General features: G+C 43.3%; 59 protein-coding genes (1 of these 59 running past the window's edge). 36 read left to right on the top strand and 23 right to left on the bottom strand.

Annotation, left to right across the window (positions count from 1 at the left end):
- The 13 genes from ACE01T_RS03420 to ACE01T_RS03360 form a co-directional block, all read left to right on the top strand.
- Positions 1–866, top strand: the 3' portion of a protein-coding gene (locus ACE01T_RS03420) for a glycosyltransferase family 4 protein (protein WP_395518746.1). 415 nt of this gene lie to the left of the window's left edge; the window shows 866 of its 1,281 coding nt (coding positions 416–1,281); its start codon lies off the left edge, out of view; its stop codon occupies positions 864–866.
- Between the two features lie 31 nt (positions 867–897).
- Positions 898–1,449, top strand: coding sequence for a phosphatase PAP2 family protein (locus ACE01T_RS03415; protein ID WP_395518745.1), 552 nt, complete (start codon positions 898–900; stop codon positions 1,447–1,449).
- 89 nt (positions 1,450–1,538) lie between these two features.
- On the top strand, positions 1,539–1,739 hold the full coding sequence (gene iscX, locus ACE01T_RS03410; protein ID WP_092819025.1) for a Fe-S cluster assembly protein IscX: 201 nt from the start codon (positions 1,539–1,541) through the stop codon (positions 1,737–1,739).
- A gap of 111 nt (positions 1,740–1,850) precedes the next feature.
- Positions 1,851–2,282: a nucleoside-diphosphate kinase gene (gene ndk / locus ACE01T_RS03405; protein WP_086195365.1), complete on the top strand. Its 432-nt coding sequence runs from the start codon at positions 1,851–1,853 to the stop codon at positions 2,280–2,282.
- 122 nt (positions 2,283–2,404) lie between these two features.
- Positions 2,405–3,640, top strand: a complete 1,236-nt coding sequence (rlmN, locus tag ACE01T_RS03400) for a dual-specificity RNA methyltransferase RlmN (RefSeq protein WP_131273939.1) — start codon at positions 2,405–2,407, stop codon at positions 3,638–3,640.
- Positions 3,641–3,700: 60 nt separating this feature from the next.
- On the top strand, positions 3,701–4,462 hold the full coding sequence (pilW, locus tag ACE01T_RS03395; RefSeq protein ID WP_166169250.1) for a type IV pilus biogenesis/stability protein PilW: 762 nt from the start codon (positions 3,701–3,703) through the stop codon (positions 4,460–4,462).
- A complete protein-coding gene (locus ACE01T_RS03390) occupies positions 4,453–5,244 on the top strand; it encodes a helix-turn-helix domain-containing protein (RefSeq protein WP_395518744.1) in 792 nt (263 codons plus the stop codon). Before pilW ends, ACE01T_RS03390 begins: the two co-directional genes overlap by 10 nt.
- A 24-nt stretch (positions 5,245–5,268) precedes the next feature.
- Complete coding sequence (ispG, locus tag ACE01T_RS03385; protein ID WP_086195369.1) at positions 5,269–6,390, top strand: flavodoxin-dependent (E)-4-hydroxy-3-methylbut-2-enyl-diphosphate synthase; 1,122 nt, start codon at positions 5,269–5,271, stop codon at positions 6,388–6,390.
- A gap of 3 nt (positions 6,391–6,393) precedes the next feature.
- On the top strand, positions 6,394–7,689 hold the full coding sequence (gene hisS / locus ACE01T_RS03380) for a histidine--tRNA ligase (protein ID WP_395518743.1): 1,296 nt from the start codon (positions 6,394–6,396) through the stop codon (positions 7,687–7,689).
- Between the two features lie 29 nt (positions 7,690–7,718).
- On the top strand, positions 7,719–8,420 hold the full coding sequence (locus ACE01T_RS03375) for a YfgM family protein (protein ID WP_395518742.1): 702 nt from the start codon (positions 7,719–7,721) through the stop codon (positions 8,418–8,420).
- Complete coding sequence (bamB, locus tag ACE01T_RS03370; RefSeq protein ID WP_395518741.1) at positions 8,420–9,568, top strand: outer membrane protein assembly factor BamB; 1,149 nt, start codon at positions 8,420–8,422, stop codon at positions 9,566–9,568. Before ACE01T_RS03375 ends, bamB begins: the two co-directional genes overlap by 1 nt.
- A 165-nt stretch (positions 9,569–9,733) precedes the next feature.
- Positions 9,734–11,146 carry a ribosome biogenesis GTPase Der gene (gene der, locus ACE01T_RS03365; protein ID WP_166169258.1) on the top strand — a complete coding sequence of 471 codons (1,413 nt, stop codon included), beginning with the start codon at positions 9,734–9,736 and terminating at the stop codon, positions 11,144–11,146.
- A gap of 92 nt (positions 11,147–11,238) precedes the next feature.
- Positions 11,239–11,886 carry a 4'-phosphopantetheinyl transferase family protein gene (locus ACE01T_RS03360; RefSeq protein WP_395518740.1) on the top strand — a complete coding sequence of 216 codons (648 nt, stop codon included), beginning with the start codon at positions 11,239–11,241 and terminating at the stop codon, positions 11,884–11,886.
- A gap of 201 nt (positions 11,887–12,087) precedes the next feature.
- Here ACE01T_RS03360 and ACE01T_RS03355 read toward each other — a convergent pair whose 3' ends face one another.
- Positions 12,088–12,513: a hypothetical protein gene (locus ACE01T_RS03355; RefSeq protein WP_395518739.1), complete on the bottom strand. Its 426-nt coding sequence runs from the start codon at positions 12,511–12,513 to the stop codon at positions 12,088–12,090.
- Positions 12,514–12,807: 294 nt separating this feature from the next.
- Between ACE01T_RS03355 and mazG the strand changes: the two genes are divergently transcribed.
- The 9 genes from mazG (at position 12,808) to yjgA (ending at position 19,458) form a co-directional block, all read left to right on the top strand.
- The gene (mazG, locus tag ACE01T_RS03350) at positions 12,808–13,569 is read left to right on the top strand and encodes a nucleoside triphosphate pyrophosphohydrolase (protein ID WP_395518738.1); all 762 of its coding nucleotides are present in this window, start codon (positions 12,808–12,810) and stop codon (positions 13,567–13,569) included.
- A gap of 11 nt (positions 13,570–13,580) precedes the next feature.
- Complete coding sequence (locus tag ACE01T_RS03345) at positions 13,581–13,991, top strand: ComEA family DNA-binding protein (protein WP_395518737.1); 411 nt, start codon at positions 13,581–13,583, stop codon at positions 13,989–13,991.
- Between the two features lie 136 nt (positions 13,992–14,127).
- Positions 14,128–15,588 carry a polynucleotide adenylyltransferase PcnB gene (gene pcnB / locus ACE01T_RS03340; protein WP_180043675.1) on the top strand — a complete coding sequence of 487 codons (1,461 nt, stop codon included), beginning with the start codon at positions 14,128–14,130 and terminating at the stop codon, positions 15,586–15,588.
- A complete protein-coding gene (gene folK, locus ACE01T_RS03335; RefSeq protein ID WP_395518736.1) occupies positions 15,585–16,073 on the top strand; it encodes a 2-amino-4-hydroxy-6-hydroxymethyldihydropteridine diphosphokinase in 489 nt (162 codons plus the stop codon). The genes pcnB and folK overlap by 4 nt, the downstream gene beginning before the upstream one ends.
- A gap of 47 nt (positions 16,074–16,120) precedes the next feature.
- Positions 16,121–16,930, top strand: a complete 810-nt coding sequence (panB, locus tag ACE01T_RS03330) for a 3-methyl-2-oxobutanoate hydroxymethyltransferase (protein WP_180043679.1) — start codon at positions 16,121–16,123, stop codon at positions 16,928–16,930.
- A 2-nt stretch (positions 16,931–16,932) separates the two neighbouring features.
- Positions 16,933–17,778: a pantoate--beta-alanine ligase gene (panC, locus tag ACE01T_RS03325; RefSeq protein WP_180043682.1), complete on the top strand. Its 846-nt coding sequence runs from the start codon at positions 16,933–16,935 to the stop codon at positions 17,776–17,778.
- 26 nt (positions 17,779–17,804) lie between these two features.
- A complete protein-coding gene (gene rapZ / locus ACE01T_RS03320; RefSeq protein WP_395518735.1) occupies positions 17,805–18,656 on the top strand; it encodes an RNase adapter RapZ in 852 nt (283 codons plus the stop codon).
- A complete protein-coding gene (locus ACE01T_RS03315; RefSeq protein ID WP_086195384.1) occupies positions 18,653–18,922 on the top strand; it encodes an HPr family phosphocarrier protein in 270 nt (89 codons plus the stop codon). The genes rapZ and ACE01T_RS03315 overlap by 4 nt, the downstream gene beginning before the upstream one ends.
- Positions 18,923–18,924: 2 nt before the next feature.
- Positions 18,925–19,458, top strand: coding sequence for a ribosome biogenesis factor YjgA (yjgA, locus tag ACE01T_RS03310; protein ID WP_086195385.1), 534 nt, complete (start codon positions 18,925–18,927; stop codon positions 19,456–19,458).
- A gap of 146 nt (positions 19,459–19,604) precedes the next feature.
- On the opposite strand, the gene ACE01T_RS03305 is transcribed toward yjgA, so the two are convergent.
- Positions 19,605–21,245, bottom strand: a complete 1,641-nt coding sequence (locus ACE01T_RS03305) for an acyl-CoA synthetase (protein ID WP_086195386.1) — start codon at positions 21,243–21,245, stop codon at positions 19,605–19,607.
- Positions 21,246–21,853: 608 nt separating this feature from the next.
- Here ACE01T_RS03305 and ACE01T_RS03295 point away from each other — a divergent pair.
- The 3 genes from ACE01T_RS03295 (at position 21,854) to infC (ending at position 24,760) form a co-directional block, all read left to right on the top strand.
- Positions 21,854–22,021 (top strand): hypothetical protein, encoded by a 168-nt coding sequence (locus ACE01T_RS03295; protein WP_171263151.1) that lies wholly within the window; start codon positions 21,854–21,856, stop codon positions 22,019–22,021.
- A gap of 259 nt (positions 22,022–22,280) precedes the next feature.
- Positions 22,281–24,203, top strand: coding sequence for a threonine--tRNA ligase (gene thrS, locus ACE01T_RS03290; RefSeq protein ID WP_180174233.1), 1,923 nt, complete (start codon positions 22,281–22,283; stop codon positions 24,201–24,203).
- 5 nt (positions 24,204–24,208) lie between these two features.
- Positions 24,209–24,760 carry a translation initiation factor IF-3 gene (gene infC / locus ACE01T_RS03285; RefSeq protein ID WP_086195388.1) on the top strand — a complete coding sequence of 184 codons (552 nt, stop codon included), beginning with the start codon at positions 24,209–24,211 and terminating at the stop codon, positions 24,758–24,760.
- 126 nt (positions 24,761–24,886) lie between these two features.
- Here the strand turns inward: infC and ACE01T_RS03280 are convergent, their stop codons facing one another.
- Positions 24,887–25,354, bottom strand: coding sequence for an Hsp20 family protein (locus ACE01T_RS03280; protein ID WP_395518734.1), 468 nt, complete (start codon positions 25,352–25,354; stop codon positions 24,887–24,889).
- A 315-nt stretch (positions 25,355–25,669) separates the two neighbouring features.
- Between ACE01T_RS03280 and ACE01T_RS03275 the strand changes: the two genes are divergently transcribed.
- The 3 genes from ACE01T_RS03275 to ACE01T_RS03265 all read left to right on the top strand — a co-directional run bounded on the left by ACE01T_RS03275 (position 25,670) and on the right by ACE01T_RS03265 (position 27,104).
- Positions 25,670–26,293: a glutathione S-transferase N-terminal domain-containing protein gene (locus ACE01T_RS03275; RefSeq protein WP_395518733.1), complete on the top strand. Its 624-nt coding sequence runs from the start codon at positions 25,670–25,672 to the stop codon at positions 26,291–26,293.
- An 85-nt stretch (positions 26,294–26,378) separates the two neighbouring features.
- Positions 26,379–26,663, top strand: a complete 285-nt coding sequence (locus ACE01T_RS03270; protein ID WP_086195392.1) for a hypothetical protein — start codon at positions 26,379–26,381, stop codon at positions 26,661–26,663.
- 15 nt (positions 26,664–26,678) lie between these two features.
- Positions 26,679–27,104: a YqaA family protein gene (locus tag ACE01T_RS03265; RefSeq protein ID WP_395518732.1), complete on the top strand. Its 426-nt coding sequence runs from the start codon at positions 26,679–26,681 to the stop codon at positions 27,102–27,104.
- Positions 27,105–27,142: 38 nt separating this feature from the next.
- On the opposite strand, the gene ACE01T_RS03260 is transcribed toward ACE01T_RS03265, so the two are convergent.
- Entirely contained in the window at positions 27,143–27,883 is a 741-nt protein-coding gene (locus ACE01T_RS03260) for a TonB family protein (protein WP_395518731.1), read from the bottom strand.
- A 103-nt stretch (positions 27,884–27,986) separates the two neighbouring features.
- Complete coding sequence (locus tag ACE01T_RS03255) at positions 27,987–29,246, bottom strand: MFS transporter (RefSeq protein WP_180043696.1); 1,260 nt, start codon at positions 29,244–29,246, stop codon at positions 27,987–27,989.
- A gap of 236 nt (positions 29,247–29,482) precedes the next feature.
- On the opposite strand from ACE01T_RS03255, the gene rpmI reads away from it, so the two are divergent.
- Together rpmI and rplT are read left to right on the top strand one after the other, a co-directional pair.
- Positions 29,483–29,677, top strand: coding sequence for a 50S ribosomal protein L35 (gene rpmI / locus ACE01T_RS03250; protein ID WP_004637967.1), 195 nt, complete (start codon positions 29,483–29,485; stop codon positions 29,675–29,677).
- Positions 29,678–29,689: 12 nt separating this feature from the next.
- Complete coding sequence (rplT, locus tag ACE01T_RS03245; protein ID WP_004867327.1) at positions 29,690–30,049, top strand: 50S ribosomal protein L20; 360 nt, start codon at positions 29,690–29,692, stop codon at positions 30,047–30,049.
- A gap of 129 nt (positions 30,050–30,178) precedes the next feature.
- On the opposite strand, the gene ACE01T_RS03240 is transcribed toward rplT, so the two are convergent.
- From ACE01T_RS03240 to lgt, 3 genes are all read right to left on the bottom strand, one after another.
- Positions 30,179–30,544 (bottom strand): hypothetical protein, encoded by a 366-nt coding sequence (locus ACE01T_RS03240; RefSeq protein WP_180174227.1) that lies wholly within the window; start codon positions 30,542–30,544, stop codon positions 30,179–30,181.
- Positions 30,544–30,930: a hypothetical protein gene (locus tag ACE01T_RS03235; RefSeq protein ID WP_086195397.1), complete on the bottom strand. Its 387-nt coding sequence runs from the start codon at positions 30,928–30,930 to the stop codon at positions 30,544–30,546. Before ACE01T_RS03235 ends, ACE01T_RS03240 begins: the two co-directional genes overlap by 1 nt.
- A 224-nt stretch (positions 30,931–31,154) precedes the next feature.
- Positions 31,155–31,967, bottom strand: coding sequence for a prolipoprotein diacylglyceryl transferase (gene lgt, locus ACE01T_RS03230; RefSeq protein WP_180174226.1), 813 nt, complete (start codon positions 31,965–31,967; stop codon positions 31,155–31,157).
- A 93-nt stretch (positions 31,968–32,060) separates the two neighbouring features.
- Between lgt and ACE01T_RS03225 the strand changes: the two genes are divergently transcribed.
- Entirely contained in the window at positions 32,061–32,843 is a 783-nt protein-coding gene (locus ACE01T_RS03225; protein ID WP_395518730.1) for an NRDE family protein, read from the top strand.
- 38 nt (positions 32,844–32,881) lie between these two features.
- On the opposite strand, the gene ACE01T_RS03220 is transcribed toward ACE01T_RS03225, so the two are convergent.
- The 4 genes from ACE01T_RS03220 to tatA all read right to left on the bottom strand — a co-directional run bounded on the left by ACE01T_RS03220 (position 32,882) and on the right by tatA (position 36,540).
- Positions 32,882–34,906, bottom strand: a complete 2,025-nt coding sequence (locus ACE01T_RS03220) for a PhoX family protein (RefSeq protein ID WP_395518729.1) — start codon at positions 34,904–34,906, stop codon at positions 32,882–32,884.
- A gap of 207 nt (positions 34,907–35,113) precedes the next feature.
- Entirely contained in the window at positions 35,114–35,890 is a 777-nt protein-coding gene (gene tatC, locus ACE01T_RS03215) for a twin-arginine translocase subunit TatC (RefSeq protein ID WP_300043774.1), read from the bottom strand.
- The gene (gene tatB / locus ACE01T_RS03210) at positions 35,887–36,309 is read right to left on the bottom strand and encodes a Sec-independent protein translocase protein TatB (protein WP_300043776.1); all 423 of its coding nucleotides are present in this window, start codon (positions 36,307–36,309) and stop codon (positions 35,887–35,889) included. The genes tatC and tatB overlap by 4 nt, the downstream gene beginning before the upstream one ends.
- A gap of 12 nt (positions 36,310–36,321) precedes the next feature.
- On the bottom strand, positions 36,322–36,540 hold the full coding sequence (gene tatA / locus ACE01T_RS03205; RefSeq protein WP_180174221.1) for a Sec-independent protein translocase subunit TatA: 219 nt from the start codon (positions 36,538–36,540) through the stop codon (positions 36,322–36,324).
- A 192-nt stretch (positions 36,541–36,732) separates the two neighbouring features.
- On the opposite strand from tatA, the gene ACE01T_RS03200 reads away from it, so the two are divergent.
- Positions 36,733–37,614 (top strand): AEC family transporter, encoded by an 882-nt coding sequence (locus tag ACE01T_RS03200; RefSeq protein WP_300043780.1) that lies wholly within the window; start codon positions 36,733–36,735, stop codon positions 37,612–37,614.
- Positions 37,615–37,713: 99 nt separating this feature from the next.
- Here ACE01T_RS03200 and rdgB read toward each other — a convergent pair whose 3' ends face one another.
- From rdgB to ACE01T_RS03145, 11 genes are all read right to left on the bottom strand, one after another.
- Positions 37,714–38,340 carry an RdgB/HAM1 family non-canonical purine NTP pyrophosphatase gene (gene rdgB / locus ACE01T_RS03195; protein ID WP_395518728.1) on the bottom strand — a complete coding sequence of 209 codons (627 nt, stop codon included), beginning with the start codon at positions 38,338–38,340 and terminating at the stop codon, positions 37,714–37,716.
- A 107-nt stretch (positions 38,341–38,447) separates the two neighbouring features.
- The gene (locus tag ACE01T_RS03190; protein WP_300043784.1) at positions 38,448–39,035 is read right to left on the bottom strand and encodes a tetratricopeptide repeat protein; all 588 of its coding nucleotides are present in this window, start codon (positions 39,033–39,035) and stop codon (positions 38,448–38,450) included.
- On the bottom strand, positions 39,032–39,625 hold the full coding sequence (metW, locus tag ACE01T_RS03185) for a methionine biosynthesis protein MetW (RefSeq protein WP_086175817.1): 594 nt from the start codon (positions 39,623–39,625) through the stop codon (positions 39,032–39,034). Before metW ends, ACE01T_RS03190 begins: the two co-directional genes overlap by 4 nt.
- The gene (metX, locus tag ACE01T_RS03180) at positions 39,625–40,785 is read right to left on the bottom strand and encodes a homoserine O-succinyltransferase MetX (protein ID WP_300043789.1); all 1,161 of its coding nucleotides are present in this window, start codon (positions 40,783–40,785) and stop codon (positions 39,625–39,627) included. Before metX ends, metW begins: the two co-directional genes overlap by 1 nt.
- Positions 40,786–40,873: 88 nt before the next feature.
- Positions 40,874–42,571, bottom strand: coding sequence for a 2-isopropylmalate synthase (gene leuA / locus ACE01T_RS03175; RefSeq protein ID WP_180044122.1), 1,698 nt, complete (start codon positions 42,569–42,571; stop codon positions 40,874–40,876).
- A gap of 267 nt (positions 42,572–42,838) precedes the next feature.
- The gene (locus ACE01T_RS03170; RefSeq protein WP_395518727.1) at positions 42,839–43,933 is read right to left on the bottom strand and encodes an alpha-hydroxy acid oxidase; all 1,095 of its coding nucleotides are present in this window, start codon (positions 43,931–43,933) and stop codon (positions 42,839–42,841) included.
- Positions 43,930–44,613 (bottom strand): Fe2+-dependent dioxygenase, encoded by a 684-nt coding sequence (locus ACE01T_RS03165; protein ID WP_395518726.1) that lies wholly within the window; start codon positions 44,611–44,613, stop codon positions 43,930–43,932. The genes ACE01T_RS03170 and ACE01T_RS03165 overlap by 4 nt, the downstream gene beginning before the upstream one ends.
- 111 nt (positions 44,614–44,724) lie before the next feature.
- A complete protein-coding gene (locus ACE01T_RS03160; protein ID WP_395518725.1) occupies positions 44,725–46,974 on the bottom strand; it encodes a catecholate siderophore receptor Fiu in 2,250 nt (749 codons plus the stop codon).
- A 369-nt stretch (positions 46,975–47,343) separates the two neighbouring features.
- Positions 47,344–48,027, bottom strand: coding sequence for a Fe2+-dependent dioxygenase (locus ACE01T_RS03155; RefSeq protein WP_395518724.1), 684 nt, complete (start codon positions 48,025–48,027; stop codon positions 47,344–47,346).
- Positions 48,028–48,134: 107 nt separating this feature from the next.
- Positions 48,135–50,441, bottom strand: coding sequence for a TonB-dependent receptor (locus ACE01T_RS03150; RefSeq protein ID WP_395518723.1), 2,307 nt, complete (start codon positions 50,439–50,441; stop codon positions 48,135–48,137).
- Positions 50,442–50,653: 212 nt separating this feature from the next.
- Positions 50,654–52,840, bottom strand: a complete 2,187-nt coding sequence (locus ACE01T_RS03145) for a TonB-dependent receptor domain-containing protein (RefSeq protein WP_395518722.1) — start codon at positions 52,838–52,840, stop codon at positions 50,654–50,656.
- Positions 52,841–53,120: 280 nt separating this feature from the next.
- On the opposite strand from ACE01T_RS03145, the gene tig reads away from it, so the two are divergent.
- From tig to ACE01T_RS03125, 4 genes are all read left to right on the top strand, one after another.
- Entirely contained in the window at positions 53,121–54,452 is a 1,332-nt protein-coding gene (tig, locus tag ACE01T_RS03140) for a trigger factor (protein WP_092818975.1), read from the top strand.
- Between the two features lie 191 nt (positions 54,453–54,643).
- Positions 54,644–55,249: an ATP-dependent Clp endopeptidase proteolytic subunit ClpP gene (clpP, locus tag ACE01T_RS03135; protein WP_086175809.1), complete on the top strand. Its 606-nt coding sequence runs from the start codon at positions 54,644–54,646 to the stop codon at positions 55,247–55,249.
- Positions 55,250–55,276: 27 nt separating this feature from the next.
- Complete coding sequence (clpX, locus tag ACE01T_RS03130; protein WP_086195413.1) at positions 55,277–56,587, top strand: ATP-dependent protease ATP-binding subunit ClpX; 1,311 nt, start codon at positions 55,277–55,279, stop codon at positions 56,585–56,587.
- Positions 56,588–56,773: 186 nt separating this feature from the next.
- On the top strand, positions 56,774–57,487 hold the full coding sequence (locus ACE01T_RS03125) for a DUF2846 domain-containing protein (protein ID WP_395518720.1): 714 nt from the start codon (positions 56,774–56,776) through the stop codon (positions 57,485–57,487).
- Positions 57,488–57,671 lie beyond the last annotated feature (184 nt).

Raw genomic sequence — 57,671 nt, 5'->3', positions numbered from 1 at the left:
CGGAAGGGCCATTAGGACTCAGTGTTTTGCAGACTGCAAAAAACAAGGGTATTCCTGTTTCAAGCGGTTTCCATTCACCTTTTCAAGAATTTAGTCGCTATTTCGATTTAGCCTTTTTAATTAAGCCCATTCAGCGTTATTTACGTTGGTTTCATAACAATACACAACTGACCTGTATTCCCAGTAAAGATACGGAATATATTTTAAGAGAATTTGGCATTTGTTGTCCTTTGGTTGTGGTGGGGCGTGGTGTGGATGTTACGCATTTTTCGCCACAACATTATTCCAGCGGTTTGCGTCAACAATGGCAGGCAACGTCGAACACTCAGATTATGCTGTATGTGGGACGCTTGTCACCTGAAAAGGAGATTGATGTTCTTGTTCAAGCCTATCTGTCCATGAAGAAAAATAACCAGGATGTCAAATTGGTGATTGTGGGGGATGGTCCGGAGCGGGGTCGTCTGGAAATGTTATGCCAAGGACATGAGGTCATTTTTACAGGAAATTTATCTGGCCCGAAACTTGCTCAGGCTTATGCAAGTGCAAATGTTTTTGTGTTTGCCAGTCAGGTTGAAACCTTTGGCAATGTGGTGCTGGAAGCAATGGCAAGTGGTTTGCCTGTGATTGCCTATAATTATGCCAGTGCGCATTTGCATGTCAAAAATGGCGAGACGGGCTGGTTGAGTCCCTTAGGAGATAAGACAGGTTTTATTCAGTCAATGTGTCAGTTGCCGGGCAATCAGCAATTGAAACGTATGGGGCTGGAAGCCCGAAAGGCGGTGCAGCATATCGGCTGGCAATACCCTGTGCAACAGTTTGAGCAAGCACTCTATAGTGTGGCGATGGGGACAGAAATGACTTCCTGAATTTTAAGCAATAGCTTAAAGGAGCATCATCATGAATTTAAAAAAAGCAAAAATAACGATGTTGGATCTGGATTTAAAAGGTTGCTTGTATCTGAATAATCTTTCTCATTCACATGCGGTAGCCCACTTTTTTAAAATCATCAGCCGTTTTGGCAATGGTTTGTTCTGGTTTATTATGCTTGCCAGTTTATGGGTGCTGGAAGGCGTGTTTTATATTGTCCAGTTGTTATATCTGTTGATTAGCGGGTCGATAGGTACCGTCATTTATAAAATCCTAAAACAAAAAACTGTACGCCCACGACCCTATCAAGTCCATCAAGTCATCCGGCTACACGAACAACCGCTCGACCATTTTAGTTTTCCTTCTGGTCATACCCTGCATGCTGTCATGGCCAGTACGGTTCTGGGTTATATTCAGCCCGTGTTATTGATTCTGATGCTCCCTTTTACCATTCTGGTGGCGATATCACGGATGGTATTGGGGCTACATTATCCCAGCGACGTGCTGGTCGGTGCATTGATTGGTATCGTGATTGCCAGTGGCATTATTGAGAGTGCCCCCTTTTTTAATATCATGCTATAAAAATGCATGCGGAAGAATCAGGAAAATCACGCGATTTTTCCAAAATTTGCTAAAGTACTGCCACTGATTTGAACATATTAGGAATAGCCATGGGTTTGCGTTGGACAGATACTATTGATATTGCGATTGAGCTTTCTGAAGCACATCCAGATGTGGATCCGCAATGGATTCGTTTTACCGACTTGCATGCCTGGGTGTGTGCATTACCAGACTTTAGTGATGACCCAACCAAATCCACTGAAGGTTTGCTGGAAGGAATTCAAATGGCCTGGATTGATGAAGTGCGTTAAGCGCTACATCGAAAAAAGCAATTTTTTTACATATCAAAAGCAGAAAAAAGCCCATTATTCGGTATAATGCGGCAAATTTTCATGTCAACAATTGACTTAAGGAGCCAATCAATGGCTATTGAACGTACTTTATCTATCGTTAAACCAGACGCAGTTGCTAAAAACCACATCGGCGACATCTTTGCTCGTTTCGAAAAAGCTGGTCTTCAAATCGTTGCAACTAAAATGAAACACTTGACTCAAGCTGAAGCTGAAGGCTTCTATGCTGAGCACAAAGAACGTGGTTTCTTTGGTGATTTAGTTGCGTTCATGACTTCTGGTCCAGTTGTAGTTTCTGTTCTTGAAGGCGAAAACGCAGTTCTTGCTCACCGTGAAATCCTTGGCGCAACTAACCCTAAAGAAGCTGCTCCTGGTACAATCCGTGCAGACTTCGCTGTAAGCATCGATGAAAACGCTGCTCACGGTTCTGACTCTGTAGCATCTGCTGACCGCGAAATTAACTATTTCTTCGCGCAAACTGAGATTGCTCCACGTACTCGTTAATACGCAGTATTCAAGCCAGATAAGTGTTATTATACTTATCTGGTTTTTTTATTCTCTGAATAATTCTCTGCTCAGATATTGAGCTTCTCCTTTCATCTTTAGGCATGGTTTAGGTAATACACATGAGTACTGAAGTAGTCGCTACATCAGCAATTTCTGATGCACAGCAACCATCTCCATCCGCTCCGACGCAGCAAAATTCTGTGGAAAAAGTGAACTTACTTGGCATGTCACGTCCGCAAATGGAAAAATTCTTCGAAGATATGGGAGAAAAAAAATTCCGTGCCGGGCAGGTGATGAAATGGATTCATCAGTTTTTTGTCACAGATTTTGCCGAAATGACCAATATTTCCGGCAAGCTGCGGGAAAAACTGGAAAAAATCTGCGAAATTAAAGCGCCGGAAGTGGTGCATAAAAACTATTCTAAAGATGGCACCCGTAAGTGGGTGTTCCGTGTGGGCGATGGCGAAGGTTCTCTGGTAGAAACTGTCCTGATTCCTGCAGAAGACAAAACTGGTTCACGTAAAACCTTGTGTATTTCTTCACAGGTGGGTTGTGCGCTTGACTGTTCATTCTGCTCAACGGGTAAGCAGGGTTTTCAGCGTGACCTGACTCAAGCTGAAATTATTGGTCAGCTGTGGATGGCAAACTTCTCTTATATGGAAGAAGTACCTGTGGCAGAGCGTGAGCGTTCAGTGACCAATGTGGTGATGATGGGCATGGGCGAACCCCTCCTGAACTATGACGCCGTATTAAACTCAATGCGCATTATGCTGGATGACTTTGCCTATGGCATGTCAAAACGCCGTGTGACTTTATCGACTTCAGGTGTAGTACCGAAAATCGACCAGTTGGCGCAAGATATTGATGTGGCTTTGGCGATTTCACTTCATGCACCGAATGATGAACTTCGTAACGAGCTGGTGCCGATCAATAAAAAATATCCATTAGAACAGCTGATTGCTGCCTGCCAGCGTTATATTGCCAAAGATGGTAATGAAAGTTCGCGTAAACATGTGACCATTGAATATGTCATGCTGGATGGCGTGAATGACCAACCAGAACATGCTCAACAAATGCTGAAACTGCTTAAAAATTTACCGAGCAAAATTAATTTGATTCCGTTTAATCCGTTCCCGCATGCACCTTATGGGCGTTCAAGCCGTAACCGGATTATTTCTTTCCAAAAAACTTTGTCTGATGCCGGTTTTGTGTGTACGATTCGTCAGACACGTGGTGATGATATTGATGCCGCGTGTGGACAGTTGGTTGGACAAGTTGCTGACCGTACCCGTCGTGCGGAACAGTGGAAAAAGAAAGTGGCGCAGCAGAATGAGATTCTGCGCACTCAAGGATAATAAAGGGGATGTCAATTGAGAAAGCCCACATATAAATTAGCTTTTATTACAACAATTTGTATGTCCGCAATTTTTGTTGCCGGGTGCCAAGCACCAGCAACAATCGGGAAAAAAGATCCTGAGAAGGCAGTGAAAGTTCGCACTCAATTGGCGGCAGAATATATTAAGTCTGGTGACCTGGATTCAGCAAAACGTACTCTGGATCAGGCACTGGAAGTAGATTCACGTGATTCAACCGCGAATATGATGATGGGCGTTTTACTGCAACAAGAGGGCAGTAAAATCAGCATGGACAAAGCAGAGAGCTATTTTAAGCGCGCAATTTCTGCTGATCCGAAAAATGCACAAGCGCGTAACAACTACGGTACTTATTTGTATCAAATTGAGCGTTATAATGACGCGCTTGAACAACTCAATGTGGCTGGAACTACATTGGGCTATGAACAACGCTACAGAGCATTGGAAAATGCGGGACGGATTTATTTAAAGCAAGGCGATATGGTGAATGCTGAAAAAACATTCAAACAGGCTCTGCAAGTAAATCGTGACTCTTATGTTTCAATGTTAGAGTTGTCAGAAATTTTTTATCTCAAACAGCAGACCGCTGCTGCAACACAATTGTATGAACAGTTTGTGCGCAGTGTTGGTCAAAAGAATCAAGGTGCGCGTGCGCTTTGGATTGGTATCCGAATTGCGCGGGCAAATAGCGACCCAATGGGAACGCAGGTGCTTGTCAATCAGTTGCGCGCGCTTTTTCCCGAGAGTCCGGAATACCAACGTTATCTGCAATTACAGTACAGTACTGAGGCCGTATGGAAGTAAATCCTAATTCACCGCAATCGAATGGTTCAAGCGTAGTACCCACTGCGTTAGGAAATGTTCAGCGTCCAGGCGAGTACTTACGTCAAGTTCGAATTGCACAAAAGCGTGAATTAAGTGAAGTGGTTAAAGATTTAAATATCCCTATAAAGACTTTGACTGCTTTAGAACAAGATGATTATAAGGCTTTGCCGGAAGCTACCTTTATTAAGGGTTATTATCGTACCTATGCGAAATACCTGAAGGTGGATGCAAGTTCTATCATTCAACGTTTTGATGAAATTTATCAAAATGATACAGGATTGTTGCCCAATCATGCCTTAAACAATTCACCAATTAAAATCATGGGTAAGCTACCAGGTTCTAATAGTGATCGTAACAAGAAATGGTTAAAACGTATTCTGCTTGCTTTGGTGGCATTGGTTGTCATCGCTGCTGTTGTGATGGCGATACAAAACTGGTCATCCAGCAAAGATGCCCAGAGCCCTGAAGCAGCACCTGCCGAATCCGATGTGCAGGTGCTGAATCTGGATAACTCGGCTGTGGTTTCGGGCGACCAGCTTGAGCTAGAGTTTAGTCAGCCAACTTCAGTGCATATTGTAGATTCAACGGGTAAAGTGTTGGCAACAGGCCGTCAGGCATCTACCTTGAAGCTGAATGGTGAAACCCCTTTCCAGATTCGTCTGGATGATGCAGCAGCGGTAACGTTGAAGTTAAACAATGAAAATATTGCATTGTCACCTTATACCGTCAACGGAAAAGCAGATTTCCGTTTGTCACGTTAATGAGTCAAGAATAGAGCGATAGCAATGATTGAAAATCCGATTAAGCGCCGTCCCACTCGTAAAATTCGTGTCGGTTCTGTGTATGTAGGTGGTGATGCCCCGATCAGCATCCAGAGTATGACCAATACCGAAACCTGTGATGTTGCTGCAACTGTTGCACAAATTCAGCGTTGTGTAGATGCCGGTGCCGATATCATGCGTGTTTCCGTACCCAGTATGGAAGCAGCGGCCGCATTCGGTGAAATTCGCAAGCAGGTGAATGTTCCGCTGGTGGCTGACATTCACTTCGACTATAAAATTGCTTTAGCGGTGGCGGATGCGGGTGCAGACTGTTTACGGATTAATCCGGGCAATATTGGCTCGGAAGCAAAAATTCGTGAAGTGGTGGCTGCGGCGAAACATCATGACATTTCTATGCGGATCGGGGTGAATGCCGGTTCACTGGAAAAAGATATCCAGAAAAAATATGGCGAACCAACTGGTCAGGCATTGCTTGAATCGGCCATGCGTCATATCGATATTTTAGACCGCTTAGACTTCCATGAGTTTAAAGTGTCGGTGAAAGCTTCGAACGTATTCCTGACTATGGATGCATATCGTCTTTTATCTCAACAAATTGATAATCCACTGCATTTAGGCGTGACCGAAGCGGGTATCTACCGTACCGGTTCAGTGAAGTCGGCGATCGCTTTAGGTGGTCTACTGATGGAAGGCATTGGCGATACCATGCGTATTTCACTGGCGGCCGAGCCTGAAGAAGAAATCAAGATCGGTTTTGATATTTTAAAATCACTGGGTCTTCGTTCCAACGGCATTAACTTCATTGCCTGCCCAAGCTGTTCACGCCAAGAATTTAACGTGATTAAAGTGATGCAGGCACTGGAAGAACGTCTGGAAGATATTCGTACTCCAATGGATGTATCCGTGATTGGCTGTAAAGTGAATGGTCCGGGTGAAGCCAAAGAAGCCGATATTGGCGTAGTAGGTGCAAGTCCGCGTTCACTGGTGTATCGTAATGGCGAGAAAAGCCATTTAATCGATACCAATCAATTGGTTGATGAAATCGAATCTATGGTTCGTCAACGTGTTTCCGAGCTTGAAGAAGCTAAATCTAAAGAGATTATTCGCACAGGTTTTTCTGAGTAGATCATGAGTTCAATTGTCGCAATCAAAGGTTTTAATGACATTCTTCCAACGCAAACCCCCGCGTGGAGATGTCTTGAACAACATTTAGCATCACTTATGGATGCTTATGGTTACCAGCAAATCCGTTTGCCGATGGTTGAGCAGACCAATCTGTTCAAGCGTTCAATTGGTGATGCAACCGATATCGTCGAAAAAGAAATGTACACTTTTCTGGACAAAGGTAATCCACCTGAGTCTTTGACGCTGCGTCCAGAAGGAACTGCAGGCTGTGTACGTGCCATGCTTGAGCATAACTTGCTTCGCGGTGCAACTCCGCGTGTGTGGTATATCGGGCCAATGTTCCGTTATGAAAAACCGCAAAAAGGCCGTTATCGCCAGTTCCACCAGTTTGGTGTGGAAACTTTTGGCGTGGCAACACCCGACCAAGATGCAGAACTGATTCTGATGACGGCACGTTTGTGGAAACGTATGGGTGTGGCGGACAAAGTTCAACTTGAACTCAACACCTTAGGTGAGTCGGATGAACGCGCGGCATATCGTGCAGCGCTGGTTGAATTCCTGGAATCGCATAAAGCCGATCTGGATGAAGATTCTCAGCGCCGTTTAACCACGAATCCGCTCCGTATTCTTGATTCTAAAGATGCGAAGACACAGTCGATTCTGGAAAATGCGCCTAAGCTGCATGATTTCATGGGTGAAGAAACCTTGGCGCATTTTGCTCAGCTTCAGCAATATTTGACTGATGCTGGCGTAAGCTTTGTCATTAACCAGAAGCTGGTACGTGGTCTGGACTACTACAACAAAACTGTATTTGAATGGACCACCACGCATTTGGGTTCACAAGGTACCGTATGTGCCGGTGGCCGTTATGATGGTCTGGTCGGTCAGCTTAAAGGCAAGCCTGATCAGTCGGTGCCTGCGGTGGGTTTTGCCATGGGTATGGAGCGTTTGTTGCTGCTACTTGAACAGGTGGAAGACAATACGCCAGTCCGTGACTGTGAAATGTTCCTGGTTTCAGACCCTGCAACTCAAGGTCAAGCCTTGGTGCTTGCCGAGCAGATCCGTGACCAGCTTGAAGCAGCCAATAGCCGTATCCGTTTAAAAACCGGTTCACAAGGTTCAATGAAGAGCCAGATGAAAAAAGCAGATCAGGCGGGTGCTGTTTATGCTTTAATCTTTGGTCAGCGTGAAGCTGAAGCACAGCACATTCTGGTCAAGGAACTGGCAACAGCAGAACAGACTGAAATTGCAGTGACTGACTTTGTGCCATTTATCATTGAAAAATTTTCTTCAAAATAAGCCGAATAACATAAGGAAAAGGTAATTCCATGAACGCATTGAGTGATGCAGAACAACTTGATAGCTTAAAATCTTTCGCTAAAAAATATGGTTCTGCCATGATGAGCGGAATTTTAATTGCGTTGATTGCCTTTTTCGGCTGGGAATATTGGCAGAAGAAGAACCTGGCTGAATCACAAATGGAAACAGCCAAGGTTCAACAGTTGATGGATGATGCAAAAAGTGTCTCAGGCGATGCCAATGCATTTAATGCCTTATCTGCAACTGCGGACAAGATTGTTAAAGAAGCTCCGGATTCTGTGCAGGCCATTCAAACTCAATTGTTAATGGCCAAACTGGCTTATGACAAAGCCGATTATGCACATGCAGAACGTGCCTTGAAAAAAGTTGAAAATTCCAAACTGGATGATGTCGGTCTGATACAGGTGGTTAAGCTGCGTTTGGCTTATGCCCAGCTGGCACAAAAAAAATATGACGATGCGATTAAAACATTGGCTGCAGTGACCGATCCTGCCTTTAAGGCAACTGCTGATGAAGCACGCGGTGATGTCTATGTGGCTAAAAATGATATCGAAAATGCTAAAAAATCGTATATGAGCGCATGGGATGCGTTACTTGAACGTAAGCAAGAACGTCAAATTTTACAAATTAAACTCGAAAGTGTTGGCGTTTTAGTTGATGATCCTGATGTTGAACGCCCAATTTTAGAAACACAAGTGGATGAGTCGTAATGGATAGAAAATACAAAATACCGTTTGCACTAACAATTTTAACATTTGCACTTGCCGGTTGTTCTACCAATAAAATCAAGGTAGAAGAGGTTAAACCGAATCCATTGCCTAAATTGGTGCAAGCAAAGACTCTTGTTCCTGTATTTTCTCAAAGTGTTTCTTCGACCAGTAAAGCAGACCCGTTACGTTTACGCTTAGATGCCGATAACGGCGTGATTTTTGCTGTCGATCCAAATGGTGAAGTGACTGCCTATCAGGGCAAACAACGCTTGTGGCAGAAAAAGGTGTCTAAGCTGGGCTTAAGCTCGGGTATAGAAGCAGCTGAAGGCGTGGTGGTGGTCGGTAATAAAAAAGGTCAACTGTTTGCTCTGGATCAGGCCACAGGTGAGCAAAAGTGGACAGCCCAGTTATCGGGTGCCATTTTATCTTCGTCACTTATTCAGTCCGGTCGTGTCATTACCATCAGCAATGATGACACGGTCTATGCGCATGATCTGGCTACTGGTCAGCAAGTCTGGACTTATAATCTGCCGAATGTACAGTTTAGCTTGCGTGGTGTTGCGACACCGGTTGCGCTTGATTCGCGTACTGTACTGATTGCTTCATCCAATGCCTATATTTATGCGCTGGATATTATTAGCGGTGTGCCGCGTATGCAGCGTCGTGTTGCTGTGAGTGATGGACGTTCGGATATTCAGCGTCTGAATGATCTGGATGGCGATCCTGTTGTGGCTGGACAATTTCTGGTAACAACCAGCTACCAGGGACAGGTAACGGTGATGGATCTGGCGAGTCAACAATTGGTGTGGAGCGAAGATGCCAGCAGTATACAACGCCCGGAAGTCTTTAATAACACCGTTTATGTGGCTCAAGCCGATGGAAAAATTACCGCTTATTCACTGACCGCCGGTGAACAATTGTGGCAAAATGACAGTTTACTGAATCGCCAGCTCAGCAATCCGGTAATTCTGGGTCAGGATCTGGTGGTGGGTGATCTGGATGGCGTATTGCATCTCATTGATCCGACTACAGGTCAGCTGATTGGTCGTTCAAAAACCAGTGGTGAAGTGCGTACCCTGCGTGTAATTGATAACCAACTTTATGTAGCGACCCGTAAGGGGGCTTTAAGCATTTGGCAGAACCGTTAAAATTTTTTTCAGCCTTATGTTAAACTAAGCTAACCGTATTTTTTTTACACGGGGGATTGAGTGTTCAATGCCCCGTGTTTTATTTATTTTTGGCTAATTATTTCTTCCATTGTTTCTGATTGTTCAGACCAGACCTACTGGCTGATCTTGAATAAAGGTTAATCTATGAAACCCGTAATTGCGCTCATTGGTCGTCCGAACGTCGGAAAATCAACGTTGTTTAACCAGATCACCAAGAGCCGTGATGCGCTTGTTGCTGACTTTGCCGGTCTGACCCGTGACCGTAAGTATGGCGATGCGACATATCAAAATAAATCATTCATCGTTGTCGATACTGGTGGTATTGGCGAAACTGAAGGTGGAATCGACTCGTACATGGCTGAACAGTCCAAAACAGCCATTCATGAAGCCGACATAATCATCTTTGTGGTAGACGCGCGTGCCGGACTGCTTGCATCTGATGAGCAGATTGCACGTGATTTGCGTACCTTGGGCAAAAAAGTCTTCCTGGTGGCCAATAAAGTAGATGGTGTACATGCTGAAGCTGCACTGGGTGAATTCTACAAACTGGGTATGGGTGAACCACTACAAGTTGCTGCCAGTCATGGCCGTGGCGTACAGCAAATGCTTGAAGAAGTATTGCAAGATGTACCTGAAGATGAAAACCTTGATGAACATGACCGTGACACAGGCTTGCGTCTGGCAATTATTGGTCGTCCAAACGTGGGTAAATCGACACTGGTCAACCGTCTTCTAGGTGAAGAACGTGTGGTGGCATTTGACCAGCCTGGTACAACACGTGACTCGATTTATATTCCGTTCGAACGTGATGGCCGTAAGTACACCCTGATTGATACTGCCGGTGTACGTCGTAAAGGTAAAGTCGATGAAATGATCGAGAAATTCTCGATTGTGAAAACTTTACAGGCCATGAAAGATGCACATGTTGTGGTGATTGTGGTTGATGCGCGTGAAGGGATTGTCGAGCAAGACTTGCATTTAATCGGTTATGCGATTGAAGCGGGACGTGCCATGGTGATTGCGATCAACAAATGGGACAACATGTCCGAGTATGATCGTAAGCAATGCAAGCTGGATGTGGAACGACGCTTTGACTTTATTCCTTGGGCGAAGATTCACTTGATCTCTGCACTGCATGGTACGGGTGTCGGTGATCTTTATCCATCAATTCACCGAGCTTATGATTCTTCACATCTGAAAGTGTCACCGGCAAAAATCACGCAAATTTTGAATGATGCAACCGATGCACATCATCCACCGAAAGTTCAAGGTCGTGCCATCAAAATGCGTTATGCACATATTGGTGGTCAGAACCCGCCGACGATTGTCATTCATGGGAACAAGGTGGATAAAACCCCTGCGGATTATCGCCGTTATCTGGAAAACGTGTTCCGTAAAGTGTACAAGCTTGAAGGTACACCGGTGAAAATTGAGTTTAAAACCTCAGAAAACCCGTTTGAAGGGCGTAAATCTCAGCTTGATGAACGTACTGCAGCACGTAAGCGTCGTTATGTTCAGAAGTTCAAGAAAGCCGAGAAGAAATTTAAACGTGGTTAAAGACCAGCTTTAAATGGTATTCAAAAAGCCCAAAGTGATCTTTGGGCTTTTTTTCTTTTAAAATATACTTCTATTTTTGACAGGTGATCTTGGTGAGCAGACGGATACGGGTAGAAGTAAATGCACTGGAGCAGATCGTTCATGTGGATCATGCACTCGATCGCAAGAGCAAAATCCAGTTGCAAAAACAGCAAATCCATCACTTTCGTAATCAATTACTTTCCGAGCAATTGCAGGTCACAATTCAACATGAGCAGTTGACGACTACTGAATATGGAAAACCATATTTGATTAATTTTCCTGAATTTTATTTTAATCATAGTCATAGCCAAAAAAATTATGCTTTAGCCACCAGTCATACTATGCCTGATATCGGGGTGGATATTGAAGATCTGGATCGCAAGGTTAGATTTGAAGCATTGGCGAATCATGCATTTCATCCTGATGAATTAAAATACTGGAACGAATCGCAACATGAGTCAGAATATTGGTTCAAAGTCTGGACCACCAAAGAAGCAGTATTGAAAGCTGCCGGACTGGGCGTGCGCTTAAATTTAAATGAGTTAAATACTTTCGTTCATCCAGTACATAATGGCGGATTGTGTAGTCATCCTTTAATTGGAACATTTGCTTATCAAAACTTTCATTTGGGGCATGTCATGCTTACGGTTGCCTGGCGTTCAGAAGCCTCCTGTAAGGGGTTTAGCTTTCCTGAAATAAAAATAATTTTGTCATCTTAAAATATGTGGTTCTTATTCATGCCCCTATAAGGTCATAACAGCTTTAAAGTCCAAGATTGATCTGGATAAACACAGATCAATAAAAATCGATAGGATAAAAAACAGCGACCTGCATAGCCTGTTTTAAAATCAAAACAGGCGTTTTTATTTCAATAATCAATAGTGATCAAGGTTTAGCGAGTGGGTGAAAAGATACACGGATTATTGAAGGCCATCTTCACTTTGGTCCACTTCGATTCGATATAATTTGGTTCCATTATTGGCATAGATTAAGCGTCCAGCCTCTTTGTAGTAGGTTTCAATACGAAATTGATCTTTAGAAAAAGCACCTGCGACTGGAATCCAGGCTTTCACTGTCTGATAGCTTCTTTGATCTGTTGAAGCACCGACTAAATCTTCTACCTGACCTTTAGACATACCAATTTTTAACTGGGAAAATTTAGAATTCTGGTAATCGCCAACAATTTCACCCGTATAGCTGCCATCAATCGAAACCTCTTTGGTGGCATTGCTATTCGGCTCCGAATTTAATGAGTTATTTTGAGTCTGTTTATTGGAAGGCATAGTCGAACAAGCCATTAAACTTAAGCTGCTGATTAAAATAAGAAGAGCATTTTTCATTTTCATTATTATCGCCTTATTCATGTTGAAGGATTCTAGGGATAATTTTAATCCCAGTTGTGATATTGCCAACAGCTATTTTTTAGCTAAAGTTTTACCAATTGTTAGGGATGTATGGGGTCTTGATTATGCTGCTTAAATCTTTAACCAAATCTTCAATTGATATTTTTTAGTATCTTCCTTTTTGCTCTTTTTAAATAAAGTTTATTGAAATTGTTTTTTAACCCATTAAAGTTCCATATCATCGAAATTGAGTATGGAAATGGCACTATGTCTGAAATGAGTGGGAGTACTTAAAACATGGATAAATTATTGGCAGTCATGCGTGAGCTACGTGAAAAATGTCCATGGGATCAGCAGCAAACACCGCAAAGCCTCACCCGATATGCCATAGAAGAGGCGTATGAAGTCGAAGCGGCAGTCAGAGCAGGAAATGCAAATGAAGTGCGCGATGAACTGGGCGACTTGCTGTTACAAGTAGTATTTCAGTCACAGATGTACAGTGAACAAGGCGCATTTGATTTCAATGATGTGGTCAATGCCATTACCGAAAAATTGATCCGCCGTCATCCTCATGTATTTCAGGCAGAACAATATTCCCAATTGAGTGCAGAAGATGTATCCGTACTGTGGAAGCAAATTAAACAGCAGGAAAAACAGGGCAAAGCACAATCACGCTTACATGAGATCAAACATGGACCTGCCATTCAGCAAGCACACGACATTCAAAAAAATGCGGCGAAAATTGGCTTTGATTTTCCTGATGTGGCAGGTGCATACGGTAAACTGAATGAAGAACTGGGTGAATTGCAACACGCTATACAAAAGCAAAATTCCGACGAAATATTCGACGAATTTGGCGATTGTTTATTTTCACTGATCAATGTTGGGCGTAAACTAGGGCTTTCTAGTGAAATGGCACTGTTAAGTACCATTCATAAATTTAGAACACGTTTTGCTTTCATTGAAGATCAGGCTCAGCAACAACATAAAAATATTGAAGCCCTATCATTAGAAGAAATGGATCAACTGTGGGAGCAAGCGAAACAACAATTAAAATAATAGGTTTCCCAATGAAAAAAATAATACCTATCCTGAAGGGGATTTTTTATATTTTTAGTCTGCTGTCTTTGTTGAGTGTATCCAGTAGTTATGCTCAACAGTTTGACCAGCAGTATTTAAAATGGAAGGTTGAACAGGAGGCCCAGGATGCACGGTTAAAAATACCGCGCGTCTCAACACGGAATTATTATTTGGCTAGGCCTGCGTTAAACTCCGCGACTTCAGTGACCAACAAGATCAACCTGAATCAGGCCAATGCGGAACAGCTACAAGAACTTTCAGGGGTAGGACAGAAGAAAGCTGAAGCGATTATTTCCTATCGACAAAAAAATGGAAAATTTAAAAATATTGAAGAATTGCAACAGGTCAAGGGGATAGGACCTGCGCTATTTAACAAGAATAAAGACCGTTTAGGCTTGTAGAGGAATGGCAATAGCCGCTTAGAATATCGAACAAAGTATGATGCATTAAGATAATCAAATTGCCCTTTGATTGTGTTAGAGATATGATTAGCGTCATCTTAGATATTTTACGTTCAGACGTAGGAGACAGCGTCTTTTGCAAACTTTGCGCGCGTCAAAATGTGGTTTATCAACCGCTCAATTACCTTCTTACATATTAGATGTTATTGATGCCTTAACCAAGGCAGGCTATGAAGCTTATATCGTCGGTGGCGGCGTCCGTGACTTAATTTTAGGGCTGAATCCTAAAGATTTTGATGCGGTCACCAACGCAACTCCGGCTCAGGTCAAAGAGGTCTTCGGACGACGTTGCCGTATTATCGGACGACGTTTTGAGCTTGCTCATGTCTATGCCGGTCGCGAACTGGTCGAGGTGGCCACTTTCCGTGCCCCGCCTAAAAAAGCAGTCACTTCTGCCTCAGGCATGATTCTGCGCGACAATAACTGGGGCACAATTGAACAGGATTTTGTGCGTCGTGATTTTTCCATTAATGCGATGTATTACCAGCCGCGTAAAGGGATTGTGCTGGATTTCTGTGATGCTATTGATGATATAAAAAATAAAACCTTGCGCTTGTTGGGTGACCCGACCTTACGTTTCGAAGAAGATCCGGTACGTATGCTGCGTACTTTACGTTTTGCTGCAAAATTAAATTTTAGTATTGCACCTGAAATTCTAGAGATTTTTACCCCCGAGCTGACTCAGCTGTTGCGTGATATCTCTCCACACCGCTTATATGATGAATCACAGAAGCTGTTCACCATGGGACATTTGAACCGGGTGCTGCCAATGCTGATTGATTTCGGTATTTGGCATCAGCTGTTTGCAGACATCAGCCCGGATATCTCCACCTTTATCGAACGCGCTGCGATCAATACCGATCAGCGCATTCAAATGGGCAAGACCATCAATCCTGCATTCTTCTATGCGGTATTGTTATGGAAACCTTTTTTAGAGCGTTGTGAATTTTATTTAAGTAAAGGCGTTGTTCCGGCAGAGGCAAGAGCACAAGCCGGTTTGGATGTGTTAAAACGTCAGGCTACCCGGACCATCATTCCACGTTTTGCAGAAACCTTTATTCGTGAAGTCTGGGAAATGCAAACGCGTTTGCTCAATCCGAAGCCGCAGCAAATTCAGGCTTTATCGACCCATGCGCGTTTCCGTGCCGGATTTGACTTTCTGTTACTGCGCGAGAAATCGGGTGACGATACCACTCAAGGCATGGGTGTATGGTGGGATGCGTATCAACAGATGTCTACGGATGAAAAAGAACGTGCCATCAGTCAATATAACCGCCAGCGTGCAAAAAGCCGCCGTAAGGCAACTACAGACGATGTGGTGGAAACCAAACCGGTTGCTGCAATTACTGAAATTGAACCTTTGGTGAACGAGCCTGAACCGCGTAGTCGCCGTGAACGTAAAAGCCGGGCAAAACCGGAAAGACCGGTTCAAACTGTGTCGGCAGGCGGTTCCGAAATTGCCGCCGATCATCCGATTTTAAAACGCAAACGGGTCAAACGTGACTTAAGTCAGGTGATTTTTGGACCAACACAATGAGCACAGTAACCTACATCGGCCTAGGCAGTAATCTGGGTGATTCACGGCAAATTTTAGCAGAGGCAGTACAGAAGCTGGCGACGCTGGGATCAGTGAAAACATCAAGGTTGTATCAAAGCCCTCCAATGGGGCCACAAGACCAGCCCAACTACTTAAATGCGGCTGTACAGCTGGTTACAGACTTGGAGCCACTGGCTTTGCTGGATGAGTTGCAGCGTTTTGAGCAAGAATCCGGTCGGGTTCGACTGCGCCGTTGGGGGGAGCGGACTTTGGACCTGGATCTCCTCATGTATGGCGAAGAACAGATTCATCATGAGCGTTTAACCGTGCCACATATTGGTGTTATGGAACGTGATTTCGTGCTGATGCCATTGCTTGATTTAGAGGCAAATTTACAACTCAAAGGACAATTATTAAAAGATTTACCGATATTGCAACATCCATCGCTTACCGTATTGGATGAGGGAAATTGGGCAAATATTTAATTTTTTGCATGACCGCTTGAGAAAGTCGTCATAAGAGGAATATCTGGATGATTAGTCTAAGTGACTTAAGAAAATTTAAAGCGCAAGGCCGCAAATTCTCCTGCCTGACTTGCTATGATGCGAGCATGGCGAAAGCAATGGAAGTTGCTGAAATTGATACGATTCTGGTAGGTGATTCTTTAGGAATGACCATTCAGGGCTGTGATTCTACCCTGCCTGTGACGGTACAGGATATGGCTTATCACACCGCAGCTGTTCGCCGTGGTAATCAGCATGCCTTTATTCTGACCGATTTGCCGTTTATGAGTTATGCCACGCTGAATGAGGCATTATCGAGTTCAAAAACAGTCATGCAAGCGGGCGCGCACATGGTGAAAATTGAAGGTGGTGCATGGCTGGCTGAAACTGTTCAGGTCTTGACCCGCAATGGTATTCCTGTATGTGTGCATTTGGGACTAACTCCACAATCTGTGCATGTATTTGGTGGCTATAAAGTTCAGGCACGTACCCGTGAAGCTGCCGATCAGCTGATTGCTGATTGTAAGGCGGTGGTGGAAGCCGGTGCTGCGGTATTGCTACTGGAATGTGTTCCGGCGCAGGTGGGTAAGGAAATTAGTGAGTTGTTTCCACATACGCCTGTGATTGGCATTGGGGCGGGGGCAGATACGGACGGCCAAGTGTTGGTTGTACAGGACATGCTTGGACTGACCGGTGGTCATGTGGCCAAATTTGTCCGTAATTTTATGAAAGAACAGGCAGGGGAAACTGCAATTCTGGATGCTTTTAAAGCCTACCATGCAGCGGTACAAGATCAATCTTTTCCTGCTAAAGAACAAACTTTTCAAGTTGAGCTGTAAACATGAAAACAGAAACTACCATTCAGGGATTAAGCGCTTCACTGAGTCCAGCTCGATCGGCACGAAAAATTATCGGTTTTGTCCCGACCATGGGGAATTTGCATGAAGGGCATTTAAACCTGGTGCGTGAAGCAAAAAAAATCTGTGATGTTGTTGTGGTCAGTATTTTTGTCAATCCGATTCAGTTTGGGCCCAATGAAGACTTTGACAGCTATCCGCGTACTCTGGAGCAGGATAGTCATTTGTTGGCAGATGTCGGCTGTGACATTATTTTTGCCCCTAGCGTTGAGCAAATGTATGGCAACAAGCCGCGTTTAACCAACATTAGCGTGTCTGAGATTACCAATGACTTATGCGGGTTGCAGCGTCCGGGTCATTTTGATGGCGTGGCGGTAGTGGTTACTAAACTGTTTAATATTGTGCAGCCAAATTTTGCCTTCTTCGGGCAAAAGGACTACCAGCAACTGGCGGTGATTCGTCAGTTTGTACGTGACCTGAATATTCCGCTAGAAGTGATTGGGGTGCCGATTACCCGTGCCAAAGATGGTTTGGCCCTTAGTTCGCGTAATGGTTATTTGAGTGCAGAACACCGTGCCATTGCTCCGACCATTTACCAGAGTTTAACTGCTGCCGAGCAGGAACTGCACAGTGGTGTCAGCCTTGCGGACGTGCTAGAAAATATAAAGCAAAAGTTGACACAAGCTGGTTTTATTGTGGATTATGTGGAAGCACGCACTCCGGAATTACAAAAAATACAAGCCTTTGATCAGGATGTGGTGCTGTTTGTTGCCGCTAAATTGGGCACCACCAGACTGATTGATAACTTGCAGGTTAAGCATACCGCATAGACTTCACTATTAAGGACAGCCTTGCCATGAAGCGTATTTTAATCGTCACAGGACAATCTGGATCGGGAAAATCATCTGCCCTGCAGGTGCTTGAAGATTTGGGCTATTACTGTATTGATAATTTACCGCTGGCATTGCTGCCGGAAATTGTGGAAAAACTGGATCGTGACAATAATCTGGAACAGTTGGCGCTGGGCGTAGATGTACGCAGCACCCGTGCAGATTTGCAGGAATTTGATCATGTTTTTGAACAACTGCAGAAATCTGGTTCGGTGGATATCATTTATTTGACCACGCAAGATCAGGAACTGATTTCGCGTTTTAGTGCATCGCGGCGTCCGCATCCTTTAGCCAGTCGTTTTAAAAGCCTGATTGAATGTATACAGGAAGAAAAAACCTTATTGCTTCCGATACAGTTGCGTTCAACGGTACATATTGATACCACCGATAAAAGCGTACATGATCTGAAACATACCTTGTTGTCTAAACTTGGACAATCAGATAACCTCATTTTAATTTTACAATCATTTGGTTATAAACACGGTATTCCGCTTGATGCCGATTATGTCTTTGACGTACGTCATTTGCCGAATCCGCATTGGGATCTGGAATTGCGAAAATATTCAGGTTTGGATTTGCCTGTACAACAGTTTTTGCTGCAAAGTGAACAAACCAATGAAATGTTCCAAGACATTTATCATTTTTTAGATAAGTGGTTGCCTGCCTTTGCAGAAGGGCATCGTCACTATATGACGGTATCCATTGGCTGTACCGGCGGGCAGCATCGTTCCGTATATATCGTAGATAGACTCAAAAAAGCCCTTGAGGAAAAATGGTCTATCCAAGTCCTCCACAGAGAAATGAAGCACTGGTCATGATTGACACAACTGTTGACGTAATTAATAAACTAGGTTTACATGCGCGTGCGTCTGGAAAGCTAATCGAAGTTACCACCAAATTTCGTTCATCGATTCAAATTGGTAAAGGCAACAAATTAGTAGATGCAAAAAATATTATGTCCTTGCTGATGCTCGGTGCAGGCAAAGGCACAACTTTACGTTTAGTGCTTGAAGGTACAGATGAAGAACAGGCTTTATCTGAAATTCAGGCATTATTTGCAGCAAAATTTTACGAGGCAGATTAATCGTGGCACGTCGACCGAACCGTTTTACTGAAGATGACTTTGAAAGTTTAGAAGGGCGGGCGAGTAAAACCGAACAGAAAAAAGCAGTTCAGCGTATGGCTGCTTTAGGTGAGCAACTGGCTCAGTTGAGTATCAAACAAATTAAAAACCTTCCGGTGGAAGAACGTCTGATTGATGCTTTACTGGATGTGCAAACCATCACTTCACATGAAGCACGTCGCCGTCAGTTTCAGCGTGTAGGAAAATTATTGCGTAATGAAGATGAAACCATGATTTTGTCTTACCTTACTCCACAGCAAGGCGCGAAAAAAACTGCGCAGTTGCAACGTTGGGTCGATCGTATGATTGCGCAAGGTGATCCGGTGATTAAAGAATTCATGAAAGCACATAATGCTGCTGAGCATCATGCGATTCGTCAGCATATTTTGCGTATCCATCGTGATATCAAAAATCAGGTGACGGAAGAAGAGCTGGCTGCATCCAAGTTGAAATTGTTTAACTATATTCAGCAAGTGGCTTTGATTTCAGATAATTGATCTTGAGCTTCAGTAATAAAATTAAAAAAGCGACTCGATGGAGTCGCTTTTTTATGCCTTAAGATTGCTCTCTTGCGCTTTGCGACAAAGCAGTGCGTTGTCGCTTGCTCAGGGAGAGAGTTAGAGAGAGGGCTGGTGAGGGAGAGTTACTGAAACTCGCCTGTAGCACGTTCTTTGGCCCAGTCACGCAAGATGAATTTTTGCAGTTTGCCTGTAGATGTCTTTGGAATTTCGGTAATCACCACATCTTTCGGTACTTTAAAACGGGCCAAATGCTGTTTACAGTATTCAATCAGTTCTTCAGCTGTTGCAGTTTTACCTTGTTTGAGTTCCACAAAGGCACATGGAACTTCCTGCCAGCGTGGATCAGGTTTTGCCACTACCGCTGCTGTCAGGACTGCAGGGTGTTGATACAGCACTTCTTCCACTTCGAGTGAAGAAATATTTTCACCGCCGGAAATAATCACATCTTTAGAGCGGTCGGTAATTTTGGCATAGCCATCCGGTTGGCAAACGGCAAGGTCACCGGTATGGAACCAGCCACCAGCAAAGGCTTCGGCGGTTGCTTCAGGATTCTTTAAATAGCCTTTCATGACGATATTGCCGCGGAACATGATCTCACCCATGGTTTTACCATCATGCGGCACTTCGTGCATGGTCTCCGGATCAAGTACTTTCATGCCATCTTGCAGTGGATATGGAACTCCTTGACGAGAGTGCAAGTGAGCCTGTTCCTGAATCGACAGGTCGCTCCAGCCCGCTTGTGATGCACACAGTGCAGAAGGGCCGTAAGTTTCAGTTAAACCATAGACGTGAGTGACATTAATGCCAATATTACGCATGCCTTCAATAATCGCCGCAGGAGGCGCGGCACCGGCCACCATCACTTCAACACGGTGATCAATCTGGGTCTTTTTCTCTTCAGGAGTATTGATCAGCATCGACAGGACAATCGGTGCACCACAGAAGTAGTCGACTTTATGTTCGGCAATCAATTTGAAAATCTGTTCTGCATCAACTTTGCGCAAGCAGACATTGGTACCGCCATTGGCAGCCATGGTCCAGGCAAAGCACCAGCCATTGCAGTGGAACAATGGCAGGGTCCATAAATAGGTCGCGCGAGGCATCATGCCGCAAGCAATGATGTTACTGGCTGCATTAATGTAGGCCCCGCGGTGATGATAGACCACGCCTTTCGGGTTCCCCGTGGTGCCCGAGGTGTAGCTTAAGCTGATGGCATCCCATTCATCTGTGGGTAAATGCCACTCAAAATTGGTATCACCTTGTGCAATCCAGTCTTCATATTCAATCTGGCCAATACGGGTATCTTCACCCTCATATTCTTCATCGGCGACATCAATGACATAGATTTCTTGCGGGATCAGCGCCAAGGCTTCTGTAGCAAGCTGGCTGAATTCGGGGTCAACCAGCAATACCTTGCTTTCGGCGTGTTCCAGCATGAAGGCAACTGTTTTGGCATCCAGACGGGTATTTAAGGTATTCAGTACGGCACCTGCCATTGGTATGGCAAAATGTGCTTCAATCATTGCCGGCACATTAGGCAGCAGTACCGAAACGGTATCATTTTTACCGATCCCGAGTTTTTGGAGTTGGTGGGCAAACTGGCGGCAACGATTATATTTTTCACGCCAGGTAATACGACGTTTACCATGAATAATTGCATTTTGATTCGGGTAAATATAAGCAGCCCGATCCAGATAGCGTAAAGGTGACAACGCTACAAAATTTGCGGGGGTACGCGGTAATTCATCATATGCGCTAACCATGTTAAAACTCCATTCTATATTTGTTTTCATATCCTTTTGAAAAAGATATGCATTTATCAGAAATCTTGCAGTTATGCTTTAGTCGAGTACTATTTGATAATTTTTAACATATTGAAAATTAAAAAATTATTTTATGGTGTGGATTTTTTTTGAACGCATGGGTTTCCATATTTGCTTTTTTAGATATTTTACTCTAAACAGGCAATTTAAATAACATTAGCCAGGAAATAATAATGAAAATACAACAGGCGGATAAAGGATGGCGTAATTGGTCTGGAAGCCAGCAGGCACATCCATAAATTTTTCAACCTCAGCATGTCAATGAATTACAAAAATGAGTCAAATTCTATGGTCATATTCCTGTCGTTGGTGCAAGGCATTCATTTAGTGTGTTGGCCAAGACGGATGAAACTTTGCTTAATCTCGATCAGTTCAAAGGCGTGCTGGCCTTTGATGAAGATAAAAGTCAATGCACAGTTTAAGCGGGTACACGCTTATATGACTTAGGGAAATATGTTGTTCCGATCAATCAGTCTTTAGCCAATCAGGGGGATATTGACCAGCAAAGTCTGGCTGAACTGCAAGGTGCCTTATGAATAGCTACACCCATGTTAAAAGTTTTGCACTATAGCCAGTTACCTGATCTGGAACTGCTGCTGGTGCCGAAATCCTGTGAGATTGACCGGGCTGATTATGTGTTTTTAAGACCCACCCAGAGCGAAGCTGTGATTCCGCAATTTGCTCCGCTTTCTGCCTATGCTCAGTGCAAGTTCTAAGCATGGGATAACTTTAGAGCATAAAAAGGGAAGTGAAAATTCCTTGATTGAGCTAGAGCTAAGGCATTGGCAAATAAATTCAAAATGTGCCAAATTGCGAATTTTATAGGTGAAAAGGTTTAATCCTGTGGATAAGACGTGTAAAATTCGAATCGATTTTTATTTATCCACCGTTTTTATCTTTTGAGGTTCTGCCTCGATCATAATCTCGCGGTGACATGCCCTATGGTACGGGGCATCACTCCTTAAGGATTTTTTTATGCCAATTATCACTTTGCCAAATGGCGATCAAAAACAGTTTGATCAAGCCGTATCTGTGATGGACGTTGCACTGAGCATTGGTCCGGGTCTTGCAAAAAATACAGTTGCGGGTCGCGTAAACGACCGTTTGGTTGATGCGTCTGATCTCATCACTGAAGATGCAACCTTACAAATTATCACGCCTAAAGATGAAGATGGTATTCACATCATTCGTCACTCTTGTGCGCACCTGGTCGGCCATGCAGTTAAGCAATTGTTCCCCGAAGCAAAGATGGTGATTGGCCCGGTCATTGAAGAAGGTTTCTACTATGACATCTGGATGCCACGTCCGTTTACTTTAGATGACTTGGCGGCGATTGAAGAGCGTATGAAAAAGCTCATCGACCAAGACTATGATGTCATCAAAAAAATGACCCCACGCGATGAAGTGATTGCAGAATTCACTGCGCGTGGCGAAGAATACAAACTCCGCTTGATTGAAGACATGCCTGAAGAAACGCAAATGGGCTTGTACTACCATCAAGACTATCTGGATATGTGCCGTGGTCCGCACGTACCGAATACCAAATTCTTAAAATCGTTCAAGCTGACTAAAATCTCTGGTGCTTACTGGCGCGGTGATGCGAAGAATGAACAGCTGCAACGTATTTACGGTACAGCATGGGCGGATAAAAAACAGCTTGCGGCTTATGTAAAACGTATTGAAGAAGCAGAAAAACGCGATCACCGGAAAATCGGTAAAGCTTTAGACTTGTTCCATATGCAGGAAGAAGCACCGGGTATGGTGTTCTGGCATCCGAATGGCTGGACCATTTACCAGGTACTGGAACAGTACATGCGTAAAGTTCAGCAAGATAATGGTTATCTTGAGATTCGTACCCCGCAAGTGGTGGACTTCACGCTTTGGGAAAAATCGGGTCATGCGGCAAACTATGCAGACAACATGTTTACGACTCATTCAGAGAACCGTAACTATGCGGTTAAACCAATGAACTGTCCATGTCACGTACAGGTATTCAACCAGGGGTTGAAATCTTACCGTGATCTTCCGATCCGTCTGGCTGAGTTTGGTTCGTGTCACCGTAACGAGCCATCAGGTTCATTACACGGCATTATGCGTGTTCGTGGCTTTACCCAAGATGATGCACACATTTTCTGTACCAAAGAACAGATTGGAACTGAAGTTGCAGATTTCATTAAATTGACTTTAGATGTGTACAAAGACTTCGGTTTTGAAGACGTTCAAATGAAACTCTCTACACGTCCGGAAAAACGTGTCGGTGATGACAAACTTTGGGACATGGCGGAAAAATCTTTGGCTGATGCTTTAGATGCTGCTGGTCTGGAATGGGAACTGCAACCGGGTGAAGGCGCATTCTACGGTCCTAAGATCGAATTCTCATTGAAAGACTGCCTAGGTCGTGTATGGCAGTGCGGTACCATTCAGTGTGACTTCAACCTGCCAGAGCGTCTGGATGCATCTTACGTAACAGAAGATAACGACCGTGATCAGCCTGTTATGTTACATCGTGCAATTCTTGGTAGTTTCGAGCGTTTTATTGGTATACTGATTGAACACTACGCAGGCTTTATGCCACCTTGGTTGGCACCTACACAAGCGTGCGTGATGAACATTACCGATTCTCAAGCGGAAGCATGTGAGTCAGTCGTCGCTAAACTTAAAGAAAACGGTATTCGTGCCATTTCCGACTTGAGAAATGAGAAAATCGGCTTTAAGATTCGTGAACGTACTTTAGAGCGTATTCCTTACTTACTGGTACTTGGCGACCGTGAAGTAGAGGAAGGTACAGTGAATGTGCGTACCCGCTCAGGAAAAAATTTGGGTACTATGTCAATCGATGCTTTCGTTGACCTAGTAAAAGCAGCCGTTGCCGAACGCGGCCGGTATATTGTGGAGTAAAAGCGATTAAACAGCCTGACCGTAATCAACAGGGCGGTAACAAATCAAACCGTCCTGCTTTGAATGATGAAATTCGTGCAAAAGAAGTCCGTCTTGTAGACGAAAATGGCGAGCAAAAAGGCATCGTAAGCTTAAATGATGCTTTACGTGCAGCTGAAGCTGTCGATCTTGACCTGGTTGAGATTGTTGCAAATGCTGAGCCACCCGTGTGTAAAATCATGGACTTCAACAAGCATTTGTTTGATCTGAAACAAAAGCAGAAAGAAGCGAAGAAAAAACAGCATCAAGTACAGGTGAAAGAAATCAAGCTCCGCCCTGCGACTGATGTTGGTGATTACAACGTAAAATTACGTGCCATTATCAAGTTCCTTGAAGAAGGCAACAAGGTAAAAATCACTTTACGCTTCCGTGGTCGTGAAATGGCTCACCAACAGTTGGGTCTGGCTCAATTGCAAAAAGTTGAAGCAGATGTGGCTGAATTCGGTGTAGTTGAACAAGCACCAAAAATGGAAGGTCGTCAAATGGGTATGCTACTTGGTCCTAAAAAGAAAAAGTAATCCTCTATTGATGAAGAAAGCCCTGCAAAAGCAGGGCTTTTTTATAGCGATGATTTTTTGAATCAGTTTTTTAAGAGATTGTTTCAATTATTTAAAAGACCAGTCATTGACCAGTCTTTTGGGGTGTTATTTTGCTGTCTCCTGTTGAGGTGATGCGAGCTTTTGTATAGTTTTGTTGCCAATTGGAATCTGGCGAGGTAATTTTTCTTCTGGAACATTGCGCTGTAAGTCGATTTTTAACAAACCGTTTGCAAAGTCAGCTTGTTGTACTTCTACATGTTCATCCAGACGTAAAGAAAGTTTAAAGGAACGGTGGGCGATACCTTTGTGTAAAAATTCTACCGTAGTATCCGATTTTTCTTCAACCGCTTTGCCGCTAATGGTCAGAACTTGATTTTCCAGGTTGATCTCGAGTTGGTCTTCGTTAAATCCGGCTGCAGAGACGACAATGCGGTAATTATTATCGCCGGTTTTTTCAATATTGTAATGTGGATAATTCGGTGTTTCACTTTGCATTGCATAGTCAAACAGGTCATTAAAACGGTCAAAACCGATGCTACGTCGGAACAGTGGGGTAAGACTGGAATTGCTCATGGATAGAACCTCCGGTTCTCAGAAAAGTTATAAAAGCATGATGATAATTCTGTAATGGATGGCATAAGTAATGTGAAGCAATATCCTGAATGGATGATTGCTTCATGTCTAATATAAGATTGGGTGGAGGCTTTTCAAGCATCAATATGTAACAACATCCGGGGCTGATTTTTGCCTGAAAATAATGCTTTATATTTAGTGGTTTTATTGATGAATCTATAATTAAATATGCGGATGTATGGTACTAAATCATGCTATAACTGGAATAAATTTTAAGCATGTCATGTAAAACGAAAAAGGCAAAAGGTAGGAAACATGATTGATCTCTATTATTGGGGAACACCCAATGGTCATAAAATTACAATAGCATTAGAAGAAATGGGTTTGGAATACCAAATTTTTCCAGTCAATATTTTAGAAAATGATCAGTTTCAGCCTGACTTTTTACGTATTTCACCTAACAATAAAATTCCCGCGATTGTGGATCAGGACGGACCGCGTGGTGAAGCCATTTCAGTATTTGAGTCTGGGGCAATTTTGCAGTATTTGGGCCGTAAAACCGGATTGTATTATCCAGTAGATGAGCAACAGCGCGTTGAAGTCGAGCAATGGCTAATGTGGCAAATGGGTGGTTTCGGGCCGATGCTGGGGCAGAACCATCATTTTGGCTGCTTTGCACCGGAAAAAATTCCCTATGCCATAGACCGTTATGTCAATGAAACCAAGCGTCTGTACGGTGTGCTGAATAAGCAGCTGATAGGGCAAAAGTATGTGGCGGGCGAGTATTCGATTGCCGATATGGCGATTTTACCGTGGATACTACGCCATGAATGGCAGCAAATTCAGCTTGAAGATTATCCCTATGTGAAAGAATATGTAGATCGCCTGACTGCACGTCCTGCTATTCAGAAAGCATTGTCGATTCAGGTCGCTGGTTAAAATGACTTGAACCACAGTTGTGTTAAGATGGCGATATAGAAAAATAAACCACCCATGCGGTGGTTTTTTATTGGATCAGCACCTTATGAAAGCATTTTTTTTAAATTCAACGCGTATTTTGGAACACAATGCCAAAATCTATTGGAGCATTATCTTTGGTATAGCAGCCTGTTTGATTCTTTTTATTGCCGAAGCCGTGCACATCCAGAATTTTATGGCGACTTTAAATACGCAGGACCAGAATGCTTTATACGCAGCCATCCAGCCTTTGACGCAGCGTTATAGCTATAGCCGTTATCTGATTCTGGTTCTGGCTTTGCTTTGGACAGTTTATGAATACACCTCAACCAAGAAAAAACTCGGGCTTTAAACCGGTAGCAGCCTGATGCCGCCTTACCTGTTACTGTTTATTTCTGCCTTTGGTGCGGCAACTTTATTGCCTTTGCAGTCTGAAGCGGTTTTATTGGCTTTTTTGGCGGAGGGCAGTCATTCAGTTCCTTGGCTACTGTTTGTTGCAAGCTTGGGAAATATTTTGGGATCTTGCGTGAACTGGTGGCTCGGTTTTAAGATTGAACATTACAAAGACAAAAAATGGTTTCCTGTTTCACAGCAGCAAATGGTGAAAGCACAGGCGAAATATCACAAATATGGCTACTGGTCATTATTGTTGAGCTGGGTACCCATCATTGGCGATCCCATTACCCTTATTGCCGGTCTGCTAAAAGAAAATTTTGCCCGATTTTTATTGATGGTTGCAATTGCTAAAATAGGGCGTTACTTGTTTATCTATTTGGCTTTTAGCCTGTTTTAAAAAAACGAGATGCTTTTGCATCTCATTTTTAATTTTGCTTATTCACAGTGATTTAAGTTGAACTTAATCTCATCTTTAAAGCTGGATTTTTTATACAGCCATAAGGTTTTGGCAGTCCGTTTCACCGAAACTTGACTATTTGATACAGCCTGAACGACCTGTTGATCTAAAGCATAAATACCTGAACCCTGTTTCACTTTAACTTTTTTCACATTTCCGTGTTTATTGACCTTAAAGTTAAATTTGACTGTACGATTATGGCCGTTGAGCAATTCAGAATCGATGTCTAGTTGTGGCTGAGTACGGTATGAAAAAGGTGTTTTTCTATTCTGCTGTTGTGCCTGCCAATTTTTCGATTCAAAGTCATAGGGACAGGCTTCAACATCCTCTTGGTCTAACTTTAAACTAAAGGTTTGATAGCCAATGAGAGGTGTTGCCGTGTCATTTTCGATATGGGGTTTGACATGTGCTTCATGCACAGCTTGAACCAGCAGGTTATCCAGATGGCTTAAGCCGGTACTTTCCTGTACGCTGGCCTTGATGACATTACCGGTTTCATCTGCATAAATGCGAATAATGGCACTGCGGTTTTGTTCTTTTAAATCTTCATTTTTATAGTTTGGATGCGGAAATTTGGTCCACTGAATGCGTGTGGTCAAATGCGCGGGAAGGGCTACGCTTTTCTGAACGGTAAGCTGTTTGGTTGCTTTAGATTCAGCACTGTAAACAGTACTGAAGGGTACACACATGAGTAGAGAAAAACACAGTATTTGTTTCATAAATATTTATTTCTTAGTCAAACCAGATATTGCAGCGGTAGCCGGGTATTTTGAGTACGCAGTATTTCCTGAATTGGAAATACTGGCAAGTCTAAAAATTCAATTAATGTTCATGATCATGCACTTTGGTAATGTCGACGCCAAATAAATCGCGGGTTTTTGCCCAGCTCAGCGCCACTACAACCATGGTCATACAGCCCCCAAAGACGGTTGCCATAATGGTGCCCATATATTTAGCGGCTAAACCGGATTCAAAAGCGCCCAGTTCATTACTAGATGAAACAAACATGCCATTCACCGCAGCGACACGGCCACGCATATTTTCTGGCGGATAAATTTGCAGAATGGTCTGGCGGATGACCACTGAAATACTGTCACAGGCACCGGTCATGGCTAAAGCAAATAAAGACAGCCACAGGTTATTCGAGAAGGCAAACAGCAGTGTAAACATGCCAAACCCGGCAACCGCGAGCAACATATTCCGCCATGCATTTTGGGTCGGTGGAAATCTGGTTAAGGCAATCATGGTGATGAGTGCACCAATCGAAGGTGCTGCACGCAAGTAACCCAAACCTTCAGGCCCGACTTTTAAAATATCTTCGGCAAAGATCGGCAGTAAGGCAATGACCCCGCCAAACAGCACCGAAACCAGATCCAGCGAAATGGCCCAGAGCACGATTTTGGTTTTCCAGATAAAGCGGAAACCATCTCCCAAACTTTCGATTAAATTATCCGTTTCAATTTTGGGAAAACTGCGTTTTTGTAGCAGGTTAATTAGGATGAAACAGATGGCCAATAATCCGGCGACTGTCCATAAACTGTTTTCACGGCCTAAAAAAGCCAGCATAAAACCACCAAGCATGGGACCAATAATCACGCCGCTTTGCCAGCCAATGGTGGTCCAAGTCGCGCCATTGGCATAGAGCTCACGCGGGATTAAAAAAGGCTTGAGTGAAGTGGCGGAAGGATTATAGAACCCACGGATGGTTCCCAACGCAAAGATCACCGCGTAAATTCCCCAAGATAGGGCATTTACACTAATTTGAGTCAAGCCATAAGCATGAAATAGCCACCATAAAACCACAGGCAAGGGCACGGCAAAGAACAGACAGATTTTCATGATGGTCTGTTTGTTAAAGCGGTCGGCGAAATAGCCACCCCACAAGGACAAGGCAATAAAGGGAATGGCTTCGGCCAGGCCAATCAAACCCAGCGTCAAAGGGTCTTTGGTAATCTGATACAGCGAATACGCGACAATAATTTCTTGAATTAAAATGGCGAGCGTCAGGCAGAACTGGTTAATCGTGACAATGGAAAAGTCACGATAACGCAGGGCGGCAAAAGCATCCTGTGCAGGGTTCATAGCAGTCCGGTATTCTTATGGTGTGATAATTATAATGCCGAATAGTGGATTTATTAATAAAAACATCCCGCTTTTGATAGTGAAAATAAGACTAAGTGAAACAGATGATTGGCATACTATTTTCGGTATATCTGCTTTTGTTTTGAACAAAGATGCTTTAGAATGTTCGCTCCCTTACCTGCAGGTCGTTTTTGCAATGGTGCAGACGTGCCGAACAGGTGTTTAAAGAGGTTGTTATGGCTAAGTTAAAAACTCGCCGTGGTGCAGCTAAACGTTTTAAAGCGACTGCTAACGGTTTCAAGCGTAAACAAGCGTTCAAACGCCACATTTTGACCAAAAAATCTGCTAAACGTATCCGTCAATTGCGCGGCTGTGTGATGGTTCACGTAAGTGACGTTGCTTCAGTTCGTGCTATGTGCCCATACATCTAAGGAGATTTATAAATGGCTCGTGTAAAACGTGGTGTACAGGCTCATCGCCGTCATAAAAAAATTCTTGCTCGTGCTAAAGGTTACTATGGCGCTCGCTCACGCGTTTACCGCGTTGCGTTCCAAGCAGTAATCAAAGCAGGTCAATACGCTTACCGTGACCGTCGTCAAAAGAAACGTCAATTCCGCGCTTTGTGGATTGCACGTATCAACGCTGGTGCTCGTCAAAATGGTTTGTCGTACAGCCGTATGATCGATGGCTTGAAAAAAGCTCAAGTGATCATCGACCGTCGCGTACTTGCTGACATCGCTATGCATGACGCAGTTGCATTTGCTGCTTTAGCTGAAAAAGCTAAAGGTGCATTAGCTGCTTAATCATCTCTCGATGATTGAAAAAGACCGCTTTTTAGCGGTCTTTTTTATTTTGGCTTTTTAAAATACATTCAATATGGATTTCGGCTTATTTAAGGGTGTGAAATACACGAGAAGCTAATTCAGTTCAATCTAATCAAACTTGCGCTTTGGAAAGCCCGATAATATAAATAGGCCAATGGCAGCAAAGCCAATCGCCTGAATGGCGAGCATCAGCTTATGCTGGGTAGGCAATGCAGAAATTAAGGTAATGAATGCCATCAGCGGCATAATGAACACAAGAATCTCAAAACCTTTCTTATAAGGGTTATCTGCCGCAATTTTTAAGCTTAACGCTCTTAATACATGTATGCCCATACCAATGCCTACACTTATTCCTGTCAACATGGGGGAAAGTTGCTGTACCGTAGAGCAGAGATAAATGATCATACAGGTTGCAATACAGACCATCAGTTTCAGCTCGCGGCTACATTGGTCGGAATACCAGAACTTCAGCATTATTTTTGCTCATCCAAGGGGGCATTTTTATTCAATAAAGACAAGGGTGAAAACAGGCAAATGGCCAAAGCCATAAAACCGATGCCTTGGGCACCGGGGATGAGAATTTCACCATTCTGCATATGCATGAAAATCAGGGCCAACAGCAAGGCAAGAGGAATCCAGACCAAGAGTCGATAGAACAGGCCGGTCGGGTTTTTAGCAGCAAAATGAATTTTACAGTAACGGCAAATCAGGAAAATAATACCTGTACCCATGAACATCAGGATAGCATCCGGTTTTAAAGGTTCCATCCAGTACAGTCCGCCCGTTGCAATTGCGATGACCACAAAGATCAGCAGTTTATGAAGAATGGAAGCTTTAGGATTGAACCAAAATTCGAGCATGTTTTTCTATTGGATGAATAAGAACTAAGGGCACTTTAGCATACGAGTGAGAGGGAAGCACAGATTCAACCTACCTGTAGATTATTTTAAATCTCTTTCTTAAGAGCACACATAACCAGAGAGATAAAAAAAGGAGACATTTTTTGTCTCCCTCATCCTAACCTTCTCTTACACTTAAATTTAAAGCAGTGCTTAAACTTAAGTTCAGGGAGAAGGAATTTTATTCAGCTATTTTTCTGTGGACCCCAATCATAGATTTTCTTTTGATAGGCATACCACATCATCCAGAGGCCAATCAAAATCATCGGTACAGTCAGGAACTGGCCTTTACTCATCCAGCCAATAAATAGCTGGCCATTATCGGGTTCACGGAAGAATTCCACCACAAAACGGGCAATACCATAACCGATCAGGAACAGGGCAGAAACTGCCATACGTGGACGCGGCTTGGAGCTGAACCACCACAATACAATAAACAGGATTAAACCTTCGCCCAAAGCCTGATAAAGCTGTGAGGGATGACGGACCAATTGCAAGGGATCGGTAGGGAAGATCATCCCCAGTGCAAAGTTTGAATCAGAAACCGGGCGGCCATACAGTTCACCACCAATGAAATTGCCAATACGACCGAACATCAGGCCAGTCGGGACACAAGGGGCAATAAAGTCCAGCGTTTGAAACCAGGTTTTCTGGTATTTTTTGCACCAGAATAGCATGGCAAGCATCACACCCAGGAATCCACCATGGAAGCTCATGCCGCCGGTCCAGACCTGAAATAACCATAGTGGATTGGCCATGAACTGTTCAAAGCCATAAAAGAATACGTAGCCTACACGACCACCGACCACGACCCCTAAGGCACCATAGAAGATCAGGTCAGAGACCATGTCAGGTGTCCAGCCATCACGTTGTTTGGTTCTATAGGTGGCAAGTCCCCAGGCAAATAAAAATGCCAGTAAATACATCAATCCATACCAGTGGACTTGTAATGGTCCCAGCGATACCGCAACCGGGTCTATATTTGGATAGGTCAGCATTCCTGTTCCTTGTCATTATGTTTTGCACAGATTTTAGCTGAAACCTGGGAAAAATGTTGTACATTCAATGTGTAAAGATGAAGAGCATGAATTATGTGTATTGTCGCTTTAGCCTGGCAAGTTTTGCCGGATACTCCTCTATGTCTGATTTCCAATCGGGATGAGTTTTATCAGCGGCCGAGTGCAGCATTGTACGCTTGGGAAAACAGTCCGATTATTGCCGGAAAAGATTTGCAGTCCGGTGGTACGTGGATGGGGATTACTGCATCAGGTCGCTGGGCAGTGTTAACCAATTTCAGGGATGCGACCGATAAAATACAGTATCTTACTTCTCGTGGTCATCTGATTCAGGCTTTTCTGGAATCCGATTTAACCCCGATCCGCTTTGCGCAAGCACTGGAAAAACGGCAATGTGACTATGCCGGCTTTAATTTATTTTTAGGTGATTCAAATCAGGCAGTTTATATGAGTAACCGTGGTGAGGCACCGCAGGTGTTAGCCCAAGGCGTGTATGTGGTGTCAAATGGTTTAATGACCGAGCATTGGGAAAAGACCCGACATCTGCGTAAACGTTTTACCCAGGAATTTTTGCCCATGCTCCAGCAGGCAGCGACACCCGAAGCAGATCTGGAATTTGCGGTTTGGGACATTCTGGAAGATGAACGGAAAATTATTCCCGAGCTTTTGCCTCAAACCGGCATTAGTCTGGAGATGGAGGAATTACTCTCTTCGACCTTTATTCAAAGCCCGGTCTATGGTACGCGTTGTTCCAATTTTCTACGGATGAAAAATCAGCAATGGCAATGGCAGGAAAAATCCCAGCAAGGGGACACCCAGGGCAATATTATCCAGATAAATTTACCTTTAAGCCCATAAAAAATGCCGACACGAGGTCGGCATTTTTAGAAGGCAGTTTATTTACTTGGTATTGCTTTCTTTTGCATTGATGGAGCGATTGGGTCAGCCGTAATATAACCCACCGCCGCAGCGAACTTTTTGTTGTAGTTTGCATCAATTGCAGTGTCAATTTGCATCAGTAAATCTGCGCTTAAGCCGCTACGTGCACCAGTTACAGCATCTATTTTATAGAAACGATTCCATTCATCACCCGGGTGCTGGAAGTTACTCATGATGTAGGTCCAACCATTCACTTCATCTACTGCATGCAAACCTGTTGATTCTGCACCTGCTGGGGTAGATAAGATACGGTCCAATGTTTTTGCATCAACATTATATGCCCATAGATAGTTATTTAAATGGTTGCCTGAATCTTCACCGATAAACAAAGTGCGTAGTTTTTCTGAGAACTTTAAGTTATCTGGACTGGCAATTTTTTCTGGATTTGCCGTATTACCAAAAGTATCAATGCTAATATCTTCACCCATTAGTAACATATGACTTTGCGCAGGTATCCATTCACTTTGAATAAGTGTTCCTGTGCTGTCAACTTGATTACCTTTAAGGTCATGTGCAAGCACGCCACCGGCTTTTAATGCTTTTGCGAATTTAATATTATGCGCAGCAACGTAACTGCTTGTATTTACAACCATTGAGTCTTGTATGTTGGCAAGTGCTGAGTAAGCCACTTTATCCTTGATATTTACCGTTGTGCCTTCCATTTTGGTAAATGCCATGCTCGCACCCATCAGGGTCGCATAACGATGAGTTTCCAGGAAAGCGGCTGCTTTTTCCATACCTGGTTTGAGTTTGACCCAAAGCTTTTTCTTCGCCAATGTGATTTCAGTATAGCTGGCATCATTTGGATTTACGTTTAAGCTTTCCATGATGTCTGTTGGTTGAATATTCTGAACATTAACCAGATCTTCAATTTCTTTGCTGGTTGCAGAACCAAGCTTAATCCACTCGATACGTGCTGTAGAGGTTTCATTTAATTCATCTTTGTATTTAGCAGCATAGAGTGTTCCCGCAGAAAGGTCTTTCTCTTTATCTGCAATGAACATAAAGAAACCGCCATTGGTATAGTCATCACCCATGATGACGGTTTTATTGTCAGGCATGACCTGAACCAGTTCATGTGAAATACGACCTAAACAATAATGCTTCTTGATGCTACCTGTACCATCTAAGTTCACGATCACTTCGGGTAAATGGCCATAGTTATATGGTTTTACTTTGGTCATATCATTATTAAAGAAATATTTTCCAAATCCAGTTGGAGCTGGACCACCAATGCCTTGGCCGAAAGCATCAGGTTCATATTCTTCACTTGAAAGATGGGTATTCCACGGAGAAAGACTTGCACCACAAGTAATCCATAAACCGTGCACCGGTGCAGTATTCACGTTGAAATATTTTTTAAGTTCTAGATGACCTGTTTTTTGATCTTGGTCAAGTGTAAGAATAGCAATTGGAGAAGGCAATTGACCGTAGGTATCTGCACCTGACTGGTCTTTTGAATTATATTCAAACTGAACCACATGGAATACTGGGGTTGTCACACCGTCTACTTTTGCATCGTTCAAATGAATTAAAGATGAGCCATCTGGAGCATCAGAAAAGAACTGACGTTCTTGTCCTACGACGGATTTATCCATAATCGGGTTGCCATTTACATCAAAATAGCCACCGGCAACAATTGTTCCACCACCATGTTTTGGCACAGTTTGACCTGTAACAAAGAAGGGTTTATATGCAAGCTGATATTCTGTATTTGTTGCATCATCCCAAGTAATTTGTAGTTTTGATTTAACCGATGTCGTCGCTATGTCAGCAACCGTGTTCGGTGCAGCCATTGGGGTAAATTTAGCACTTTTAAAATTGACAGGTTTTGTCGGTGGAGTGGTAATGATGTCTGAATCACTATTATTACACCCCGTTAATGCTGCTGTTGTGGCCATTGCCCCAAGCGGTAAAAAAGGAATTCCAGAAAACCATTTTAAAAGATCGCGACGAGTTGGCTGATGAGAAGTGGTTGTCATATTAAATCCGTAAAGTGTAATTAAGTTATTGTTTAGTTGATTATCATGAGCGATTGTATAAACGGGTGATGACAGTTTTTTTACACTTTTTGGTCAATTTAAAGACAATTTATTTTATTTAAAAATAATAAAATCAATATCTTAATATATATAAATAAAAACTCCAAACTTGCATTTTAGGTTTGGAGCCGGGTAAAAGTAGTGTGATTATGGTTTGAATGCATGGCGCTTTTCTAACATCTTTCCAAGAAATAATCCTATTTCAAATAATAACCACATGGGAATGGCAAGCATCACCATGGAAAGTGCATCCGGTGGCGTCACAAACATGGCGACAAAGAAACAGCCCACCACAATAAAGCGTCGCTTTTCTGCCAGACTTTGCGTGCTGACCACACCAATCAGAATTAGGACTAAAGTGACAATTGGGATTTCAAAGGTTAATCCAAACACCAAAAACAATTTTAAACAAAAGCCTAAATAACTGTTGATGTCGGTCATTGGTGCAACGCTCTCTGGCGACACACTGATAAAGAAATGCAAAATTGCTGGCAAGGTAATGAAGTAGGCGAAAGCTATGCCTAAGTAAAATAAAGAAATACTACCAGCTAAAAGTGGAATAGCGAGGTGACGCTCTTTTTCATACAGGGCAGGGCGTACAAATGACCATAGGAAGTAGATGATTACCGGCATTGCCAACATCAAGGCCACAAATAAATTCAGCTTAAACGGTGCCATAAAGGTTGCAGTAACATCGGTGGCAATCATGGTGGAACTGACAGGCAGTTGTTGTCTGAGCGGTTCCGACAAAAGCTGATAAGTATAATTGCGAAATGGCAATAAGCAGAAGAACAGCAGCAGGGTAATACCAACGATTTTAAATAGATACTGACGCAGAACGATTAAATGCTGCATCACAGGCATTTGTTCCAGATTTTCAGTCTCTGATTTGACTTCAGCAGCAGGCAATTGACTTTGGCTCATACGGCAATCTTCAATGTAGAGGGGAGATAAGAGCGTGAAACCTTGACTGCATCAGCGCCATGTAACTGAACAAAATTCGCTGAAAAGGGTGTCAAACGACACGGACTGAGCCAGGTATAACGGGGGGAAGATGGCTCGTGAGTCTTTTCTTGTTGTGTTGACTGGGTTAAATGATCCAGCTGCTTTTGCAAGCGTTGTTCTATTTCTGTCATGCGGTCAATTTCTTTCTGAATTTCTTCACGAAATTCTGAAAGTTTCAGTTCCCGATCGACTTCGGTTTGCACACTATGAATAAAGCGCTTCGCTTTACCATACCATTTCGCGGCAAAACGCGCAGCTTCGGGCAGTTTTTCAGGACCCAAAACCAGCAGTGCAATAATGGCAAAGCACAGCAGTTCAGTCATACCGACATTTAGCATGGCTGCACTCGTTTAGCTTTTTACAGTATTTTCAGTGTTTTTAACCTGAGCATCAATGGTGCGGGGCTCTTGCAGTTGAGCATGTTCAGCATCATCATCTTTAATCGATTTTTTAAAATCCTTAACGGCACCCCCGATATCTTTACCCAGATTTTTCAGTTTGGATGTGCCAAACAATAAAATCACCACAATTGCAAAAATGACAACGTGCCAAATTGATAATCCTGCCATGAAAATATCCTCATTTTTATTGAGAACTATCTCAACAGGTCTGTATGACATTGCCGTGACGTTTCTGTTTCGGTTTTAAGACAAAGTGATTCATGGCTAGATGAATATGAAAAATGAGCCCTGCAAGATCATGTTTGAATATCAGCTGTGCTAGGATGGACTTCTTCAGTAAAAAACCAAGTTTGCACCCTCATGGCACTGATTCTTCCTCTTATTTCTTTTCTTGCCGGATATTGGGGAGTGCATGTTTTAAAGCCGATCCGGCCATTATTGGCAGCTTTGCTGGCCCGTCTCTTTATACCCCTGCTGATCATTTACAATATGGTGTTTTATAAAGAAGGTAGTCTGTGGCTGATCGGTTTCAGCTTGTTCAGTTCGATTATTTTCTTTAGTGGTTTTTATTATTTTCAACAAGACAAATTACGTGCTCTGTGTTTTAGTTATTTGAATGGTGCATGGTTAGGTCTTCCTTTTGCTTTAGCCGTCTTTGGACCGGAAGCCAGCAGCACCATTGTTGCCTTGTATATCGGCGGTTCTTTATTTGGCAATATCTGTGCAGTGATGTCGGTGAGTGAAACCCGGCAGGATAAGGGATTTATTATTAAAAATGTAATGCTTTCGCCCCCTGTCATTGCCTTGACCACGGCTGCTGTTTTGTCATTCTGGGACTTTAGCAGCTATGAATCTCATCCCGTAATACAGCTGATTTACCAGGCCAATAAAGTCTTGGTGACCTTTGCCGGTATGTGTGTTTTGGGTATGTGGCTGAGTAAGGTCAGGATTGGCTGGAGTGATTTGAAACGTAGCTTATTGATCATCAGTAGCCGTATGTTATTGTCTGTTTTATTGTGTGCAGCAGCTTATCTATTTTTGCCTATTCCTCATCAAATGCTGACCTATGCCGTGATGTTGATGTTCTTTCTATTGCCGCCGGCGGCCAATATTGTGGCGCTGGAAACGCATTATCAAGGCACCGGCTATTCAGCAAAATATATTGCGTCGGGTACTGTGGCCAGTGCGATATTGATTGGGGTTTATGGGGGAATACTTCATCTTTTATTGCCCTCCCTCTAACTCCCTCCCAGAGGGAGGGAGAATATCAATCTAAAATATATTGGGATTGAATTACATGTAATCCCTTCTGCTAGAAGGATAGGTTGATTAATAAGGAAATTACTTCTCTAGGCTCGCTTTAAACAACTGCATCACCTGACCACGATGGCTGATTTTATTTTTATCTTCCTTACTCATCTCTGCACTAGAAATACCCAGTTCAGGCAACCAGAATAGCGGGTCATAACCAAAACCATTTTCACCTCGGGGCGCTTCTAGCACTTCACCTGTCCAGATGCCCTGAAAAATTTGAGGCAGCGGATCTTCAGCATGCTGAACCAGCGCAAGTACGCAAACAAACATGCCCTCAATACTTTCACCTTCTTTACGCAGCGGTTTAAGTCGGGTTAACAGTTTTTCATTATTGGCTGCATCATTGCCATGTTCGCCGGCAAAGCGAGCAGAATAAATACCTGGCGCACCATCCAGTACAGGAACACAAATCCCGGAATCATCGGCAATCGCCGGTTTGCCTGAAATTTTAGATGCATGACGGGCTTTAATAATGGCATTTTCAACAAAGCTCAAACCATCTTCAATCGCATCTTCAATATTCAGTTTGCCTTGAGGGATTACCTCAACAGGCAGATTTAACTCGGCAAACATTTTTTCAAATTCAGCAATCTTTCCTTTGTTGTTGCTTGCCAGTACCAGTGTTCCTTGCGATAACCAATCTTGTGCAGACATTCTATAAAAGCTCTAATCTTTAAAATAAGTTCAATTTTACCTGAAATGGGGACTAACAATCAGCCAATAAAAAAGCACCCGAAGGTGCTTTATAGAATTAGGCAGAATTACTGTGCCTGAATCCACTTGTCCGCACGGTCACGTGCCTGACGAATCTGTTCTTGGCTCAAGTTGGCAGCCAAAGCGGTTTTCTTACCTTCAGACAGTGAAATCACTTTATTGTCGAGCATGCCGTCACGGGTAGACAATTCATACCACTGATATGCGCCGACATAGTTTTTCTTTTGTTCTTCCATCATCGCTAGATTAAAGCTGGCACGGTTATCGCCACGGCTTGCTGCTTTTTCAAAATATTTACGTGCCAAAGCTTCATCTTTTTTGGTGCCAATACCATCAGCCAGCATACGACCGACATTCAGTTGTGCAGCAGTCAGACCTTGATCGGCAGCAGCTTTGTACCAGGAAAAAGCTTGCTGCTCATCCTTCTGGACCTCTCTGCCTTGCTGATATCGGGTACCGAGATAAAATTGTGCAGCGGGTTGACCGGCTTTGGCAGCTTTGGTCAGGTTGTTAATATCCATAACAGAATACTGCGCAGCCTGGCTCGAAACCGATGCCGTAGGTGCAACATATTCTGCATGGACTTGAATGCTAAACAGTCCAGCCAATAGTGTGCTTAATAGTATTTTTTTCATAGTGCGCTCACTCGATAAATAGCGACTTCACCAAACAGATTCGGGATATGTTTACTGAGTAAACTACCTTGCTGATCCCCATTCACGGCAAGTCGATTAATAATCCGGATATCATTTTCCGCACACAGTGCTTCAAAATCACGGAAAGTACATAAATGAATATTTGGCGTGTTATACCACATATACGGTAAAGCTTCCGAAACCGGCATCCTTCCTTTTAATGCCAAGAAAGACCGGGTCTTCCAGTGGGCAAAGTTAGGAAAGGTGATAATCGCCTGTTTCCCCACACGCACCATATCACGCAATAATACGTCTGGTGCATCTACAGCTTGCAAGGCCTGTGCCATCACGACATAGTCGAAGGACTGGTCTGCAAAGCGGCTTAAACCGAGGTTTAAGTCTTGTTGGATAATATTTAACCCCCGACTTACCGCAATTGCAATCTTTTCCTGATCAATTTCTAGGCCATATGCACGAATATTGTGCTTTTTACTCATATGTGCCAGCAGTTCGCCATCACCACAGCCTAAATCCAGTACGCTGGAATCGGGTTTAATCCATTTTTCTGCCAGTTGATGATCGATACGCATTACACAGTCTCCTTAGGTGTGGCTTCGAGGTGTTCTGCACCACCTAAAAATGCACGTAATGATTTAACGTAAAGCGGAATCGGGAACAGGAACGAGTCGTGACCCTGTTCTGCATCAATATCGACATAGCTGACAGGTTTATGGTTGCTGATCAGTGCATCGACAATTTCTTGTGAACGCTGCGGGGTAAAACGCCAGTCGGTGGTAAATGAAACCACCAGAAACTTGCATTGGGTATTGGCCATGGCTTTTTTCAATGACTGCTCATACTCGCGTGATGGGTCAAAGTAGTCCAGTGCCTTGGTCATAATCAGGTAAGTGTTGGCATCAAAGTTACGACTAAACTGCTCGCCCTGATAACGCAAATAACTTTCGACCTGGAACTCAACGTCAAAACCGTACATAAATTTGCCCGACTTCAAGTCACGGCCAAATTTCTGTTTCATGGCTTCTTCAGACAGATAGGTAATATGACCGACCATACGTGCCAGAATCAGGCCACGTTTAGGATAGCTGTCATTTTCCAGATAACGGCCATTATGGAAGTCGGGATCAGACAGAATCGACTGACGTGCCACTTCGTTAAAGGCAATATTCTGTGCCGATAGTTTTGGAGCACTGGCAATGATCACGCATTTTTTTAAACGGTCCGGATAATCCACCGACCATTGCAAAGCCTGCATGCCGCCCAGAGAACCGCCAATAATGGCATACCAGACATCAATGCCCATGCGGTCAGAGAGCAGGGCCTGGGTTTTGACCCAGTCACGCACGGTGACCAGAGGAAAATCCGGTCCATAAGGACGGTTGTCATTTTCCGGATTGGGCGAAATCGGGCCGGTTGAACCGCTGCAACCGCCAATATTATTCAGGGCGACGACAAAGAATTTAGAGGTATCAATGGCTTTACCTGGTCCAATGCATGCATCCCACCAACCTGGTTTGCGGTCATCTTCATGATGATAACCTGCCGCATGGTGATGGCCAGACAAGGCATGACAAATCAGAATGGCATTGGATTTGTCGGCATTGAGTTCGCCATAAGTTTCGACCATGAGCTCAAAACGTGGAAGAATTCGGTCACATTCGAGCTCTAACGGCTCTTCGAAAATAAACTTTTGCGGGCTAACGAGGCCCACTGAGTCAGCTGGAAAAGACACAGGAAATTTTCGCCTTAAATCTTTAGGATGAATAACAAAAGGATACCACTTGAGGGTATCCTTTCTAAAGTTTTTTATTTGATAAAGCTTATACTGCAGCAGCAATGACCTGATCGGTACTTAATACACCCTGATCAATCAAGCGGTTGGTGCAGGCAATAATCGCTTCGATAGATGAGGTCACGATGTTGTCATGCACTCCAGCACCAAAGGCTGATTTACCGGCACCTTTGACCTGAAGCTCAACCAAGGCCAAGGCTTTGGCATTTGCACCAGAACCAATACTGCGTTCTTCATAGTTCAACACATCAATTGGCAACTGTAATGCATTCAAGATGGCTGAGATCGGACCGTTACCTTCACCACGCAAGTGCTGAACTTCGCCGTTTACTTCAATATCTAACTCAATGACTTGATTGCCATTTTCATCGGACAATTTGTAGTTTTTGGCAGAGTAATGGGAATCTTTCACGGCCACATAAGTATCTTTAAACAATGCCCAGATGTCTTGTGCAGAAACTTCTTTGGCTTGCTCGTCAGTCACCTGTTGAACCACTTGCGAAAATTCAATCTGTAAACGACGCGGCAACACCACGTTGTAATTGGATTCTAACAAGTAGGCAATACCGCCTTTACCCGACTGTGAATTCACACGAATTACGGCATCGTAGTCACGGCCCAAGTCTTTAGGATCGATTGGCAAGTAAGGCATATCCCAGATTTCTTCATTTTTCTGGAATTCAAAACCTTTCTTGATCGCATCCTGGTGTGAACCGGAGAATGCAGTGAACACCAAGTCGCCTGCATATGGATGACGTGGGTGGACTGGCAAGCCTGTGCATTCTTCAACAGTGGCAATAATTTCGTTAATGTTGGAGAAATCTAGGTGCGGTGCAACACCCTGGGTATACATGTTCAAGGCCACAGCTGCTACATCGACGTTACCGGTACGTTCGCCATTGCCAAAGACACAACCTTCGACACGGTCTGCACCCGCCATAATCGCCAATTCAGTCGCTGCGATACCACAACCACGGTCATTGTGGCAGTGTACGGAAATAATCACACCATCACGACGCTCGATATTGCGGTGCATCCACTCCACCTGGTCGGCATAGATATTCGGGCTAGATACCTCTACGGTTGCAGGTAAGTTTAAAATCACTTTATTTTCAGGTGATGCTTCCCAGATTTCAGTGACAGCATCACAGGCTGCTTTTGCCACTTCCAATTCGGTTGCAGAGAAACATTCTGGACTGTACTGGAATACAAATTCAGTTTCAGGATATTGTGCTGCGTATTGTTTCACTTTTTGAGCAGCATTAATTGCTAACTGACGTGCACCTTCCACATCCACATTCAAAACTTTTTGACGAAAAGTCGGAGAGTTTGAGTTGTAGATATGCACGATGGCACGTTTCGCACCTTGCAAAGATTCGAAAGTACGCTGAATCAAGTGATCACGAGCCTGCACTAAAACTTCAATGTACACATCATCCGGAATATGACCTTCTTCAATCAATTTACGGGTGAAGTCAAAGTCAATTTGCGATGCAGATGGGAAGCCAATTTCAATATGTTTGAAACCAATTTTCACCAACATCTGGAACATTTTGAATTTTTGATCCATATCCATTGGTTCAAAAATGGCTTGGTTACCATCACGTAAGTCGGTACTCATCCAAATTGGCGCTTTGGTAATTTCGTTATTTGGCCATTGGCGGTCTGGCAAGTCTACACGCTGGTACATGCGACGATATTTTTTACTTGGATCAGCCAACATCATGAGGTAACTCCTTGTGTAGCACCAGTTGCTTTCAGTGGTAGATCACGGCAACGTACTACGAATATAGATTGTGTCTATTCTATTAATTTGCAAGCTGGGTACCTAAAAGGATTGGTCGAAAGTTATAAAAAACCATCAATTCCTATCACTTGGCTTAATCGCAGCTTTTGCAAAGCTATAACTTAATCTTACTGGATTTATTCTGGAAATATTTTTCTTTTTTTGCATATAAAACTGGAGTGTGGGAAATATTTTCCATAAGCAACACTATTTATGGAAAATATACTCATCAGTGATGTCATTTAGCGTGGCTGTTCCCATTAATGCCATGGTAATCTCAAATTCTTCCTTCAGTATTTTAATCACATGCGCCACACCCAGTGCTCCCGCAGTTGCCAGTCCATATATATAAGGACGACCGATGAAAACCGCCGCTGCCCCCAAAGCAATGGCTTTAAACACATCTGAACCACGGCGAATCCCGCCATCGTATAGCAGCGGAAAATCGGCCGGCAGCACTTTTTTAATCAACTGCAATGCAGTCAGTGGAGGAATGCAAGTATCTAATACACGACCGCCATGATTCGATACAATCAGGCCTTGTACGCCGTGCTGTATGGCCAGCAGCGCATCCTGCGGATTGACGATTCCTTTTAAAATAACGGGTAATGAGGTCTGTTGAACCATCCAGGCAATATCCTCCCAAGTCGGTGCAATTTTCATTAAACCGTTAAATACGGGATGATCCCCCTCATGCAGTTCAGGCAAGGGGATATGCGCCGGGGTATGCGGATGCTGCATACCTTCCGGTAAATGGAAAAATACCCGGCGTTCACGGTCACGGATGCCGCTATGCGGGGAATCTACGGTAATCACCAGGGCTTTAAAATTGTGCTGTTCTGCCAGTTTCACCAAGGCGAGCGATTTTTCCCGGTCGCCTTGCCAGTACAGCTGAAACCACTTGTATGGATTGTCCTGTTTCAGTTGGCGCATGTCAGTATTGCTAAAGGTACTAAGTACCATATTGCTGCCCAGTACTTCTGCTGCCAATGCGGTTGCTGCTTCAGCTTCAGGATGGAACTGCTGCTGGTGTCCAATCGGAGCCAGAAAAATCGGGTGCGGATATTCCTGCCCTAAAATTTTACAGCGGGTATGACCTTGAGTCAGGTTTTTGAGCATTCGGGGCATTAAGTGAATCTGTTGAAACTGATTCAGATTATCCCGGACGCTGACTTCATCCATAGAGCCGCCTTGCAAGTACTGCCACACCATATCAGACAGATGCTTTTGTGCCTGAATTTCATAATCGGCAATAGTTTGTAAATAGGCCGGAATCTGCGAGATGGGAGCAACGGTTTTCATAGATCTCCCCATTGGCGTAATAGGTTATGGTAATGACTGGTCAAACCCAGAATTTCTTCGCTATCGCCAATCTGCTGGCGCAATTTAATAATGTTCATGTCGAGATTAAACAGCATGCTGCGCTGCCAGTCATCTTTGACCATGCTTTGTATCCAGGTGCAGGCCGCAATCCGCTTGCCTTGGGTCACCGGTTCCACCCGATGTAAACTGGTGGCCGGGTAGAGTATGGCATCTCCCGCATCGAGCTTGACTTCATGACTGCCATAATTGTCTTCAACAATCAGTTCACCGCCTGCATATTCATCGGGTTCAGATAAAAACACGGTGATGGAAGCGTCAGTCCGAATGGCTTGTCCGATGCTGCTGGAATATTGCACGGCATTATCGACATGATTGCCATAATGCCCCTGATCTTGATAACAGTTAAATAAAGGTGGAAGAATATGCTTGGGTAATGCCGCAGATTTGAGCAGGATGTTGTGTTGTAAGGCATGAAGAATTTTAGCCGCAAAGGATTGATAAGCAATGCTGTTGGGATCAATCTGTAGATTATTTTTAATTTTCTGTGCCTGAAAGCCGGCGCTGTGCTGACCCTGAATCCAGGCCTGACTATTATCTAATTGTTGTCGTAGCTCGACAACCTGCTGTTTGCTTAGAATTTCAGGAATATGTAACATCATCAGCTTGATCTGCATCCCTAAAGTTGATTGGACTCAAAAGTGAATTATGTAGTGCATTAGTGCTCTAATACACTGCATTTATACTTAATCTGCTAAGACTTGGCGAATGACTTAAAACTTATAGTTAAAGGTTAAAGCTGCTGAACGCGGTTGTCCTAATATCATACGACCACCGCCATTATTGAGGGTGCTGATGTATTCCTTGTCTGCCAGGTTATAGACATTCAAGTTGACCGAAGCGTTCTTATTCAGGCTATAACCTGCCATGGCATCAAATACTACATAGCCTGGAATATTTGGCATATTCGCCGCTGCCGTGCTGTCGGTAATCACACGTTTTTGTTCATCGACATAACGTGCACCCAAGCCCAGTTTAAAGCCGGCAACATCATAGGTCGACCATAAGCTTGCAGTCCATTCCGGTGACCAGCGTACATTGTTGGTTCGGGTAATTGCGCCGGTGGTTGCATTCACGCTGAGCTGGTCTTCTTGTTCAGTTTTCATATGCGCAACACCAGCAGACACATTCCATACATCCGTGATTTTACCTACAGCACTCAGTTCAACCCCTTTGACGGTCGTTTTACCTTGCTGAATGGATTCTTGAGTAATCGCATCTTGAGTAAACTGGTTTTCATTTTCAGTGTAATACGCAGCAGCGTTTACAGCCAGTTGATCATTGAGCAAATCCCACTTGGTGCCAACTTCATAATGGTGGGTTTCTTGTGGTTTGGCAGCCGCACTGTTAATCCCTGTTGCTGAAAGGCTAAAGTTGGCGCTTCCCGGAGGAGTCAGGGATTTGGCATAAGAAGCATATACGCTACTTTTAGCCGTAGGTTTAAATAGGCCTCCCAGTTTCCAGCTGACCAAGGTGTCATGTGCACCAAAACTAGCAGGGACCAAGCTGCTGCTACCCGATGGCAAGGTCAAAGCATCATATTCGGTGTCGTAATAGTCGACCCGTACTCCACCATTCAGCTGGAAGCGCTCGCCAAATTTAAGCGTGTCGAATAAATAGGCGGCAGCTGTATCAGTTTCACCATGGGTATAGCCCCCATTATACATCAGGCCGGGCATTGCTTCATTGCGATCTGGATCATAAAGATTGGCCCAAGATGTGGCTACTGTCGCTTGACCCGGCATTTGCGTAGCCATAGTTTTCGTATGTTGCTGTTCTTTTAAAAATTCCAAACCTGCAACTACATCATGCTCAATGGCACCGGTTGTTAAATTCAGGTTCAAAGTACTCTGGTTAGCAAGAATCTTATTTTCCTGATCGACACCCTGACGTGAACGGTTAACTTCCCAGTCTTTTGGATCATTTGAACCATTGGTTCTTAAACCGGCTGAACCGGTATTTATCCCGGTTAAAACACGGTTCATACTGGTTTTACCCAAACGGGTGATGTTGGTCAGTTTGACCTTTTCAGCCAGATCACTTTCGATCTTTGCCGTATACATATCTGCATGGACATCTTCATGGTCATCGACGTGACCATAAAAGTTTTCGCGATTCACTTTAGGTGCTGAAGCTAAAGCAGAATCGGCATTGTAGAAACCCTTCATGCCAATAGTTGGGATACCGCCATCCGGAATATTGCGTTGACGAATATGCTGTGAATAGAGATACAGGCGGGTATCGCTATCCAGGCCAAAAGCAATCGAGGGTGCAATGGCCCAGCCGTTGTTTTCAATAAAGTCGCGGCCTTCAACGCCGCCGTCCTGTCCCATGGCATTTAAACGAACTGCAATGCCATCATTAATTACCTGATTGATATCAGCAGTCAGGCGGGCATGTTCTGCAGTATTGTAAGTGGCAGAAACTTCACGGCTATTTTCAGTCTGTGGTAGTTTGCTGACCAGGTTGATATACCCTGATGCTGCACCACGACCAGCTTCCGCACCAGAAGGGCCTTTGACCACTTCAATCTGTTCCAGGTTAAAGACATCGCGGGTGACTGCACCCAAATCGCGAATACCATCGACATAGGTAGAGGTTTGAGTCGAAAAACCGCGCATTTGAAAGGCATCGCCGGCACTGGTATTGCCATTTTCACCCAGTTGCAGGGTAATTCCCGGTGTGTTTCTTAAGGCTTCAACCAAAGACGTCACACCTTGTTCTTTTAATAGTTCTTTTTTAATCACGGAAACGGTTTGCGGGGTATCGACCAGTGGCTGGGTATATTTTGGGGAACTGACGCTATCGGCTTTATATTTATTTTCCGCTTTAGATTCCACGGTAATGGTTGGCAGCTGGGTGACACCATTGCTTGCTGCTGCATGAGTCATGAGCGGGAACGAGGCTGCTAAGGCAACCAGTTGAGCATTTCTGTGGTGTTTACGGCTTTTGATTTGTGCCATGGTCAGTCATCCCTAGTTTCGTATAAGACAGAATTCCAATACTGTTTTGCAACTTTTGTGGTCAGTAATCTGGAACTAAAAGTGGATAGATTGTTATGGATTGTAACAATGGTGCAAATATTAATGATAATTATTATTATTTGCAATAAATTTATAGAAGATTATTCGTTTTTATTTAAAATGTGGTTTAAAAAAGCGCAGTGGATGTGCTCAATCCATTGCGCTAATGAAAAAGAATGATGATTAGGCTGGGATTTTTATACTGACTTACAATGAAATGCTTAACTCTGCTGCTCAGTTTTAGGAAAATTAAAATCATCCTCAACATTCATGCAGCACTTGAATCATGCGCTTTTCATGATTTTAAGCTTAGAGTTCAGCCCATTTACGCATTAAATTATGATAGAGATTGGTGAGTTTAATGACCTCTTCGTGCTTGTCACCCAACTGCATACGCAAGTTCTGAATGGACTGATCCAGATTAAACAGCATGTGACGTTCTGCATCATCACGGATCATGCTTTGTACCCAAAAGAAAGACGCGAGACGGCAGCCGGAGGTTACTGGCGTGACTTCATGCACACTGGTGGAAGGGTAGAGGATCATATCGCCCGCGGGTAGTTTAACCTCATGATAGCCATAGGTGTCTTCAACCACCAGGTCACCACCTTCATATTCTTCCGGGTCGCTTAAAAAAACCGTGCAGGATAAATCCGTGCGTAAACGGTCGTTGCTGCCACGGATACGGCGGATGGAATTGTCGACATGAAAACCAAAAGCTTCATTGTTTTCATAACGGTTAAACAGTGGCGGAATAATGTCGAGAGGAATGGCCGCAGATAAAAACAAGGGATGCTGACCCAATGATTCTAAAATGATGGTACTTAAGTGATGAGTCAGGGGATGATCTTCAGGCAGTTGCTGGTTTTGTTTAACTGTGGCAGACAGTGTACCGGCAGTGACTTTACCATTGACCCATTCAATTTTTGCCATTTCTTCACGGAAATATTGAACTTGTTCTTTACTCAGGACATGAGGAATATGATGGATCACGACAATACACCTTTGGAAGAATGAATTCTTTTAGCTATAAAAATAGCCTCATTATTATGAGGCTATTTTAGATTAAATCCATAATTAATTTATGGTTTTAATTGAGCTTAGTATTTGAAATTTAGTGACAATACTGCGCTACGACCTTCTGCTTCAGTGGCGTAGTGAGATGCATATGCTTTAGTGAAATAGCGTTCGTCCGACAGGTTGTTGACATTCAATTGCAGGTCAACATTTTCGTTAACGTTGTAACGTGCCATGGCATCGTAACGCACATAACCTGGAACGTATTTGGTATTGGCTAGGTCGCCATAGACTTTGTCCATTGCAGTTGCACCAGCACCAAGTTGAAGTTGAGGAAGAACCTGATAGGTGGTCCAAAGTGTAGCGCTGTTTTTAGGAACATTCGGCATTTGGTTGCCGTTAAATACCGTTTGGTCAGTACAGGTTGTACCGCGACAGCTTACACCATTCTTGGTCGCTTCACTATCTAGGTAGGTATAGCCTGCGCTGATATCCCATTTATCTGTAATTTTACCGTTCAAGCCCAGCTCGATACCGTCAACTTTGCTTTCGCCAATATTACTATAAGTAGTTGGGCTCAACTGGATACGTGCATTCTGCTTTTCAGTACGGAAAATAGCGGCAGTTAAATTCAAGCGATCTTGTAAAAGATCCCATTTGGTACCGATTTCAAAAGTCTGGCTTTCTTCAGGATCCAAGTTGCTATACGCTGCGCCTATACCTTCAGAACCGTCACCAGCATCTACACCCACAGGGTTGGCAGATGTTGCATAGCTGGCATAGATTGAACCATTTTCAACCGGTTTAAAAGTAAGGCCCGCCTGATAAGTGAAGAAATCAGTATCACTTTCAGTTTTAACTTGCTCGCCAACTTGTCTTGTTGGAGGGGTTGTAGATGAACCTAGAACAGCACTGTTACGTGCACCATAGGTCATGGTTTGTTCTGTATCAAACTTGTCCCAACGTAAGCCTAAATCTAAAATCCATTGTGGATTGAATTCAATGCTGTCCAGGAAATAAACAGAAGTGGACTTGGTTTGGGTGTTGTATTGGTCTGCACCTTCAGTACTGATACTTCCTGTCCATGGTCCCCGATTAGGATTCTGAACAGAAGTACACCAGCCCGAAGCAATATCGGCAGGGCTACAGTCATTGGTTGGAGTATCGTCCGGATTTAGAGTACCAGTCGCATTTTTGCCATTAATAATATATTGGGTGCGATCTGTTTCTTGATCCGAATACTCTGCACCTAAGTTAAAGCTATGCTTAAGAGCACCGGTATTAAATTTTCCGGTTAATGCTAACTGGTCGGTAAATGTATCGGTATCGGCAATACGTGAGTTTACACGTGCCCATACATTTCCATTCTTATAAATGTTTCCTTGAGAATCATCAGGGTTGGTCCACAGATAATCATTTTTAGAGCTGTTATAAACCGCGGTATTTGAAATGGTCAGATTGTCAGTCAGGTCATGTTCTAACTTGATTGTACCCACCTGATTTTCCTGTTTCTGGAAATCACGGTCTTCCCAGCCGTAATAAACGCCTTGCTTGACATCAATTGGCTTTCCTGAATATTGCGAATATCCAGTAGGATTGTTGTAGGGTATGCCTGAATCAGGAGTATCGTCTGTTTTTAGGTAGTAATAGCTTAAGGTCGCACGGGTAGGCGTATCCAAGCCAAACGTAATACTTGGAGCAATACCGGCACGTTTGTATTCAGTGCCATCGGCCTGACCGGCTTTTTCATTATGGTGGCCCATTACTGCCACACGGGCAGCAATACCGTTACCAAAATCTTTGTTGCCATCTAAAGTAATACGCTGGTAACTGTCTGTACCTGCACCAACAGAACCTTCTAAAGAGTCGCCTTTTTTCGCAACTTTAGAAATCATGTTAACGCTACCGCCAGTCGTCCCTGCACCGCCCATTGCAGAGGCTGAACCTTTGGTCACTTCAACCTGTTCGACAGCAAACATTTCACGGTTTTGTGAAGTGGCGTTACGCACACCATCGACGTACATCGAACTTTCTGAGTTATAACCGCGAATAAATGGACGGTCGCCATTCGGGTTGCCGCCTTCACCAGCTCCTAAAGTAATCCCGGGCACTGTACGCAAAGCATCGCTCAAAGTTGTCACTTGAGTATCTTCAATCAGCTGCTTGGAAATGACAGAAACTGATTTAGGTGTATCCAGCAAAGGAGCAACAAACTTGGAGTTGGCAGATTGATCTACTTTTAGACCTTGAGCTGTTTCTGCTTCCGCCTGTGCATGAATAGTTTCAAGTTGAGCAACTTGATCTTGTGCAAATGCATTCGCTGCCATCACTGAAAGTGAGGAAACAATCGCAGAAGATACGATTTTTTTGCGTGTTTTAATGAAGGCCATGTCGAACTCAAAAGGGTACTGTGAAAACGTATGAGAATAATAATGATTCTTATTTTTTATCACTATGAAGTTGAATTGGAATTGACGATTCTTAAGATAAAATAAAACGGGATATTGAATGAAATAATGTAACTATTTGTAATTAAGTATTTGATTTATTTTAATATAGAAAAACCCTGCTTATGCAGGGTTTTTAATGGGGATTTTGAATATTAGAATTTAAACGTCGTACTTAACTGAACACGACGACCTTCTTGAGTATTGCTGTAATGGTTGTAATAACTGCCATCAATCAGTTCATGCTCATTAAAGTCTTTATCAAATACGTTATATAAAGCAACGCCCAGGTCCCAATTGTCGTTTACCCTAAAGTTGGAACCAACATGCAGCAACCCATAACTTTTAAACTCACCTAAAGCATCATAAACTTTTTGATTGGCAGCAGTTAAGTTCTCATAAGTTGAGGTGAAGCGTGCCCGTTCGCTACGGTATTCGCCACGTGCCCATAACTGAATATTGTCATCGGCTTGCCATTTTAATGAGGCATTTACGATATGTTCTGGCGTATCGTTAAGCGGAGGATTACCTAAAGTACTGTCTTTAATTTCAGTTTCTGTCCAAGTGTAATTCACACCGAATTTCCATGCCGGTGCAAATTCCCAGTTGAAGCCGGTTTCAATTCCATAGACTTCCGCTTTTTCTGCATTGGTAGGACGGGTAACATTCCACGAATCGGGAAGTTTTTGTCCTCGGCTCTGATAGTAATCCATGACCCAAGGTGTACCAATGGATGCCATAAACTCTTCACAAACAGTTTTATTGGTATTGGTATTACATCTTTGTTCAACATTGCCGGTAACGATTTTGTCTTCAATCTGGCTGTAAAAGGCCGTGATATTGGCATCAAAATTAGAATTGTTATTAAAATACGTGCCGATTTCAAAGTTATTACTGGTTTCAGGTTTTAAATCCGGATTACCAAAAACCGGGGTACGGCCTTGACCGCTAACATTATAAATACCCGTGGTGAGACGTTCCAAACGTGGAGCCTTATACCCTTCTGAATAGCCTCCCTTAAAGGTCCAGTTATCATTTGCATTCCAGACCAAATAAGCGCGTGGCGTCCAAAAGTCGCCAAATGTGCTGTGATCATCAAAACGTAGACCGAGAGTTAAAGCCAGGCTGTCTGTAAATGACCAGGTGTCTTCTGCAAATAAACCCAGTTGATCAAATGACACTTCTTTATTGACACGTAAACCATCTTTAATGCTGGCATCCCACCATTGGCCACCGAGGGTAATATTGTGTCCACTAAAATGTTGCGTGGTAAATTTGCTATCAAAAATGGTGTCTTCACTTTCAAGCAGCCGCGGGGTCACGGCTTGTGATAGACCTTGTGCACGCGAAGGAATTAAGCGGCCAACCGTTTCTGTTTGTGTATTACTGATACTTGAATCCAAAGTCCCCACACGGGTTTTCCAGCTATGGGCAAGAATGATTTTTTCACGGTTATATTCTTGCGCAGAGTTATAACCGCCATTGGCACCTAGAGTACCGAGCTGGCCATTACTGTTGTCATACCATTGTTCGGTCTGTTCATATTCTGCTGAGATATCATGATCATCGCTAGGGGTTAGAGTAAGACGAACGCCAATAGTTTCCAAATCAGACTTTGTCGGGTTATTGCCTTGAGTTAATTCGGTATCTGAATTGGCATCCGGGGTTATATGCGATTGATCGCGTTCAGCCTTACGACCACGGAGCTGAATACCCAGTAAATTCTGAATCAAGGGACCAGTGACATAGGCATCTACAGCACGCTGGTTGCCAAAGTCAGAGGAGTTCGGGTTAAGGGTCCCTTCAAGTGTTACAGCGCCCGTCCATTCAGGTGAAACCTTTTTAGTGATGATATTCACCACACCCCCAATTGCATCTGAACCATAAAGCGTAGATGCAGGGCCACGAATCACTTCAATTCTCTCGATTGCGGAAACAGGCGGAATAAAACTATTGTTAGATTCACCAAATCCATTCGGTGAAATATCGCCAGTACTATTTTGTCTGCGACCATCGACTAATACCAAGGTGTATTCTGAGTCCATTCCACGAATACGAATGTTTAGCCCGCCAGTTTTACCCGCGGTCGGGCTAATATCGACACCTTCCACATCTACTAAAGCATCTGCAATCGAAGTAATTCTTTTATTTTTCAAGTCTTCTGCTGTGATGACTGTAATGGATGCAGGCGCATCTTTTAATTTTTGTTCGTAGCCTGTAGCGGATACCACAAGAGTTGAAAGCTGATGGGGAGCAGATTGTGTTTCAGTATTGGCAAAAACGGAAGGGGAGGTAATTGCTAAAATGGCAAGGCCAAGCGGGCGGAGATTGAAATGACTCATACAATAGAATTCCAAAGATGGACGAGATAACTAACTGAAAATAAACAAGACAGAATAAAACGCATTAATGGTAATGATAAGACTTATCATTTGCAATAAAAAATATACAAAAATATTAAAGTGGGAATAAAGAGAGGAGATTTTTTACATTTAATTTAAATTTAATCGCAGAACAAGACAAAAATAGTGGTTAATTCATACTGCTTTGTATATCTTTCAATGTTGTCATATAATGTGGCACTTTCAAAATTGCAATTACTATTTCTATATCGAGGAAGCCATGCAAGTAACTTCTGAAGCGGTTTCGGGCGTTGCCCGTCGTTTAAATGTATCTGTACCGACGAGCCGTGTGAACGAGCAATTTGAAGCTCGTTTAAAACGCACTGCTAAAACTGTGAAGATCAACGGCTTCCGTCCAGGTAAAGTACCTTTAAATGTAGTACGTCGCGAATATGGCGCAAGCATTTATCAAGAAGTTGTGAACGATGTAATTCGTGACACAGTGTTTGAAGCGATCCAGCAAGAGAAAATCAATGCTGTTGGCATGCCAAACATTGAAAAAGTTGAAAACAAGGAAGACGCTCTTGTTTATGAAGCAACTGTAGAGGTTTATCCAGAAGTTGACGTTAAATTTGACGGCTTGGAAGTTGAACGTAAAGCAACTGAAGTGAGCGACAAAGACGTTGATCAAATGATCGAAAACCTTCAAAAGCAACGTGCAAGCTGGACTGAAACCAAAGGCATGGCTAAAAAAGACATGCAAGTGACTTTCGACTTTGAAGGTTCAGTAGATGGCGAAAAATTTGAAGGCGGTTCTGCAACTGACTTTAAACTTGTTTTAGGTTCTGGCCGTATGATCCCTGGCTTCGAAGACGGTATCGTTGGTATGAAGAAAGGCGAAGAGAAAGTGATTGATGTTACTTTCCCTGAAGACTACCAGGCTGAAAACCTTGCGGGTAAAGCAGCTCAATTCAAAATCACTGTGAAGCTTGTTGAAAAACAAAAACTTCCAGAAGTTGATGCTGAATTCTTGAAAATCTTCGGTTTAACTGAAGAAGAAGGCGTTGAAAAATTAAAAGCTGACGTTCGTAAAAACATGGAACGTGAAGTGAAAAACGGTCTTCGTAACCAGGTAAAAGGCGCGACTTTTGATGCCCTTGTAGCTGCAAATGAAGTTGAAGTTCCTGCTGCGATGTTGTCTCAAGAAATTGATCGTCAACGTCAGCAAATGATTCAACAGTTCACTCAACAGTTTGGTGCTCAAGGTGCGAAAGCATTTGACAGCAGCATGCTTCCAGATGACCTGTTCAAAGAACAAGCTGAAAAATCTGTAAAACTTGGCGTGTTGGTGAGCAAGGTTTTAGCGGACGCTAAAATTGAAGTAGATCCTGCTCGCGTTGACGCTTACATCGAAGATATGGCTTCTTCTTACGAAGACCCAACTGAAGTGATTGAATACTTCAAAAATGACAAACAGCAACGTGCTCAAATCGAAGCTGTTGTATTAGAAGATCAGGTTGTTGATCACATCTTGGCTTCTGCTAAAGTGACTGACAAAAAAGTAAGCTATGAAGACTTATTGAAAGAGCAGCAAGCTCGTCAACAAGGTTAAGCTTAACTGACTGAAAAAGGCGCATCATGCGCCTTTTTTTATGTATAGGCTTATCGTGAACCTGTCCTGAATTCACAATGCTTATATAAAAAATATCTGTTATTTAATTGGGAATATTTTGCATTTTCAGCAATTATCCCTCATATTGTGACTATGAGTTGAGTAACAAAAAATTTAGGAATAAATAACGTATGTATGTTCCAACAATTGATAACGCTTTAGTGCCAGTGGTGGTTGAACAGTCTTCTCGTGGTGAGCGTTCTTTCGATATTTTCTCACGTCTTTTGCGTGAACGCGTCATCTTTTTAACCGGTGAAGTCGAAGACAATATGGCAAATTTAATTGTTGCTCAAATGTTGTTTTTAGAAGCAGAGAACCCAGATAAAGATATACACCTCTATATTAATTCACCAGGAGGTTCAGTGACTGCAGGTATGGCGATTTACGATACCATGCAATTCATTAAACCAGATGTCGTGACGTATTGTATGGGACAGGCAGCCTCTATGGGAGCCTTCCTGCTCAATGCAGGTGCTAAGGGTAAACGTTATTGCCTAGAAAATGCCCGTGTGATGATTCACCAGCCACTTGGTGGTTTCCGTGGTCAAGCATCGGATATTGAAATTCACGCACGTGAAATTCTATTCATTAAAGAACGTTTAAACCGTTTAATGGCAGAGCATAGTGGTCAAGACTATGAAACTGTTGCCAGAGATACTGACCGTGACAACTTTATGACAGCGCAGGCTGCTAAAGAGTACGGTCTCGTGGATGAAGTACTTACTAAACGTCCATAATTTTCAGATTTTTATATTGGAGTGAATATGTCCGATCATCCTCAAGGACAAAAGCATTGTTCATTTTGCGGTAAAACGCAGTCTGAAGTCGGGAAACTGATTGCAGGTGAGGACGCTTACATCTGTAATGAGTGTGTGGACGTATGCCTAGATTTAGTCCAAACCAGCCAGCAAGTTGAATCGGGCGATTGGGCGAGCAAACCGTTGCCTAAGCCACACGAAATTCGTGCCGCACTTGATCAATATGTCATTGGTCAGGATGTTGCCAAGAAAACGCTTTCAGTTGCAGTGTATAACCATTACAAGCGTCTAAAAGTGACCCATAGCGGCCATAAGCATGATGATGCGGTTGAACTGGCAAAAAGTAATATTTTACTGGTTGGACCAACAGGTTCAGGTAAAACTTTGCTGGCACAAACTTTAGCGCGTTTGCTTGATGTTCCATTTGCCATGGCCGATGCGACCACTTTGACCGAAGCGGGTTATGTCGGTGAAGATGTGGAAAACATCGTACAGAAGCTGTTGCAAAAAGCCGACTATGATGTAGAAAAAGCGCAAAAGGGTATTATCTATATCGACGAGATTGACAAGATTACCCGTAAATCTGAAAACCCGTCGATTACCCGTGATGTATCTGGTGAAGGTGTCCAGCAGGCGTTGTTGAAAATGATCGAAGGTACGGTTGCCTCAATCCCGCCACAAGGTGGTCGTAAGCATCCGCAGCAAGAGTTCATTCAGATTGATACCTCAAATATCCTGTTTATCTGTGGCGGTGCCTTCTCTGGTCTAGAGAAAATCGTGCAACAGCGTCAGGAAAAAGGCGGGATCGGTTTCACTGCTGAAGTGAAGAACAAAAATGAAACCCGAAAGTTGTCTGATTTGTTCCGTCAGGTTGAAGCAACAGACTTGGTGAAATTTGGCTTGATTCCAGAATTTATTGGCCGTTTGCCGGTCATCGCAACTCTGGATGAGCTGGATGAAGAAGCCTTGATGCAGATTCTGACTGAGCCAAAAAATGCCTTAACCCGTCAATATCAATATTTGTTTGATATGGAGCATGTGGATCTGGTATTTGAAGATTCAGCATTACGTGCCGTAGCGAAAAAAGCTTTGGAACGTAATACCGGTGCGCGTGGTCTGCGTTCAATTCTGGAAAATGCATTACTTGAAACCATGTATGATTTACCAAGCCGTACCGATGTCGGGACTGTGATTGTGAATGATGCAGTGATTGCAGGTGAAGCAAAACCGGTGTTAAAAGCAGAACGTCAGCCTAAATCAGAAACTGAAAATGCGGCTAAAGTAGATTTAAAAGTGATAAATTCTAAATCTGCTTAATTCGCTATTCGTCAGAAACGCGCGGAAAACTTGTGTTTTCGCGCATTTTTTATTTCCAAAAATAAAACCTAATGTTAATCTCAAGAACTCGGCGTGGACGTCGAAATAAAATCAATATATAGCAAACAATGAAGTGCTTAATTCAGTTTAGTACAAAAATAAAAAAATACGCGGTGAGGGAAAATCATGCGTGGAGTCTGTATTGCAGTCTGTGCAAGCTTTATTTTATTGGGATGCCATGGCAAATCTGCTATGGAGCACACTCAAGCGACATCGACCTTAAAACCTGTCAATACTGAACATGAACCGGGATTGTTGGAACAGTACCGTTTTGGCATGTTTAGCATTGGTGCTTGGGTTAATCAAAAGATAGGACAGCGCTTTCAGCCAGTTCAGGCACAGAACGATCAGGCAGCCATTGTTTATTTATACCGTCCTGATAGTAAGTGGAACCGTCAGGAAATTGTGGCATCCAGCTTGTTTATCAATAGTGAACGTATTCCAAGTTTATTAAACAATCATTATTACTGGGTTGAACTGCCTGCCGGAACTTATCGCATCTCCACCAGCCGCCCCGTGGGTGTGCAGCATTTCCAAAAGCCCAAATATCTGGATTTTACCGTACAGGCAGGACAGTCTTATTTTATTAAGTATGATGAAGAAAACTTAACTACCCGTCGTGAAGTTTCAGGGCCTTTAATCTTGATGCCGGAAAAAACGGGCTTAAATGAAATCGCCTATACTCAGCTGAAGTCAGAAAGTTATAACTTTGTTGCGCTAGATCAAAATACCGGGAAGGTACGTAAGAAAGCGCAAAAAATGAAACCTGCAAAATATGATCCTGCAGAAGATGTGCAACTGACTCAGCCGTTTAAGATTTGGAATCCACTGACGTGGTAAACAGATTTTAAATCTGGAATGACAGATCAATCAGATCTGAGATAAGCGTTTATCCAAAAAACAAAAAAGCACCCCTTAGGGCACTGCTGTCCCACAAATATCACAAGAAGAACCTCAATTGAGGTTCTTCTTGTTTTCGCCATTTTTTATCAGGCACAAAGAGTGACCTTAAAAGTTTCCTTTC

It is taken from the genome of Acinetobacter uliginosus (assembly GCF_044130295.1).
Lineage (GTDB): Bacteria > Pseudomonadota > Gammaproteobacteria > Pseudomonadales > Moraxellaceae > Acinetobacter.
This window is presented reverse-complemented; position numbering and strand designations above follow the sequence as displayed.

Coding starts and splice junctions, on each gene's coding strand:
- ACE01T_RS03415 (WP_395518745.1), top strand. CDS start 898: ATGAATTTAAAAAAAGCAAAAATAACGATGTTGGATCTGGATTTAAAA.
- iscX (WP_092819025.1), top strand. CDS start 1,539: ATGGGTTTGCGTTGGACAGATACTATTGATATTGCGATTGAGCTTTCT.
- ndk (WP_086195365.1), top strand. CDS start 1,851: ATGGCTATTGAACGTACTTTATCTATCGTTAAACCAGACGCAGTTGCT.
- rlmN (WP_131273939.1), top strand. CDS start 2,405: ATGAGTACTGAAGTAGTCGCTACATCAGCAATTTCTGATGCACAGCAA.
- pilW (WP_166169250.1), top strand. CDS start 3,701: ATGTCCGCAATTTTTGTTGCCGGGTGCCAAGCACCAGCAACAATCGGG.
- ACE01T_RS03390 (WP_395518744.1), top strand. CDS start 4,453: ATGGAAGTAAATCCTAATTCACCGCAATCGAATGGTTCAAGCGTAGTA.
- ispG (WP_086195369.1), top strand. CDS start 5,269: ATGATTGAAAATCCGATTAAGCGCCGTCCCACTCGTAAAATTCGTGTC.
- hisS (WP_395518743.1), top strand. CDS start 6,394: ATGAGTTCAATTGTCGCAATCAAAGGTTTTAATGACATTCTTCCAACG.
- ACE01T_RS03375 (WP_395518742.1), top strand. CDS start 7,719: ATGAACGCATTGAGTGATGCAGAACAACTTGATAGCTTAAAATCTTTC.
- bamB (WP_395518741.1), top strand. CDS start 8,420: ATGGATAGAAAATACAAAATACCGTTTGCACTAACAATTTTAACATTT.
- der (WP_166169258.1), top strand. CDS start 9,734: ATGAAACCCGTAATTGCGCTCATTGGTCGTCCGAACGTCGGAAAATCA.
- ACE01T_RS03355 (WP_395518739.1), bottom strand. CDS start 12,513: ATGAAAATGAAAAATGCTCTTCTTATTTTAATCAGCAGCTTAAGTTTA.
- mazG (WP_395518738.1), top strand. CDS start 12,808: ATGGATAAATTATTGGCAGTCATGCGTGAGCTACGTGAAAAATGTCCA.
- ACE01T_RS03345 (WP_395518737.1), top strand. CDS start 13,581: ATGAAAAAAATAATACCTATCCTGAAGGGGATTTTTTATATTTTTAGT.
- folK (WP_395518736.1), top strand. CDS start 15,585: ATGAGCACAGTAACCTACATCGGCCTAGGCAGTAATCTGGGTGATTCA.
- panB (WP_180043679.1), top strand. CDS start 16,121: ATGATTAGTCTAAGTGACTTAAGAAAATTTAAAGCGCAAGGCCGCAAA.
- panC (WP_180043682.1), top strand. CDS start 16,933: ATGAAAACAGAAACTACCATTCAGGGATTAAGCGCTTCACTGAGTCCA.
- rapZ (WP_395518735.1), top strand. CDS start 17,805: ATGAAGCGTATTTTAATCGTCACAGGACAATCTGGATCGGGAAAATCA.
- ACE01T_RS03315 (WP_086195384.1), top strand. CDS start 18,653: ATGATTGACACAACTGTTGACGTAATTAATAAACTAGGTTTACATGCG.
- ACE01T_RS03305 (WP_086195386.1), bottom strand. CDS start 21,245: ATGGTTAGCGCATATGATGAATTACCGCGTACCCCCGCAAATTTTGTA.
- ACE01T_RS03295 (WP_171263151.1), top strand. CDS start 21,854: ATGTTAAAAGTTTTGCACTATAGCCAGTTACCTGATCTGGAACTGCTG.
- thrS (WP_180174233.1), top strand. CDS start 22,281: ATGCCAATTATCACTTTGCCAAATGGCGATCAAAAACAGTTTGATCAA.
- ACE01T_RS03280 (WP_395518734.1), bottom strand. CDS start 25,354: ATGAGCAATTCCAGTCTTACCCCACTGTTCCGACGTAGCATCGGTTTT.
- ACE01T_RS03275 (WP_395518733.1), top strand. CDS start 25,670: ATGATTGATCTCTATTATTGGGGAACACCCAATGGTCATAAAATTACA.
- ACE01T_RS03270 (WP_086195392.1), top strand. CDS start 26,379: ATGAAAGCATTTTTTTTAAATTCAACGCGTATTTTGGAACACAATGCC.
- ACE01T_RS03265 (WP_395518732.1), top strand. CDS start 26,679: ATGCCGCCTTACCTGTTACTGTTTATTTCTGCCTTTGGTGCGGCAACT.
- ACE01T_RS03260 (WP_395518731.1), bottom strand. CDS start 27,883: ATGAAACAAATACTGTGTTTTTCTCTACTCATGTGTGTACCCTTCAGT.
- ACE01T_RS03255 (WP_180043696.1), bottom strand. CDS start 29,246: ATGAACCCTGCACAGGATGCTTTTGCCGCCCTGCGTTATCGTGACTTT.
- rpmI (WP_004637967.1), top strand. CDS start 29,483: ATGGCTAAGTTAAAAACTCGCCGTGGTGCAGCTAAACGTTTTAAAGCG.
- rplT (WP_004867327.1), top strand. CDS start 29,690: ATGGCTCGTGTAAAACGTGGTGTACAGGCTCATCGCCGTCATAAAAAA.
- ACE01T_RS03240 (WP_180174227.1), bottom strand. CDS start 30,544: ATGCTGAAGTTCTGGTATTCCGACCAATGTAGCCGCGAGCTGAAACTG.
- ACE01T_RS03235 (WP_086195397.1), bottom strand. CDS start 30,930: ATGCTCGAATTTTGGTTCAATCCTAAAGCTTCCATTCTTCATAAACTG.
- lgt (WP_180174226.1), bottom strand. CDS start 31,967: ATGCTGACCTATCCAAATATAGACCCGGTTGCGGTATCGCTGGGACCA.
- ACE01T_RS03225 (WP_395518730.1), top strand. CDS start 32,061: ATGTGTATTGTCGCTTTAGCCTGGCAAGTTTTGCCGGATACTCCTCTA.
- ACE01T_RS03220 (WP_395518729.1), bottom strand. CDS start 34,906: ATGACAACCACTTCTCATCAGCCAACTCGTCGCGATCTTTTAAAATGG.
- tatC (WP_300043774.1), bottom strand. CDS start 35,890: ATGAGCCAAAGTCAATTGCCTGCTGCTGAAGTCAAATCAGAGACTGAA.
- tatB (WP_300043776.1), bottom strand. CDS start 36,309: ATGCTAAATGTCGGTATGACTGAACTGCTGTGCTTTGCCATTATTGCA.
- tatA (WP_180174221.1), bottom strand. CDS start 36,540: ATGGCAGGATTATCAATTTGGCACGTTGTCATTTTTGCAATTGTGGTG.
- ACE01T_RS03200 (WP_300043780.1), top strand. CDS start 36,733: ATGGCACTGATTCTTCCTCTTATTTCTTTTCTTGCCGGATATTGGGGA.
- rdgB (WP_395518728.1), bottom strand. CDS start 38,340: ATGTCTGCACAAGATTGGTTATCGCAAGGAACACTGGTACTGGCAAGC.
- ACE01T_RS03190 (WP_300043784.1), bottom strand. CDS start 39,035: ATGAAAAAAATACTATTAAGCACACTATTGGCTGGACTGTTTAGCATT.
- metW (WP_086175817.1), bottom strand. CDS start 39,625: ATGCGTATCGATCATCAACTGGCAGAAAAATGGATTAAACCCGATTCC.
- leuA (WP_180044122.1), bottom strand. CDS start 42,571: ATGATGTTGGCTGATCCAAGTAAAAAATATCGTCGCATGTACCAGCGT.
- ACE01T_RS03170 (WP_395518727.1), bottom strand. CDS start 43,933: ATGAAAACCGTTGCTCCCATCTCGCAGATTCCGGCCTATTTACAAACT.
- ACE01T_RS03165 (WP_395518726.1), bottom strand. CDS start 44,613: ATGATGTTACATATTCCTGAAATTCTAAGCAAACAGCAGGTTGTCGAG.
- ACE01T_RS03160 (WP_395518725.1), bottom strand. CDS start 46,974: ATGGCACAAATCAAAAGCCGTAAACACCACAGAAATGCTCAACTGGTT.
- ACE01T_RS03150 (WP_395518723.1), bottom strand. CDS start 50,441: ATGGCCTTCATTAAAACACGCAAAAAAATCGTATCTTCTGCGATTGTT.
- ACE01T_RS03145 (WP_395518722.1), bottom strand. CDS start 52,840: ATGAGTCATTTCAATCTCCGCCCGCTTGGCCTTGCCATTTTAGCAATT.
- tig (WP_092818975.1), top strand. CDS start 53,121: ATGCAAGTAACTTCTGAAGCGGTTTCGGGCGTTGCCCGTCGTTTAAAT.
- clpP (WP_086175809.1), top strand. CDS start 54,644: ATGTATGTTCCAACAATTGATAACGCTTTAGTGCCAGTGGTGGTTGAA.
- clpX (WP_086195413.1), top strand. CDS start 55,277: ATGTCCGATCATCCTCAAGGACAAAAGCATTGTTCATTTTGCGGTAAA.
- ACE01T_RS03125 (WP_395518720.1), top strand. CDS start 56,774: ATGCGTGGAGTCTGTATTGCAGTCTGTGCAAGCTTTATTTTATTGGGA.